Source organism: Bacillus sp. 41-22 (genome assembly GCF_025809295.1).
In the GTDB taxonomy this organism is placed as follows: Bacteria; Bacillota; Bacilli; order Bacillales; family Bacillaceae_G; genus Bacillus_A; species Bacillus_A mycoides.
Genome location: NZ_CP084035.1, coordinates 4,528,089 through 4,585,759, shown reverse-complemented (window position 1 = coordinate 4,585,759; position 57,671 = coordinate 4,528,089). Strand labels below are relative to the sequence as shown.

The 57,671-nt window shown below is 37.6% G+C and carries 61 protein-coding genes, 2 pseudogenes, 1 riboswitch and 1 other annotated feature (2 of these 65 cut by a window edge); of the genes and pseudogenes, 34 read left to right on the top strand and 29 right to left on the bottom strand.

Annotation, left to right across the window (positions count from 1 at the left end):
* Positions 1-426, bottom strand: the 5' portion of a protein-coding gene (locus tag LCF45_RS23535) for an alpha/beta fold hydrolase (RefSeq protein WP_263894317.1). Its footprint begins 384 nt before the window's first position; 426 of the gene's 810 nt are visible here — the first part of the coding sequence; it begins with the start codon at positions 424-426; the stop codon falls past the left edge of the window.
* 21 nt (positions 427-447) lie between these two features.
* Positions 448-2,475: a catalase gene (locus LCF45_RS23530; RefSeq protein ID WP_063226023.1), complete on the bottom strand. Its 2,028-nt coding sequence runs from the start codon at positions 2,473-2,475 to the stop codon at positions 448-450.
* Between the two features lie 172 nt (positions 2,476-2,647).
* Here LCF45_RS23530 and LCF45_RS23525 point away from each other — a divergent pair, with 172 nt between their 5' ends.
* Together LCF45_RS23525 and LCF45_RS23520 are read left to right on the top strand one after the other, a co-directional pair.
* Entirely contained in the window at positions 2,648-3,877 is a 1,230-nt protein-coding gene (locus tag LCF45_RS23525) for an ATP-binding protein (RefSeq protein ID WP_016120938.1), read from the top strand.
* A 25-nt stretch (positions 3,878-3,902) separates the two neighbouring features.
* On the top strand, positions 3,903-5,120 hold the full coding sequence (locus LCF45_RS23520) for an ATP-binding protein (RefSeq protein ID WP_002184789.1): 1,218 nt from the start codon (positions 3,903-3,905) through the stop codon (positions 5,118-5,120).
* 258 nt (positions 5,121-5,378) lie between these two features.
* Here LCF45_RS23520 and LCF45_RS23515 read toward each other — a convergent pair whose 3' ends face one another.
* Positions 5,379-6,350 (bottom strand): collagen-like protein, encoded by a 972-nt coding sequence (locus tag LCF45_RS23515; protein ID WP_263894316.1) that lies wholly within the window; start codon positions 6,348-6,350, stop codon positions 5,379-5,381.
* A gap of 137 nt (positions 6,351-6,487) precedes the next feature.
* A pseudogene (locus tag LCF45_RS23510) lies at positions 6,488-6,701 on the bottom strand (hypothetical protein); the annotation flags it as partial.
* A 455-nt stretch (positions 6,702-7,156) separates the two neighbouring features.
* Between LCF45_RS23510 and LCF45_RS23505 the strand changes: the two are divergent.
* Both LCF45_RS23505 and LCF45_RS23500 read left to right on the top strand, forming a co-directional pair.
* On the top strand, positions 7,157-7,480 hold the full coding sequence (locus LCF45_RS23505; protein WP_002089124.1) for an iron-sulfur cluster biosynthesis family protein: 324 nt from the start codon (positions 7,157-7,159) through the stop codon (positions 7,478-7,480).
* A gap of 113 nt (positions 7,481-7,593) precedes the next feature.
* A complete protein-coding gene (locus LCF45_RS23500; RefSeq protein WP_002167515.1) occupies positions 7,594-8,499 on the top strand; it encodes a DMT family transporter in 906 nt (301 codons plus the stop codon).
* A gap of 28 nt (positions 8,500-8,527) precedes the next feature.
* On the opposite strand, the gene LCF45_RS23495 is transcribed toward LCF45_RS23500, so the two are convergent.
* A complete protein-coding gene (locus tag LCF45_RS23495; protein ID WP_002034446.1) occupies positions 8,528-8,749 on the bottom strand; it encodes a hypothetical protein in 222 nt (73 codons plus the stop codon).
* Between the two features lie 292 nt (positions 8,750-9,041).
* On the opposite strand from LCF45_RS23495, the gene LCF45_RS23490 reads away from it, so the two are divergent.
* Positions 9,042-9,425, top strand: a complete 384-nt coding sequence (locus tag LCF45_RS23490) for an ATP synthase subunit I (RefSeq protein ID WP_002129542.1) — start codon at positions 9,042-9,044, stop codon at positions 9,423-9,425.
* A 454-nt stretch (positions 9,426-9,879) separates the two neighbouring features.
* On the opposite strand, the gene LCF45_RS23485 is transcribed toward LCF45_RS23490, so the two are convergent.
* Positions 9,880-10,077 (bottom strand): hypothetical protein, encoded by a 198-nt coding sequence (locus LCF45_RS23485; protein ID WP_002164919.1) that lies wholly within the window; start codon positions 10,075-10,077, stop codon positions 9,880-9,882.
* Between the two features lie 296 nt (positions 10,078-10,373).
* A complete protein-coding gene (gene pckA, locus LCF45_RS23480) occupies positions 10,374-11,960 on the bottom strand; it encodes a phosphoenolpyruvate carboxykinase (ATP) (protein ID WP_002089118.1) in 1,587 nt (528 codons plus the stop codon).
* A gap of 228 nt (positions 11,961-12,188) precedes the next feature.
* A riboswitch (SAM riboswitch) is annotated at positions 12,189-12,310 on the top strand.
* A gap of 169 nt (positions 12,311-12,479) precedes the next feature.
* On the opposite strand from pckA, the gene metK reads away from it, so the two are divergent.
* Complete coding sequence (metK, locus tag LCF45_RS23475) at positions 12,480-13,679, top strand: methionine adenosyltransferase (protein WP_263894315.1); 1,200 nt, start codon at positions 12,480-12,482, stop codon at positions 13,677-13,679.
* 191 nt (positions 13,680-13,870) lie between these two features.
* Here the strand turns inward: metK and LCF45_RS23470 are convergent, their stop codons facing one another.
* The gene (locus LCF45_RS23470; protein WP_002067721.1) at positions 13,871-14,053 is read right to left on the bottom strand and encodes a hypothetical protein; all 183 of its coding nucleotides are present in this window, start codon (positions 14,051-14,053) and stop codon (positions 13,871-13,873) included.
* Positions 14,054-14,059: 6 nt separating this feature from the next.
* The gene (locus LCF45_RS23465; RefSeq protein WP_002034406.1) at positions 14,060-14,239 is read right to left on the bottom strand and encodes a hypothetical protein; all 180 of its coding nucleotides are present in this window, start codon (positions 14,237-14,239) and stop codon (positions 14,060-14,062) included.
* A gap of 238 nt (positions 14,240-14,477) precedes the next feature.
* Here LCF45_RS23465 and LCF45_RS23460 point away from each other — a divergent pair, with 238 nt between their 5' ends.
* Positions 14,478-14,987: a MogA/MoaB family molybdenum cofactor biosynthesis protein gene (locus tag LCF45_RS23460; RefSeq protein ID WP_002034407.1), complete on the top strand. Its 510-nt coding sequence runs from the start codon at positions 14,478-14,480 to the stop codon at positions 14,985-14,987.
* Positions 14,984-15,586, top strand: a complete 603-nt coding sequence (locus LCF45_RS23455) for a molybdenum cofactor guanylyltransferase (RefSeq protein ID WP_002167518.1) — start codon at positions 14,984-14,986, stop codon at positions 15,584-15,586. The genes LCF45_RS23460 and LCF45_RS23455 overlap by 4 nt, the downstream gene beginning before the upstream one ends.
* Before the next feature lie 218 nt (positions 15,587-15,804).
* On the opposite strand, the gene LCF45_RS23450 is transcribed toward LCF45_RS23455, so the two are convergent.
* The 5 genes and pseudogenes from LCF45_RS23450 to LCF45_RS23430 form a co-directional block, all read right to left on the bottom strand.
* Positions 15,805-16,917, bottom strand: coding sequence for a transposase (locus tag LCF45_RS23450; protein ID WP_263894314.1), 1,113 nt, complete (start codon positions 16,915-16,917; stop codon positions 15,805-15,807).
* Between the two features lie 11 nt (positions 16,918-16,928).
* Positions 16,929-17,112 (bottom strand): annotated as a pseudogene (locus LCF45_RS23445) (IS200/IS605 family transposase); the annotation flags it as partial.
* A 3-nt stretch (positions 17,113-17,115) separates the two neighbouring features.
* A complete protein-coding gene (locus tag LCF45_RS23440) occupies positions 17,116-18,258 on the bottom strand; it encodes a glycosyltransferase family 4 protein (RefSeq protein WP_263894313.1) in 1,143 nt (380 codons plus the stop codon).
* 12 nt (positions 18,259-18,270) lie between these two features.
* On the bottom strand, positions 18,271-18,801 hold the full coding sequence (locus LCF45_RS23435) for a phosphatase PAP2 family protein (protein ID WP_002167520.1): 531 nt from the start codon (positions 18,799-18,801) through the stop codon (positions 18,271-18,273).
* 145 nt (positions 18,802-18,946) lie between these two features.
* Entirely contained in the window at positions 18,947-19,459 is a 513-nt protein-coding gene (locus tag LCF45_RS23430; RefSeq protein ID WP_002015678.1) for a gamma carbonic anhydrase, read from the bottom strand.
* Positions 19,460-19,533: 74 nt separating this feature from the next.
* Between LCF45_RS23430 and LCF45_RS23425 the strand changes: the two genes are divergently transcribed.
* The gene (locus LCF45_RS23425) at positions 19,534-20,337 is read left to right on the top strand and encodes an alpha/beta hydrolase (protein WP_002167521.1); all 804 of its coding nucleotides are present in this window, start codon (positions 19,534-19,536) and stop codon (positions 20,335-20,337) included.
* Positions 20,338-20,374: 37 nt separating this feature from the next.
* The gene (locus LCF45_RS23420; RefSeq protein ID WP_002089107.1) at positions 20,375-21,439 is read left to right on the top strand and encodes a tetraprenyl-beta-curcumene synthase family protein; all 1,065 of its coding nucleotides are present in this window, start codon (positions 20,375-20,377) and stop codon (positions 21,437-21,439) included.
* A gap of 34 nt (positions 21,440-21,473) precedes the next feature.
* Here LCF45_RS23420 and LCF45_RS23415 read toward each other — a convergent pair whose 3' ends face one another.
* From LCF45_RS23415 to LCF45_RS23390, 6 genes are all read right to left on the bottom strand, one after another.
* Positions 21,474-22,775, bottom strand: a complete 1,302-nt coding sequence (locus tag LCF45_RS23415; RefSeq protein WP_088045216.1) for a PepSY-associated TM helix domain-containing protein — start codon at positions 22,773-22,775, stop codon at positions 21,474-21,476.
* Between the two features lie 155 nt (positions 22,776-22,930).
* Positions 22,931-23,605, bottom strand: a complete 675-nt coding sequence (locus LCF45_RS23410; protein WP_263894312.1) for an aspartate/glutamate racemase family protein — start codon at positions 23,603-23,605, stop codon at positions 22,931-22,933.
* 24 nt (positions 23,606-23,629) lie between these two features.
* Positions 23,630-24,310, bottom strand: coding sequence for a hypothetical protein (locus tag LCF45_RS23405; RefSeq protein ID WP_002067629.1), 681 nt, complete (start codon positions 24,308-24,310; stop codon positions 23,630-23,632).
* Between the two features lie 18 nt (positions 24,311-24,328).
* Positions 24,329-25,162: an ABC transporter ATP-binding protein gene (locus LCF45_RS23400; RefSeq protein WP_002034419.1), complete on the bottom strand. Its 834-nt coding sequence runs from the start codon at positions 25,160-25,162 to the stop codon at positions 24,329-24,331.
* Positions 25,163-25,347: 185 nt separating this feature from the next.
* On the bottom strand, positions 25,348-25,920 hold the full coding sequence (locus tag LCF45_RS23395; protein ID WP_002184797.1) for a tRNA 5-(aminomethyl)-2-thiouridylate-methyltransferase MnmM: 573 nt from the start codon (positions 25,918-25,920) through the stop codon (positions 25,348-25,350).
* On the bottom strand, positions 25,917-26,876 hold the full coding sequence (locus LCF45_RS23390) for a tRNA modification radical SAM protein MnmL/YtqA (protein WP_002167527.1): 960 nt from the start codon (positions 26,874-26,876) through the stop codon (positions 25,917-25,919). The genes LCF45_RS23395 and LCF45_RS23390 overlap by 4 nt, the downstream gene beginning before the upstream one ends.
* A 261-nt stretch (positions 26,877-27,137) precedes the next feature.
* Between LCF45_RS23390 and LCF45_RS23385 the strand changes: the two genes are divergently transcribed.
* From LCF45_RS23385 to leuS, 9 genes are all read left to right on the top strand, one after another.
* Positions 27,138-27,401: a YtzC family protein gene (locus LCF45_RS23385; RefSeq protein WP_002089099.1), complete on the top strand. Its 264-nt coding sequence runs from the start codon at positions 27,138-27,140 to the stop codon at positions 27,399-27,401.
* A 15-nt stretch (positions 27,402-27,416) separates the two neighbouring features.
* Positions 27,417-27,566 (top strand): hypothetical protein, encoded by a 150-nt coding sequence (locus tag LCF45_RS23380; RefSeq protein WP_001129345.1) that lies wholly within the window; start codon positions 27,417-27,419, stop codon positions 27,564-27,566.
* 129 nt (positions 27,567-27,695) lie between these two features.
* On the top strand, positions 27,696-28,457 hold the full coding sequence (locus LCF45_RS23375; RefSeq protein ID WP_002129519.1) for an ABC transporter ATP-binding protein: 762 nt from the start codon (positions 27,696-27,698) through the stop codon (positions 28,455-28,457).
* Positions 28,458-28,473: 16 nt separating this feature from the next.
* Positions 28,474-30,333: an FtsX-like permease family protein gene (locus LCF45_RS23370; protein ID WP_002129517.1), complete on the top strand. Its 1,860-nt coding sequence runs from the start codon at positions 28,474-28,476 to the stop codon at positions 30,331-30,333.
* Between the two features lie 345 nt (positions 30,334-30,678).
* On the top strand, positions 30,679-31,245 hold the full coding sequence (locus LCF45_RS23365; protein WP_000454225.1) for a tyrosine-type recombinase/integrase: 567 nt from the start codon (positions 30,679-30,681) through the stop codon (positions 31,243-31,245).
* A 34-nt stretch (positions 31,246-31,279) separates the two neighbouring features.
* On the top strand, positions 31,280-31,777 hold the full coding sequence (locus LCF45_RS23360; RefSeq protein ID WP_001026048.1) for a cation:proton antiporter regulatory subunit: 498 nt from the start codon (positions 31,280-31,282) through the stop codon (positions 31,775-31,777).
* A gap of 3 nt (positions 31,778-31,780) precedes the next feature.
* Positions 31,781-33,004 carry a cation:proton antiporter gene (locus LCF45_RS23355; RefSeq protein WP_263894311.1) on the top strand — a complete coding sequence of 408 codons (1,224 nt, stop codon included), beginning with the start codon at positions 31,781-31,783 and terminating at the stop codon, positions 33,002-33,004.
* Positions 33,005-33,194: 190 nt separating this feature from the next.
* A complete protein-coding gene (locus LCF45_RS23350) occupies positions 33,195-34,388 on the top strand; it encodes an MDR family MFS transporter (protein ID WP_002167529.1) in 1,194 nt (397 codons plus the stop codon).
* Between the two features lie 198 nt (positions 34,389-34,586).
* Positions 34,587-34,805: a binding site (T-box leader), on the top strand.
* Positions 34,806-34,870: 65 nt separating this feature from the next.
* The gene (leuS, locus tag LCF45_RS23345) at positions 34,871-37,279 is read left to right on the top strand and encodes a leucine--tRNA ligase (RefSeq protein WP_002167530.1); all 2,409 of its coding nucleotides are present in this window, start codon (positions 34,871-34,873) and stop codon (positions 37,277-37,279) included.
* Between the two features lie 27 nt (positions 37,280-37,306).
* Here the strand turns inward: leuS and LCF45_RS23340 are convergent, their stop codons facing one another.
* Complete coding sequence (locus LCF45_RS23340) at positions 37,307-37,735, bottom strand: GNAT family N-acetyltransferase (RefSeq protein ID WP_263894310.1); 429 nt, start codon at positions 37,733-37,735, stop codon at positions 37,307-37,309.
* A 166-nt stretch (positions 37,736-37,901) separates the two neighbouring features.
* Here LCF45_RS23340 and LCF45_RS23335 point away from each other — a divergent pair, with 166 nt between their 5' ends.
* Positions 37,902-38,900, top strand: coding sequence for a VrrB protein (locus LCF45_RS23335; protein ID WP_263894309.1), 999 nt, complete (start codon positions 37,902-37,904; stop codon positions 38,898-38,900).
* Between the two features lie 165 nt (positions 38,901-39,065).
* Here the strand turns inward: LCF45_RS23335 and LCF45_RS23330 are convergent, their stop codons facing one another.
* From LCF45_RS23330 to LCF45_RS23310, 5 genes are all read right to left on the bottom strand, one after another.
* A complete protein-coding gene (locus LCF45_RS23330; protein WP_002167533.1) occupies positions 39,066-39,494 on the bottom strand; it encodes a pyrophosphohydrolase domain-containing protein in 429 nt (142 codons plus the stop codon).
* A 98-nt stretch (positions 39,495-39,592) separates the two neighbouring features.
* Positions 39,593-39,778 carry a hypothetical protein gene (locus tag LCF45_RS23325; RefSeq protein WP_000038778.1) on the bottom strand — a complete coding sequence of 62 codons (186 nt, stop codon included), beginning with the start codon at positions 39,776-39,778 and terminating at the stop codon, positions 39,593-39,595.
* A 91-nt stretch (positions 39,779-39,869) separates the two neighbouring features.
* Complete coding sequence (locus tag LCF45_RS23320) at positions 39,870-40,949, bottom strand: Ger(x)C family spore germination protein (protein WP_002167534.1); 1,080 nt, start codon at positions 40,947-40,949, stop codon at positions 39,870-39,872.
* Positions 40,925-42,019 carry a spore germination protein gene (locus LCF45_RS23315; protein ID WP_263894308.1) on the bottom strand — a complete coding sequence of 365 codons (1,095 nt, stop codon included), beginning with the start codon at positions 42,017-42,019 and terminating at the stop codon, positions 40,925-40,927. Before LCF45_RS23315 ends, LCF45_RS23320 begins: the two co-directional genes overlap by 25 nt.
* A gap of 16 nt (positions 42,020-42,035) precedes the next feature.
* The gene (locus tag LCF45_RS23310; RefSeq protein WP_263894307.1) at positions 42,036-44,123 is read right to left on the bottom strand and encodes a spore germination protein; all 2,088 of its coding nucleotides are present in this window, start codon (positions 44,121-44,123) and stop codon (positions 42,036-42,038) included.
* 152 nt (positions 44,124-44,275) lie between these two features.
* Between LCF45_RS23310 and LCF45_RS23305 the strand changes: the two genes are divergently transcribed.
* Positions 44,276-45,400, top strand: coding sequence for a homoserine O-acetyltransferase family protein (locus LCF45_RS23305; protein WP_002184805.1), 1,125 nt, complete (start codon positions 44,276-44,278; stop codon positions 45,398-45,400).
* A 48-nt stretch (positions 45,401-45,448) separates the two neighbouring features.
* Here the strand turns inward: LCF45_RS23305 and LCF45_RS23300 are convergent, their stop codons facing one another.
* Positions 45,449-45,631 (bottom strand): hypothetical protein, encoded by a 183-nt coding sequence (locus LCF45_RS23300; protein ID WP_002129493.1) that lies wholly within the window; start codon positions 45,629-45,631, stop codon positions 45,449-45,451.
* A gap of 199 nt (positions 45,632-45,830) precedes the next feature.
* Between LCF45_RS23300 and LCF45_RS23295 the strand changes: the two genes are divergently transcribed.
* From LCF45_RS23295 to LCF45_RS23270, 6 genes are all read left to right on the top strand, one after another.
* On the top strand, positions 45,831-46,136 hold the full coding sequence (locus LCF45_RS23295; RefSeq protein ID WP_000141214.1) for a rhodanese-like domain-containing protein: 306 nt from the start codon (positions 45,831-45,833) through the stop codon (positions 46,134-46,136).
* Positions 46,137-46,367: 231 nt separating this feature from the next.
* Complete coding sequence (locus tag LCF45_RS23290; RefSeq protein ID WP_002184806.1) at positions 46,368-46,592, top strand: spore germination protein; 225 nt, start codon at positions 46,368-46,370, stop codon at positions 46,590-46,592.
* A 20-nt stretch (positions 46,593-46,612) separates the two neighbouring features.
* A complete protein-coding gene (locus LCF45_RS23285; RefSeq protein WP_002184807.1) occupies positions 46,613-46,936 on the top strand; it encodes a hypothetical protein in 324 nt (107 codons plus the stop codon).
* A gap of 154 nt (positions 46,937-47,090) precedes the next feature.
* Complete coding sequence (locus tag LCF45_RS23280) at positions 47,091-49,868, top strand: BclA-related collagen-like exosporium protein (protein ID WP_263894306.1); 2,778 nt, start codon at positions 47,091-47,093, stop codon at positions 49,866-49,868.
* A gap of 197 nt (positions 49,869-50,065) precedes the next feature.
* Positions 50,066-51,079: a GTP 3',8-cyclase MoaA gene (gene moaA, locus LCF45_RS23275; protein ID WP_002129486.1), complete on the top strand. Its 1,014-nt coding sequence runs from the start codon at positions 50,066-50,068 to the stop codon at positions 51,077-51,079.
* Positions 51,080-51,095: 16 nt separating this feature from the next.
* Positions 51,096-52,109 (top strand): molybdopterin-synthase adenylyltransferase MoeB, encoded by a 1,014-nt coding sequence (locus LCF45_RS23270; RefSeq protein ID WP_002067678.1) that lies wholly within the window; start codon positions 51,096-51,098, stop codon positions 52,107-52,109.
* A gap of 42 nt (positions 52,110-52,151) precedes the next feature.
* Here LCF45_RS23270 and moaC read toward each other — a convergent pair whose 3' ends face one another.
* Positions 52,152-52,637, bottom strand: coding sequence for a cyclic pyranopterin monophosphate synthase MoaC (gene moaC, locus LCF45_RS23265; protein ID WP_002112363.1), 486 nt, complete (start codon positions 52,635-52,637; stop codon positions 52,152-52,154).
* A gap of 83 nt (positions 52,638-52,720) precedes the next feature.
* Between moaC and glp the strand changes: the two genes are divergently transcribed.
* The 7 genes from glp (at position 52,721) to LCF45_RS23230 (ending at position 57,403) form a co-directional block, all read left to right on the top strand.
* Positions 52,721-54,010, top strand: a complete 1,290-nt coding sequence (gene glp / locus LCF45_RS23260) for a molybdopterin molybdotransferase MoeA (protein WP_263894305.1) — start codon at positions 52,721-52,723, stop codon at positions 54,008-54,010.
* Positions 53,974-54,495 (top strand): molybdopterin-guanine dinucleotide biosynthesis protein B, encoded by a 522-nt coding sequence (gene mobB / locus LCF45_RS23255; protein ID WP_002164943.1) that lies wholly within the window; start codon positions 53,974-53,976, stop codon positions 54,493-54,495. Before glp ends, mobB begins: the two co-directional genes overlap by 37 nt.
* Positions 54,492-54,956 carry a molybdopterin synthase catalytic subunit MoaE gene (gene moaE, locus LCF45_RS23250; RefSeq protein ID WP_002129479.1) on the top strand — a complete coding sequence of 155 codons (465 nt, stop codon included), beginning with the start codon at positions 54,492-54,494 and terminating at the stop codon, positions 54,954-54,956. The genes mobB and moaE overlap by 4 nt, the downstream gene beginning before the upstream one ends.
* A 2-nt stretch (positions 54,957-54,958) precedes the next feature.
* Positions 54,959-55,192, top strand: a complete 234-nt coding sequence (gene moaD, locus LCF45_RS23245; RefSeq protein WP_002089064.1) for a molybdopterin converting factor subunit 1 — start codon at positions 54,959-54,961, stop codon at positions 55,190-55,192.
* Between the two features lie 99 nt (positions 55,193-55,291).
* On the top strand, positions 55,292-55,714 hold the full coding sequence (locus LCF45_RS23240; RefSeq protein WP_002089063.1) for a DUF3888 domain-containing protein: 423 nt from the start codon (positions 55,292-55,294) through the stop codon (positions 55,712-55,714).
* 33 nt (positions 55,715-55,747) lie between these two features.
* Complete coding sequence (glcU, locus tag LCF45_RS23235; protein WP_002129475.1) at positions 55,748-56,605, top strand: glucose uptake protein GlcU; 858 nt, start codon at positions 55,748-55,750, stop codon at positions 56,603-56,605.
* 12 nt (positions 56,606-56,617) lie between these two features.
* Positions 56,618-57,403 carry a glucose 1-dehydrogenase gene (locus LCF45_RS23230; RefSeq protein WP_002015659.1) on the top strand — a complete coding sequence of 262 codons (786 nt, stop codon included), beginning with the start codon at positions 56,618-56,620 and terminating at the stop codon, positions 57,401-57,403.
* A gap of 74 nt (positions 57,404-57,477) precedes the next feature.
* Here LCF45_RS23230 and LCF45_RS23225 read toward each other — a convergent pair whose 3' ends face one another.
* On the bottom strand, positions 57,478-57,671 hold the final stretch of the coding sequence (locus LCF45_RS23225; protein ID WP_002089061.1) for a CarD family transcriptional regulator. 286 nt of this gene lie beyond the right edge of the window; the window shows 194 of its 480 coding nt (coding positions 287-480); the start codon falls outside the window, past its right edge — the gene reads right to left on this strand; its stop codon occupies positions 57,478-57,480.

Genomic DNA, 57,671 nt, shown 5'->3' with positions numbered 1-57,671 from the left:
TTGTTCTTTCGGTACGCCGTAAGGGGATTCTTGGTTTTTCACGAAAGAAGGAGAGACAGCATCCACTAATGCAAGTTTGGAAATACGACGCCCATTATATCGTGACATATACCGAATAGAGAGAGCGCCACCGACTGAGAAGCCGACTAACGTAGCATTTTCTATTTGAAGTGCATCTAATACAATTGCGATATCATCAGCTAAACGATCATAAGTGTAACCAGTCCATGGTTTATCAGACTGTCCGTTTCCTCGTATATCCATGGCGATGCAGCGGAAACCATGTTGTGGTAAGATATTAAATTGATATTGGTACATTTGATGATTTAAAGGCCAGCCATGAACGAAGAAGACAGGTTTACTTCCAGGGCCTGGGTTAATATCCTCAACAAAAATGTGTACATCTTTTTCCACTGTAACGAACATGATGTATCCTCCTCATGCATTTTAGTAGGCTCTCTCCCAAAATCGCTGTTTTGTCATTGCCTGAATAAATTCATTCGCAAGTAAGATAGGATCTTGTTCTGTTATAACGCCAGGTTTTCCTTCGATGTTTAAAGATTGAACAATAGTAGTTCCATTTTGGAAAGCGCCAATTGGCTTAAAGTGATTATACGATTCTACGACGAATGAACTTGCCTTGTTAAGAAAATGATCATTAATATTTCCGCCAATAAGAAGTAGCCCATCATAAAGAAGTGGTGATCCTGTTAAGAAAGTATCATTCACTTCCCACTGTCCATTTTGAGAGCCTTGCACAAAACCTAATCGTTCGGAAATAATAACGGGCTGAAGACCGGCTTGTTTGAATTGATTTATAATATATTGTGCGTTTTGACCGTCATATCCGTTTGCGACAATGACGCCTACTCGTAATGTATTTGGGCTGAATGTTGTATGTTCCATACTTAGTGCTGGTGAGGATTTTGTAACATTTGATTCTTGAACATTTGGCACTGTTGCCCCGACTGCTTCAGCTACTAAAGTAGCTAATTCTGTACTTATATGACCAATCATACCTACGACTTGTTGGCGAACTGATTTACTTTTTACTTTTCCTAATTCAAAGGAAAAGGCCTGCATAATATGGATTTTTTCGACGTGGCTCATACTATTCCAAAATAAACGGGCTTGTGAGAAATGGTCTTTAAAACTAGCGGCTGTTTCTCTTGTTTTATGTCCAGAAACAGTAGAAGGATATGTAACGAAACCGCCTTTCGTACCAGGTACAGTAAAGGGAGAGTTATTAGCTAAAGAGTTATTATGGTAAGCGACTTTTCCTTTATCAATTATATATTTAGACGCACCATCTCTTTGATTGTTATGAAAAGGACATACCGGACGATTAATCGGTAACTCTTGATAGTTTGTACCGACGCGTGCTAATTGTGTATCTGTATAAGAAAAGAGTCTACCTTGTAAGAGAGGATCATTTGTAAAATCGATACCGCGGACGATGCTTCCAGGGTGCAGTGCGACTTGTTCTGTTTCCGCAAATACGTTATCAACGTTTCGGTTTAACGTCATTTTTCCGATGATCTTAACAGGGAAGTCTTCTTCCGGCCAAATTTTTGTTGCATCTAATATATCGAAATCGTATTTAAATTCATCCTCTTCTTCTAAAATTTGAACGCCAAGTTCGTACTCAGGGTAGTTTCCGGCATTAATATTTTCCCATAAATCACGGCGATGATAATCTGGATCAGCGCCGCCTAGTTTTTGAGCTTCATCCCAAATTAACGAGTGAACGCCAAGCTTTGGCTTCCAGTGGAATTTTACGAATCGTGACTTCCCATGTTTATTAACTAAACGAAATGTATGAACGCCGAACCCTTGCATCATTCGAAAACTTCTCGGAATTGTGCGATCCGACATAATCCACATCATCATCGCAGCTGATTCTTGATTATTGGCGATAAAGTCCCAAAAAGTATCGTGTGCTGTTTGTCCTTGGGGAATCTCATTATGTGGCTCTGGTTTAAGAGCATGAATAAGATCCGGAAATTTAATACCATCTTGAATGAAGAAAATCGGAATGTTATTACCCACTAAATCGAAATTTCCTTCTTCTGTATAAAACTTAACAGCGAATCCTCGTACATCTCGGTTCGTTTCATTTGCACCTTTTGATCCAGCAACTTCAGAAAAACGAATAAAAATAGGTGTCTTTTTAGATGGGTCTTGTAAAAAATGAGCCATTGTTAAGTCTTCTAAAGAATCATATAGCTCAAAAACACCATGTGCTCCGTAACCGCGGGCATGAACGACTCTTTCAGGAATTCGTTCACGGTCAAAATGAGCGAGTTTTTCTCGCATCAGGAAATCTTCTAAAAGTGTAGGACCACGATCGCCGGCGGTTAAAGAGTTTTCATCATTTGAAATTTTGACACCCGTATTCGTTGTCATCTCTTTTCCTTCATTGTTTTTCGTAAAGGATTGTAACTGTTCTATCTTCTTATTTTCACGACCGTCCATATAAAGCACCTCCCATATTATACGTATTATTGTTCATGGTTTTTATGCTTACATATGGTATGGGGAAGTATATTATCTATGGATTGATTTTCCTCATTTGTTCAATTTATCTTTGTTTGTCTATGAAAATCATTTATTATAATAAATGGTATTCTTTTGAAGGGGTGTTGAAGTGGAAGAGAGTTTTCTATCAGCTAAAGAAGAAAAGAAAAACGCTAAGATTTTCTTATGGGTAATACATGTTATTTTAATTGTATACGAGGTTGCATACGCGATTATATTAGAAGATACAATGCCTTTAGCAAATTGGCATAAAGGGATATGGAAGCTTGCATATATTATGGCTATATTAGGTATTAGTGTTTACTTATTTGAGAGAGAAAAAGCATATTTAGTTAAATATACATATTTATTTGCATACATGATCGCAGAGACTTTTAATATTGGATGGTATGCTTTTCATAATACAATAGCATTTGATGAAGGGAATGTAATTGAATATATTTTCATTTTCTTCGTACCGATCTTTTTGAGTAAAAGATATTTATTTGTCTTAGCGCCATTCCTTATAGGGAAATATATGATATACCTATTTGTATTTGGAGAACTTAACCTGTTTATGTCTCTTGTTATAAATATGGTGTTACTTTTCGTGTCATTTATTATTTTAAATCGATTTTTACAATATCTTTCAGCAGTAAAGGGACGTATTGCAGAGGCAAGTCAGTCACAAAAATTGGCGGTTATCGGAAAAATGGCAGCGACAGTCGGACATGAAATTAAAAACCCACTTGCTTCATTAAAAGGGTTTACGCAATTACAAAAAGAGAAACACGAAAAAGATGCAACATATGAACAAATGATTCTCGAAATCGAAAATATGAATAATATGATTAGTGAATTAATGGAGGTTGCTGCATGTAAACCTTCTGTTTATGAAAAACACATTGTAAGTGATGTTTTAGTACAAGCGGTAGAAAACATGCGCGGAAAAATGAACGAGTTAAATATAAATTGTACCTTTAATGAAGAGCAAAATAGAAGCGAAATTGAATGTGATAAACGCAAATTAAAAGGAGTATTTTTGTATGTTATTAAAAATGCTTTAGAGGCAATGGAACATGGCGGAACATTAAAAATACAAGTTGAAAATAAAAAAAGAGATTATGTAATAGTAAGTATAGTAGATAGTGGTTTTGGGATAAAAAAGGATAATTTAGGACGAGTTAAGGATGCTTTTTATACAACGAAGCAAGATAGAATTGGATTAGGTCTTACGGTAGCAGAGCGAATTGTGACAGAGCACCTTGGAGAATTACACATTTCTAGTGAAGTAAAGAAAGGAACGAGAGTAGAAATACTGCTCCCGAAAAAATGTGAGCGCAATGTGACACAAGATTAAGAGGTGTTGTTAAAGGAGTTATCATATGGAAAAAGGAAATATATTTGAAAAAGAAGAGATAAAGGCATTAATAATATTTTTAAGCTTATTCTTCGTTATATTTTTTGCGTATGATTTTGCTGAAAAAGCTATTGTCCTTTTATCAGATAAAAATCAAAAACTAGCAGATGCTTTTGGAGAAGGATTAGGTTTATGGCTATATAGTTTTATGGTTGGATTATTCTTTATAGGACTTTATTTTATGAAATGGAAAAAGCCGTATATTGTGAAGTATATTATTTTAATTGGCTATAATATATTGGATTTTATTAATAACTTCATTATTTATTACGGAAGTGATGCGGAATTTGATGGCGGGAATATAGTAGAAGGATTCTTTATTTTATTTGCACCAATATTTGTGAATAAGAGGTACTTTTGGTTAGTTGCGGGAACTATTGTTGGAAAATATGCACTTATGGGATTCGTTGTTCAATCCTTTATTGTTCTTATCCCAATAGCATTATATAGCGTGTTTGTTATTATATGTTGGATTATATTTTTAAGATTCCAATCTTACGTTCGTACACTTGAAATGATGGATAAAGAAATACGAAATGTAGAGAAATTAGCAATGGTTGGAAAAATGGCGACAGTAATTGGCGATAAGATTAGAAGACCGTTAGAAAAATTGAAAAAACTTGTGAATAAGCAAGCGAAAAAATATCCAGAAGATAAAATTTATAGTGAAATTATGAGACAGGAAGTAGAGCGAATTCATACAATTGCTACAGAACTAAATGGGTTTGAGAAATCTAAATCGGTAGAATCCGAAACGTATAATATTAAAGAAATCATCTCTTATGTTATCAGGGTTATGGAAAAGCCAGCTTTAGAACAAGGAATAAAAATGCATGCTATTTATAGTAAAGATATACCATTAATTACATGTGAGGAAAAACGATTGAAACAAGTATTTTTTAATTTAATAAAAAATGCGATTGAAGCAATGTCAGTTGGCGGAACTATTACTGTAAAAGTTATAGTGGAAGATGTGATCATTGTTCAAATTATAGATGAGGGATGCGGCATTCCGAAAGATAAAATTCCGAAGCTAAATGAAGCTTTTTACACAACGAAAGAAACTGGAACAGGCTTAGGATTAGTAGTTACGGAAAAAATTATTAAAGATCACCACGGTAAATTGAACTTTGAAAGTGAAGTTGGAGTTGGAACGACTGTTGAGATTATGTTGCCGATTTAATTATAGTGGGATATTTTAAAAAGGGGAAATCACTTTCTTTAGAGTGATTTCCCTTTTCAGTGTGGAAGGAAGTACGGAATTTTAATAAACGGGATGTTTACAACATTGACAAACTGTACAAATTCACAATCCAAAATATGGGTGTTTTAAAGCGAGAGTATATAATAAATTTGTCTGTTATTTGTTTTAATTTATTTGCAATTTTTTTGGCCTCGGCATCGAGGTCCTTTTTGTAAATGAATGATTTGTAAGTGTGGATTATATATCAGTGATTAGAAAAATAGAATATACAGAACTTGCCGTAATCCCGGGGGTAATATAAAGAGATATCGCATCCCCCCTCGAAAACAGGTTTCCGGTTGTAATACTAGTCCAAGTTACAGTGGCAGGTCCAGGTGCTGGAGTAGGGTTATACACTTGAGGTTGTCTAGAGCCAATATCCGTAGGTTTAATTGAAAATGTCATAGTTCCCGTAATTTTATCTGTAGTAGTTAAAGTAATAGTAGATAGGATGTAACTAGAGGTAGGGGCAGAGAGGTTTGTTGGGACATTCCTGCAAATATCAATCGTATAAACAGCAGCGGGTAAGTTATTAATATTTATAGATGTAGCAAAACCAACTATATTTCCAGCTCCAGCAGTTACATACGGAATAACGTTAGAATCAATTCCTGGAGAACCTGCTATACGTTGAAACCCAGCATTCGTCCCTTGAAAAACAATACTTTTCGCTGTTGAACTACCAGCAGGTCCAGTAGTCCCGGTAGAACCAGTGACTCCGGTAGTTCCGGTAGCTCCGGTAGAACCAGTGACTCCAGTAGAACCAGTAGCTCCGGTAGAACCAGTGACTCCAGTAGAACCAGTAGCTCCGGTAGAACCAGTGACTCCGGTAGAACCAGTGGCACCAGTAGAACCGGTAGTTCCGGTAGAACCAGTAGGACCACCTTCTACCAATACGATATAATCTTGAGACACATTCGGAAATCCTTGAGGTGCATCTATTTTTACAACATAGCCGCTACTCGTGTAAGTGACAACTTGTCCCGTTTTATAGTTAGGAGCGGCTGCTAGACTAAAAGCGGTAGTACTTTGCAAACCGGCCCCGGTAGACCCGGCATTGCCAGTAGGTCCAGTAGCACCAGTGGGTCCAGTAGCGCCAGTAGGTCCAGTACTGCCGATAGAACCGCTGTTGCGTCTACCGTCACAACTAAAGCAATTGCGTTGGTACATATATTATCTCCTTTCTATATTTTTGAAAATCTAGTTTTAAAAGTAGAACTACTATATATATATTGTAGATTCTATATTTTGTGTGGTGGATCGTATTGTGTATATAGATTTTAAAAATAGGGGAGGTGTTATTAGTTTTATAACCACCAGGTCTCCTGCGGAATCAACTACATCAAAATTCTCTTTAAACCAATCATACATCAATGTCTCTTTCACTAAATATTCAGAGGCAGAGTGTGACAAACCGATGAGTGACATATTTGTTTCTTTCGCATAATCCATAATGAGTGAGTATTTATGCCTACCATAATCATTGTCGATATGGCAATGGATTTCTCCTGTAATAAATGATTAAGTTATTGTTCTATTTCTTTTAAGGCTGGCATGTTTGATAATCCTCCTTAAGATAGTTCTTACTTTGTTAGTTGTTTTTGTTTTTTATGGAAAAATAAGAAGCGGATAGGAAACAAATAAAACCTAGAATCCAGCCAATAGAAGGAGAATAGGGAAGTATATGTTGTAATACCATTCCGCTAGAAATAAAAAAGCTACCTAATAGACCTAAGAAAATGAGATATCGTTGTAGTTTGAACATCAGTGATACAACCTCCTTTATCACGCATTAACTGCCCGTAAAAGCCTGATTGGCGAGGGCTAATAATCAGAAGGGGATGGATACCTCCCTGATTAAAGTTTCACTTTATCACATATATTTTATAGTAGTCTTAATTTTCCGCATATAAAATTCAAGAAAAATGGTGGTACAATATATAAATGATACGAGAAGAGAGGATGTAGGTTAACACATGTACGTTACTGTAACAGAGGCAGCATATAAAAAGATTATGGATACGATTCCAAGTGAAACGAAATATATAAAGTTATTTTATGATAATGAAGGTTGCGGTTGTGTTATGAGCGGGATTATTGATTTAGTAGCCGTTTCAGAGAAAGATGAGCGCGATGTAGATATCGAATCAAGCGTACTAAACTTTATTGCAGATCGCACAAAGCTTGTATTTATGGATGATAAATTAACAGTTGATTGGCATGAAGTTGGAGGAACTTTCCAGCTGAAGAGCCCAAGCCAGTTTTATAATCCGAATATGAAGTTACATGTTCGAGTATAATGAAGAGAGAAGGAGTATATAATATGCTCCTTTTTCTTATGGATTTTTTCACATAATGAAATGTACATATAGTTGAATTTTCTGTATAATTCTCTTTGCGGAGGGGGTTGCGCATGAAAAGATGGGGAATTGAGTTATCAATTTTAAGTGTCGTTATTATTTGGGGGATTAACTATACGATTGCGAAATATGGACTTTTAGAATTTACAGCAATTGAGTTTACTGCAGTTCGAATGATGACAGCAGCACCACTACTGTTATTACTTACGTTCTTTATCGAAAAGTCACTTTATATGGAGCGAAAAGATATACCAAGATTAATCATCGTTAGCGTTGTAGGTATTGTACTGTATCAAACGTTATTTATGGAAACTGTAAAATACACATCCGCTACAAATGCTTCTTTACTCATATCTATTTCACCTATTTTTACAACTTTATTTGCGATTTTCTTGAAACAAGAAAAATTTTCTTCTCGAAAGTTAGTTGGTTCCATGATTGCCTTTATTGGTGCTACATTAGTTTTAGTAGCGGGGCATTCACTCGCTAGTTCTTTATACGGAAATGGGATTGGACTTATTACATCAATATGTTGGGGACTTTATCCCGTTTTAGCAGGGCCGCTTATTAAAAAATACTCAGCATTACGTGTTACTGCATGGTCGACATTAGTTGGAGCGATTCCGCTCTTATTGTTAAGTGGTCCACATGTATTTGTCATGCCATTTCACATTACACACGGAATGACACTATTTGCTTTACTATATTCTATTTTCTTTGTAACAGTATTCGGTTTAGTCATGTGGTATGTTGGTGTTCAAAAAATTGGTGCGTCACATACGATGGTATATATGTATATTACGCCGCTTGTAGCTGTTTTATTTGCAGCTGTATGGGCAAATGAATATGTATCGTTTCAACAAATAATTGGTGGAATCATCATATTCTTCGGTCTATGGTTTGTGAAATCAGAGAAAGTAGAAGCTAATTCTATCGTGCAAGAACCTATATCAAAATAGGAAAACAGATCACCTATGATCTGCTTTCCTATTTTTTTATTTTTGGTAAAAATACGAGGAATAAAATGGCAGTAATAAGTGGGATTAAATTAAGAAAAGGAATGCGGAAGAGTGTAATAAGAATAATACCTGGAAGAAGAACACCGAGGACAGCATAGAAAATACTATGTTTTTTCGTGTACCAATACAAGGAAAGTCCAATAAGTGCAGGAACAATGAGATGAATGAGAGCCATTAAAAAATAAATCATTAGACGCCCCCTTTATTTATGTGCTTATTACATCATATCCGTATGTTCATAGATTGATATCAATTTTTTCATAATTGGACGAAAATGTTTTGAAAAACGTCACATTTATGAGGGATTCTATATTAGAAATCTTGTATAATATTATTTCCTAAAAGCATTTTAACAACATAAACATACCGTTTATGTTGTTTTTAATTTGAATGAAATAGATTTTAAGTAGTATGGACTCGAAAGAAATGAGTTATACAGCTTTTGTTGGATAAATATAAAAAACATTGAAGGGGAGTACAGCATGATTAGTTTGTCATTAAAATCGTTTAAAGTTCAATCATATTATCTACTAGGTATTCTGTTATTAGGCTGGATGTTAACACCGTTTTCAGCACATTTTCTAGGTGCAGGAATTGGACTTATTGTAAGCATGTATTGTGTTTGGATTTTAGGAAGGCGTATCGAAAAGCTTGGAGATAGTATAGTAAAGAAGACGAAAGCGCCGACGCTTGGTATGTTTAATCGCTTTGCAGCTGCAATTTTGGGTGCTATTATCATGTACGAAATTGAGCATCATATGGTAATGTGGGCATTTGCAGTAGGTATTCTGGGTGGTTATTTCTTAATCGTTATTAATTTAGGGTATTATAGTATGAAGGATGAGGAAGAATTAACGAAGGGCTGAAAAAGATGAAAAGCCTCTTTTTAGATGGAATAGAGGATCCAGCGGTGGATAGAAGCGGTTAGGGCCTTTTTTAGCCACATGCGGTGCGAAACCAGAAGGAGCAAGTGAGCGAGAGATCTCTTTATATTTTCAAAGCCTTGATTTGTATGTGTGAAAATCCGAGTATATCAATTGAAAATTAGGTTTGGAACTTTTTTAGATGGAATAGAGGATTCGGCGGGGGATAGAAGCGGTCAGAGCCTTTTTTAGCCCCATGCGGTGTGAAACCAGAAGGATGTAGTGAGTGGGAAAATAGTTTATATGTTCGAAGCCGTGATTTATATATATGAAAATCTGGTTATTTAAATTGAAAATTGGCTTACTCTGGAATAAGGGATCCGGCGATGGATAGTACAACAGGAAGCGTAACTTTGTATAAAATATAGGTTTCCGCTTCCAATAAGTTAATATGAAATCACTTAGTAGTATGACTCTTAGGTTCTTTAAAAAAGTTGGATACAATACAACAAACTATTCCGATAATTAGAATAATGTATTTTATCGTTTCACTTGTATGCTCAAATAAATTAACGTTAAGCATTACAAGTCCCCAAAACATTTGAATCGCTCCATAACTGAATAAAATTTTTCCTGTACGAGAAAAATTTTTCATGGGTCTCACCCTTTCCTTTATATGTAAAATATATCATAGGAAACTACAAACGAATGATTATAAAATGAATTTTCTGTAAGTTTATGGGTATTGGTATGCAATAGATGAAGAGATTAAAGTTTCACTTTATATAAGATATAGAAAGAAGCTTACGTTTTTAACGTAAGCTTCTTTTTTATGTAAGTGTGTGTAACCGTTAAGCCGCATTGGGTTTTGTCGGTGAGTACGCGGAACTTTACGGTTACACGACACTTATTCATATGAGTAAAAGGGTTATTCCAACAGAAAATTTGTAATTAAGCGATTGGACCGCCTAAGTTAATAATAGCTTCAGAAACGCTGTCGAATTTTTTGAAGTTTTCTTTAAATTCGTTTGCAAGCTCAATTGCTTTCGCCTTGTAAGCATCTTTATCAGCCCAAGTTTGTTCAGGCATTAATACTTCATCAGGTACACCTGGAACATGACGAGGTACTTCAAGGCCAAAGATGTCGTGTTTTGCAGTTTCAGCTTTAGCAAGTTCACCGCTTAGTGCTGCTTGAATCATTGCACGAGTGTAACCTAAGTTCATACGTTTACCAACGCCGTATTCGCCACCAGTCCAGCCAGTGTTTACTAAGAATACTTTCGCATCATGTTTCTCGATTTTTTCACCAAGCATTTCAGCATAACGAGATGCATCAAGCGGTAAGAACGGTGAACCGAAGCAAGTAGAGAATGTAGCTTGCGGAGATGTAACACCGCGCTCTGTTCCTGCTAGCTTACTAGTGTAACCGCTTAAGAAATGGTACATAGCTTGCTCTTTTGATAACTTACTGATTGGAGGCAATACGCCAGATGCATCAGCAGTTAAGAAAATAATTGTATTTGGATGTCCTGCAACACTTGGCAGTACGATATTGTCAATCGCATGCATAGGGTATGCAGCACGTGTATTTTCTGTTAAAGTAGTATCGTTATAGTCAGCGATGCGTGTTTGACCATCAATGACAACGTTTTCTAAAACTGAACCAAATTTGATTGCATCGAAGATTTGTGGTTCTTTCTCATGAGAAAGGTTTACACATTTTGCATAGCAACCGCCTTCAATATTGAATACACCGTTATCAGACCAACCGTGCTCATCGTCACCGATTAATTTACGGTTTGGATCAGCAGATAATGTTGTTTTGCCTGTTCCAGATAAACCGAAGAATAGTGCTACGTCGCCTTCTTCGCCTACGTTTGAAGAGCAGTGCATAGAAAGAATGTCTTGTTCAGGTAGTAAGAAGTTCATAATAGAGAAGATTGATTTTTTCATTTCTCCAGCATATTCTGTACCACCGATTAGTACGATACGTTTTTCGAATGAAACCATAATGAATGCTTCAGAATTTGTACCGTCAATTGCTGGATCTGCTTTGAAGTTTGGTGCAGAAACAATTGTGAACTCTGATTCGTGAGTTGCTAATTCTTCTTCATTTGGACGAATAAATAATTGATGTACGAACAAATTATGCCATGCATATTCGTTAACAACTTGAATTGGTAGGCGATAGTTGCGATCAGCGCCAGCAAATCCTTTGAAGATGAATAACTCTTCTTTTTCTTTTAAGTATTCTAAAACTTTTATATATAATTTATTAAAATGTTCTTCAGAGATCGGTTGGTTCACGGCTCCCCAAGCAATTTTGTCAGCAACCGATGCTTCCTTCACAATAAATTTATCCTTAGGAGAACGTCCTGTGTATTTTCCTGTTGAAGCAGAAACGGCACCAGTAGAAGTTAATTTCCCTTCGTTTCGCATTAATACTTTTTCCACTAATTGCGGAACACTTAATTGAATCTGTGCATTGCTTCCGTTCAATAATTCATGTAAACCAATTTGGACATTCACAGTACTCATATTTATATACCATCCTTTTCATTTAATGAAATATTTCTCGTAATCCCCATCAATAGTATAACACAATTATATAAATAATGTATACTATTTATTTATTTTTGTTTGTGTGAATGTATCATTTCCCTATTAATATTTCATTCTATGGGTATTGAGAAAAACTTTCAGGAAAATGTGAATATTAATTGACAAATGAATATCATTTCTTTAGTATAGGTTGGGACGGATACTCTCTTATCCCGAGCTGGCGGAGGGACAGGCCCGATGAAGCCCAGCAACCTCATTTGTAGTGGTAAATACAGGTGAATAGGTGCTAAAACCTGTGCGAGGCTAACGGTCTCGAACGATAAGAGCAAAGGGCAAAAAGCAGTATGCAAGTAGCAAATTAAACCTTTCCTCTATGTTAAGTAGGAAAGGTTTTTCTGTATGCTTGTGTGGGAGAATAAATGTATGTCGCAGTTTGTGGCAAATTAAGGATGAGTTCCGTACAATATATACAATTACTGTAGGGAGGTTTACCACATGACAAAAAAACGTCATCTGTTCACATCTGAGTCTGTAACTGAAGGACATCCAGATAAAATTTGTGACCAAATTTCTGATTCAATTTTAGATGCGATCTTAGCAAAGGACGCAAATGCACGTGTAGCTTGTGAAACAACTGTAACAACTGGTTTAGTATTGGTAGCGGGGGAAATTACGACTTCTACTTACGTAGATATTCCAAAAATCGTTCGTGAAACAATTCAAGGCATTGGTTACACACGCGCAAAATACGGATTCGATGCAGAAACTTGTGCAGTTTTAACATCTATCGATGAGCAATCTGCTGACATCGCTATGGGTGTTGACCAAGCACTAGAAGCACGCGAAGGTCAAATGACTGACGCTGAGATTGAGGCAATTGGTGCGGGAGACCAAGGTTTAATGTTTGGCTTCGCATGTAATGAAACACAAGAATTAATGCCACTTCCAATCTCGCTTGCTCACAAATTAGCTCGTCGTTTAACTGAAGTACGTAAAGATGACACATTAACATACTTACGTCCGGATGGAAAAACGCAAGTTACAGTTGAGTATGATGAAAATGGTAAACCTGTACGTGTGGATACAATTGTAATTTCTACACAACATCATCCAGATGTTACGTGGGAAGAAATCGATCGCGATTTAAAAGAGTACGTAATTAAAGCTGTAGTTCCAGCAGAATTAATGGATGGAGAAACGAAATTCTTCATTAACCCAACTGGCCGCTTCGTAATTGGTGGACCACAAGGTGATGCTGGTTTAACAGGACGTAAAATCATCGTTGATACTTACGGTGGATACGCTCGCCATGGCGGTGGTGCATTCTCTGGTAAAGATGCAACGAAAGTTGACCGTTCTGCAGCATATGCAGCTCGTTATGTTGCGAAAAACATCGTAGCAGCTGGTCTTGCTGACAAAGCAGAAGTACAACTTGCATACGCAATTGGCGTAGCACAACCAGTATCAATTTCAGTTGATACATTAGGCACTGGTAAAGTATCTGAAGACGTATTAGTAGAACTAGTTCGTAACAACTTCGATCTTCGCCCAGCTGGTATTATTAAAATGCTAGACTTACGTCGCCCAATTTACAAACAAACAGCAGCTTACGGCCACTTCGGACGTACTGATGTAGATCTTACATGGGAACGTACAGACAAAGCAGCTACTTTAAAAGAGCAAGCTGGTCTATAATATATGAAAAAAAGCTTTGCGCTGTGTGCGCAAAGCTTTTTTTATTTGGTTTTATCCCGCATTAACGGGCAGTAAGCCTCCCACCTCAAAATTCGGCTGTAAAGCAAAAAAGTTAGGTAGGAGGCTAACTGCCCGTAAAAGCCCGATTGGTTCAACTAATAATCAGTGGGGAAGAACAAAATCCCCACTGATTAAAGTTTCACTTTATTTACTACTTGAATGCAAGAACTACAATAAACTTCCCCGTCTAGCTCAATATACTTCTTCATATTTGTCATACCACTTGCCGGAAATGGCATATGAATCCACGCTTTTTCATACGTTTGTATTTCCTTTTCACATGATTTACAAAGGATTGGTTTCTTACGGAACATAGACGGTCAGCCTTTCAGTTGACGCGCTTTTCCTGCGCAAAAAGCACTGCTCATTAAAAATAGCGTTGCGAATATAATACTCACTAATGTAGCGTATGGAATCGCGCCTTTTAAGGAAAAGCCGACAGTGATGGAAGCAACAAATAAGAGGATGAATGTTGTTGTTAATTTTTTGTATAGTTCCATAGTGAGTGAACCTCCAAATTATTTTGTAATTTAAAATGAAATCTACTATGTAGAAAATATAAGGGGATTTAAAGAGTAGCTAATGGTGTGTAGTCCAGGCGTATAAGAAAGTATATTTTCCTTTTTGTGGTCGTATATACTTATATTGTATCACGGTGCATCATTGGCTTCATACATAATTGTGTAAAGATATGTATGATAAAATGAAGAAAAGTCTTTAAGAAAGGAAAGATGAAAAATGAGTGTAACTGAACATAAAAAACAAGCTCCAAAAGAAGTGCGCTGCAAAATCGTGACGATTTCCGATACACGTACGGAAGAGACGGATAAGAGCGGACAACTATTACATGAATTATTAAAAGAAGCAGGACATAAAGTGACCTCTTATGAAATTGTGAAAGATGATAAAGAAAGTATCCAGCAGGCTGTGTTAGCTGGTTATCATAGGGAAGATGTTGATGTCGTGCTAACGAATGGCGGAACTGGTATTACGAAACGTGATGTAACGATTGAGGCAGTGTCAGTGTTATTAGATAAAGAAATTGTTGGATTTGGTGAGTTGTTCCGTATGATAAGTTACTTAGAAGATATCGGAAGTAGTGCGATGTTAAGTAGAGCAATCGGTGGTACAATCGGGCGTAAAGTTGTCTTTTCGATGCCAGGGTCTAGCGGAGCGGTTCGTCTTGCGATGAACAAGTTAATTTTACCGGAATTAGGTCATATTACATTTGAGTTGCACCGTCAATGAGTAAGTGTGCTGGAATTGTATTAGCAGGAGGTATGTCGAGCCGATTCGGTGAGCCGAAAGCGTTAGTAGGCTGGAAAGAGAGTACTTTTATTGAGCATATTGTGAAAGTAATGGAAAGCGCTGTGCAAGAAATTGTAGTCATTAGTCATTCTGATATAAAAGAGAGAGTAGAGCAATTAGTACAAGTTCCAGTTATAGAAGATATGTCGCACTATAAAGGAAATGGGCCGCTTGCTGGAATTGTATCAGGAATGGAATATATAGAAGCAGATTGGTACGCTATTATGCCTTGTGATGCACCGAACGTTTCAAATGAATGGATTACCATTTTATTAGAGCAAACGAGCGATGAATATGATGCTGTTGTCCCTATTATTAATGGAAGAAAACAACCGTTACTTGCAGCGTATAATAACCGCGTGAAAGAAAAGATTTATGCTTTGCTTCAAGAAGAAAAAAGAAGTATGGGCCAGCTTTTATCACAATGTAATGTGAAATATATTGCTGGTGAAGATGTACAAGCGAATGTGGATTGGTTTATAAATGTGAATACGAAAGAAGAATATGTGCAGGCTCAAAAAGACCTTTCAAATGAATGAAAGGTTTTTTGATATACAGAAATTGGGGAACAATTGCTGTATAAAGGTATGTGAGTAAGTTGATTTTAAGGGGATTTCGTGAACTACCCGCCACTTAACGTCCTAAAGGAGTGTTTGAAGTGAGGGCTTCTCGGTTAATCATTACTTCTGATAGCTAACGAATTCGTCCTAAGACAGCCGAGCTAACTCCCTTGTTCCAAAGGTTATTTTATTACAATTTATGCTGACGCTAAAAGACGTATTGCTTCATTTTTGATATTGATGGCTGAGTTATAATCTCTATCGAGATTTACACCGCATATACAAGAATAGATTCGTTCAGACAATGTCAGACTTTTCACATTTCCACAGCTACTACATGTTTTTGTTGATGGAAACCATTTGTCTATTTTCACAAGTTGTTTTCCTTGTTCGTTTAGTTTATAAGTTAAGAAAGAAGTGAACATACCCCACCCATTATCAGCGACACTTTTTCCAAAATGAAGTGCTTGCGATATTCCTTTCATGTTTAGATCTTCAATAGCTACAACATCAAAATTGGCAGCTAACTTTTTAGACTCATGATGAAGAAAATTCTTACGTTGGTTAGCTACTTTCTCATGTAACGTAGCTACACGAATACGTTGTTTATTCCAACGTTCAGAACCTTTATTGCGTCTTGATAATACTCGTTGCGCCTTTGTTAATCGGTCTAACATGTTACGATAGAACTTAGGATAATTGGCTTTCTCATCCTCAGAACTGACGTATAATCTATCCATTGCAAAGTCTAATCCAACAACTGTTCCTACTTCTTTTTGTACAATCTCTTTTTCGTATTCAGTCAAGATTGACACATAGTATTTACCAGTAGGTGTCATAGAAATCGTACAAGACTTGATCATATAATCTTGTGGTATCTCTCTATGTTTTTTGATACGTACCATTTTCAGTTTTGGCAATTTGATATGACCATTAAGCAACAGAATATTACCGTTTACTACATTCGTTGTATAAGACTTTCTGTCCTTTTTACTTTTGAATGTTGGGAAGTTATTTTGACCACTAAAGAAATTCTTATATGCAGTTTGCAAGTGTAGTTGAGCATTTGCCAAAGCTAATGAATCAACTTCTTTTAACCACTCAAATTCTGCTTTATATTTCGCAGGGGTTGGAGGCTTTTGTTTCTTTAGTTGTTCCTTATCATCTTTGTATTTTTCGTACGCTTCTTTTCGCTCAGCTAACATTCTATTGTACACGAAACGTACACAACCGAAGGTTTTACGTATAAGATTTGCTTGTTCTTCTGTTGGATACAACCGGAATTTATATGCTTTATTCTGCTTTGTCATATCATTTCACCTCACTTTTTACCTTGATTTTCAATATATTTCTTTACTACGTCTATTGGCGAACTACCAGTAGTTAGTAAGCAAAAACTTCTTGACCAAAACATTTCTTTCTAAAGTTTTTTTCACTTGTGGAAAGTCTTTTTTGATTAGTTGAGAACTTGCACTTTTATAAGCATTAATAAATTTTGTCATTTCTTTTTAAGCGAGTAATTCTGATGCAGTGTGCTGAAGGACTTCTTCATATTGGTCAAGTAAGCCACGAAAGATCTCATCCCAGCTTTTTGATTTAGCATAAGACGAAGCTGCTATGCCCATTTGCATAAGCAGCTCTTCATTTTGCAATAAAGAATGGATGGAGGATAGAAAGGAATCTGTATCTTTTGGCGGACAAAGAATTCCCGTTTTTCCATCTGTAATAATATTTTTAACCCCGCCACTATTTGCACCAATGACAGGTGTACCGCATGCAAATGATTCAAGTACGACATTTCCGAACGTTTCAGTAGCTGATGGAAATACCATCATATGAGAACAAGCATATGCTTCAGCTAAATCCGTGCCTTGTAAATATCCAGTAAAAGTGACATTTGTTTTCGGAACAGCTTCACGCAAATTTGTTGCTAGAGGCCCGTCTCCAGCGATGAGCCAATGAATATCGTCACGTTCTTTGTTTGTCGTTTGAATAAGTGTTTGAAGAGTATCGATATCTTTTTCAGGAGCAAGGCGCCCGACGTAGGAAAGAATATATTTCTCTGTAATATTATATTTTTTTCGGAATAGGTCTTTATTGTAAGTTGGATGAAAGAGAGTACAATCTACACCACGTCCCCAAATATAGAGCTGTTGAAATCCTTTTTTCTTTAATTGATGTAATGTTTCAGGAGAAGGAACAAAGTTTTTTTGCATATGACTATGAAACCAGCTTAAATAGTTCCATAGCATATTGGAGAGAAATTCGATTTTGTAATAGCGTAAATAGGCGTCAAAATCAGTATGATAAGAACCGACAACTGGGATATTTAACTTTTTGGCATAATATAACCCACAAAGTCCCATATTGAAAGGCGTAGCGATGTGAATGATATCAGGTTTAAAGGCAAGAAGTTCCCGCTTAATGCGCGGAGTAGGAAAGGCAAAGCGACATTCTGGATATAATATTGTTAACGGGATACTTCTCATTTTGTTCACATTCGCTACGAAATTATCTTCTGCCGTATGCTGGGGGGCGAAAACAGAATAGGCGATATTTTCTTTTTGAAAATATTTAGTTAAACGTTCCAAAGTTTTCGCCACACCGTTGACTTGTGGTGTAAATGTATCGGTAAATATGGCGACTCTCATCATATCGCTCCTTTACATGAGTGGAATGAGTTGATAAAAAGAGATGATGCCAGAGCAAGTGCCAAGGCACATGCCTACAAATACATCTGACGGATAATGAAGCCCTAAATAAATACGGGAAATACCGACGCATAATGCTAACGGTAATAGAAAAGCAAGCAAGTTTGGATTATAGCAAATAAATGGAATGAGGACAGAGAAAACAGCCGTTGTATGTCCGGATGGAAAAGAATGATCTTTTAAAGGCTGTACTGGATATTTCGCATCTTGAATTGTTAAATAAGGACGTTTTCGTGGATACCATCTTTTTAATATTTGCACAGGAATATGGCTAATTGTTAAAGAAATAGCAGTTGCAATTGCAGCTTGATGCAAATTCCCTGTTGCGAAAATTAAAAAGAATAGGGTAAGTGCAATGGAAAAACTTGCACCACCGATATGGGTAATATTGCTGAAAAAGATGTTTAATGTTTTTTGATCAAAGTAGCGATTAATTCCTTTGAAGATGTAACATTCTATTTTATATAGTCCACTGACCTTCATGAGATTTTTCCTCCCTCATTTACATATATATGGAGTTATTAACTTCTATTTTAATAAGATTTTATTGAGGGGATAATAAGGTTTTGTAAAGAAAAAGTTAGATTTTTTCATAAAAAAAGCTGCCAGTCTTATGGCAGCGATAAAATCACTTTTGTAACGATTTATAATATTGTCCTTTTTCAACGTATTGTGTGCGGATACGTTCCATATCTTTACGGTCTTCTTCTGTTAATTCGCGAATGACCTTCGCAGGGCGACCGAAAGCTAACGTATTAGGAGGGATTTTCTTTCCTTGTGAAACGAGACTACCAGCACCGATGAAAGCTCCTTCACCAATTTCAGCGCCATCTAATATGATAGATCCCATTCCGATTAAAGCATCTTTTTCAATTTTGCAGCTATGTAAAATAACTTGATGCCCAACGGTAACGTCATCTTCTAAAATAAGAGGATACTGGGGGCTTTGGTGAAGTGTACATTGATCTTGTACATTTACTCTATTTCCAATTATCGTTGGTGATACATCACCGCGGATGACTGTATTAAACCAAATGCTAGATTCTTCGCCAATTGTCACATCGCCTGTAATGGTAACATAGTCAGCGATAAAAGCACTACTCGCAATTTTCGGATTTTTTTCTTTGTAAGGATATATCATGTAAAGCCTTCCTTTCCTAGAGACTAGTTTTAGTGTATCAAATTATGAGAAAGAGTGAAATGGAGGAGGTCCGTATGTGGAATTATGAAGCAGAGGAAGCGAAAGCTGTAGTCGTTATCGTGCACGGCGCAATGGAATATCACGGACGTTACGAAGCTATAGCAGAAATGTGGAATCATATCGGCTACCACGTTGTGATGGGAGACCTTCCATCACATGGAACGACTTCGAGAAATAGAGGACATATTGATTCATTTGATGAATACATAGAGGAAGTTAAATTATGGGTGAAAGAGGCAAGGAAGTATCGATTACCTATTTTTATATTTGGTCATAGTATGGGTGGTCTTATTGTCATTCGTATGATGCAAGAAACGAAGAGAGAAGATGTAGATGGTATTATTTTAAGTTCACCATGTTTAGGTGTATTAACTGGACCTTCTGCTCCGCTTCGAGCTGCCTCAAAAATATTAAATGTTGTTGCTCCAAAATTGCAATTTGCAACGAATCTTACAGTGGAAATGTCAACTCGTAATCATGAAGTGAGAGATGCGATGGAGAATGATTCATTGTTCTTGCGCAAAGTATCAGTACGTTGGTATAGTGAATTGATTAAGTCTATCGAAATTGCGCATAAAAAAATAGGCGATTTTCCAGACGTTCCACTCTTGCTAATGCAGGCTTGTGAGGATAAACTTGTAGATAAAATACGTGTCCGTACTTGGTTTGATAATGTTAAAATAAGTGATAAGGCTTTTAAAGAATGGCCGAATTGTTATCATGAGTTATTAAATGAGTATGAGCGTGATGAAATTTTGAATTATATTCAGTCATTTACTGAAATACGCATCAATAACATAATAGAAACAAATAAGTAAATTATTTGTACATTGAATAGAGGAGATGAAGGAAGAAGTGAACGTACCGAGTAATCCCATAACGCTCATGGCGAAAGTATACCGTGATGTGTTTCCGGTAGTACACCATGAGCTAGCGATGTGGAAAGAGCGTGCCTACCATATTCCGAATGACGAGCTTCATAGTCAGGCAATCGCAAGTATTGAGAATAAAACGTTTCATTGCGAGGGCGGTGGCATTTTAGCGCTACTAGCAAATGAACATCGTGAGGAATGTATTCGTTTTATCGTAGCTTATCAAACGATTAGCGACTATTTAGATAATTTATGTGATCGTAGTACATCACTTGACCCGAAAGACTTTGCGGCTCTTCATGAGTCGATGGTAATGGCATTAAGCCCTGAAGTTGAAGGGGGCGGTAACTATTATCGTTATCGTGATGATCAAGATGATGGTGGTTATTTAGATGAGCTTGTTGAAACATGTCAGGATGTTTTAAAGAAAACGAAGCATTATGATAAAATTGCTCCAATTCTTCATGAACTTGCTTGTTATTATTGTGATTTGCAAATTCATAAACACGTGAAGTTAGAAGAAAGAGAACCACGCTTAAAAACATGGTTTGAAGCGCATAAAGAAAATTTACCACCGATGAGTTGGTTTGAGTTTTCAGCATGTGCAGGTTCTACGCTTGGAATTTTCTGTCTTGTAGCATATGCATTTCATGATGAGTTACATGAAGAAGATATTGTGAAAATTAGACAAGGGTATTTTCCATACGTACAAGGACTTCACATTTTACTTGATTATTTCATCGATCAAGAAGAAGACCGTATCGGCGGAGATTTGAATTTCTGTAGTTATTATGAAAACGAGCAAGCTATATTAGATCGTATGAAACATTTTGTAGAAGAAGCAGAGAAGAGCATTGGTGATTTGCCTCATGCGAAGTTTCATCGTCTCATAAGCCGAGGATTACTTGGTATTTATTTATCAGATCAAAAAGTATCAGCGCAAAAGAATATGCACAAAATGGCACGGCGCATTGTAAAATACGGAGGGCTCACTTCACGATTCTTCTACTGGAACGGGAAGATGTACCGAAAGAAAATGGCGCAGTGAATAAGAAAACCACTCTTGTAGAGTGGTTTTCTTATTATGATTGTATTTTTGAAAATACATATATGAGAAGTTCAATTGCGAAAATAACTAAAACAGATAGTCCGAATAAAGGCATGACAGCGCCTAGTATAACCATCATGATAAAGAAAACGATTATGCTTTTCTTATCTCTTTGCTTTGGCGGTGCTGCTAATTTTCCTTTTGGCTTTCTTGCTAACCACATTTTTATTCCGTAATAAATGAGAAGTAATAAAGATAATGTCGTTAGTAAGCATAATATTTTATTTGGCCATCCGAATAAATGTCCTTCGTGAAGCGGGATACCGTAAGTAAACCATTGTGCAAATAATCCATAATCACGATAGTCCGTTTTGGAAATAAGTTCTCCGCTATATTGATCAAAATAAGCTGTTATTTCTTCATTTGGTGCGACATGCATACCCGTAATACCGGAACCGCTTGATTTCGAAACGGTGAATACACCTTTCGGATCAGCCGGTAGTGAGATAACATATGGCTTCTTTATTTCAATTCCTTTTTGTAATTCATCGACAGAAATTGCTTTTGGCTCATTTGAATTCGATTCAGGAGGAGCTTCTTTTCTAGTTGCCCACGGTAATTCTTTTACCTTCGATTCAGGCGGTGCCATATACAATGTCGGATATCCAATCGATTCATTCGACGATGCGATTTTATAAATTTGGTTCCCCATAAATCCTGACCATGGTAATCCAGATGCGACTAACAAAACGAGTGGAATTGTAAATATAATACCGATAATAGAATGACGTCGTTTTGCTTTTTCTCGCTTAGTGGATGCGGGTGTGTTTTTGAATTGGCGTATACTCATATACAATCCAGTCACAATTAAAAAGATTGTCCAGCATGCCGCAAGCTCTACAGTATAGTTGACGACAGTGCCACCAACTAAAAGAGAACTATGTAATTCCCGCATTATATTGGCAAAAGTTTCACTTGCATTTTGATCTCCAACAATTTGATTATTGCTATCTAAATACACATATTTTTGTTGCCCAGTATATTCATTTGCAATAGTAAGTCTCGTATTATAATCCCCATTAAACTCACTAATTTTCGCCACACTATAATGTGGATATTTTTTCTCTGTTAAGAAAAGCGAATCAGCCATCGAAATAGACTCTGTTTGGGCGCTCTTCCCAAAATATAAATCTTTATAGATGAAATCTTCAACTTCCTCCCGAAATAAATACCCAATTCCGCTCAGTGACAATGTAATAAGAAGCGGCGTAATAAAAAGCCCGGCGTAAAAATGCCACCTCCAAAAAATATAATGAAGCGAACGATTTACTTTCATACTTCAGTTCCCCTAACCTTCCCTATATGAATAAACTACTTATTTAATATAGCGAGATTAAGTGTGATTACTTTGAAATAATTGTGAAAAAAGTTAAAAGTTTTGGTTATTTTTATCAAACATAAAACACATTTTAAAAAGGATGTGTTCTATGTTTATGAAGACTTTTTTATATTTGATGCATAGATCCTAACAACTGCTTTCGCAAGACATTGAGCGGAATCAACAAATTCCTCACTCACCACCACATTCAAATCGGTACATGCGATAATAGCGGTATCTACTTCGTCTTTTAACTGTAAAACGAGCAGACTCCATAATTTACGAGCTTCCTCAATTTCTCCGCCTTTAATACAAGTAATAATTTGATTAATCATTTCTTGCCATTGTTCATTATGAATGTACTCTATATCACGTTTTGTAATTCCATCTTGGTAAATACTTGCTTGAACAGTCGCTTCTGTTGCAAGAAGAGCGACTCTTTTTGTATTTTCAGGAATTGCTTTTAACGTCTCATCGACTATATTCAAAATAGGAATGGTAATAGAACGCTGTAATTCCTCGAAATAAAGATGCGCTGTATTACATGGCATTGCGATGAAATCTACACCAGTACTTTCAAGTTTTTGCGCTCCTTCAATAATCGCTTTTTTCATCGCCGCATGATCAATAGGGCGATCCATATAAAACGGTGTTGGGCACGAATAAATCATCATATGAGGAAAGTCCATATCATGCTTTGCTCCATAAATTGTTTGGCACTCTGCTACAACTGTATCGACGAATGGTCCGGTTGATTTTGGACCCATTCCTGCTAGTATTCCAATCATTGTTTAGTCCCCTTTAATATGTAATCAAAAACGTTTTCTGCGAACGAGAAAAAGAAATAAAGTAAGTAATAAAAATGAATATACGATAGCCCAAGCTGTAAGCCATAGAGTATGAGTAAGTATATTATATTTGTATTGTCCAAGCATTATAAAGCTTTCGACAGGTGGTAAAAACCATAGTAACTCTTTTTTTAACCGGATTGAGGCAATCGTCATAAGTAATATAAATGTAAGACTAAGCCAAGCGGTGCTTGCTTTTTGAATAATATTTCTAGTAAATAATGTTGCGATTGAAATTCCTAGTATAGATAAAGACATGTGAGCGAGAAATCCGACTAGAAATAAAGAAGCTGTCATTTTTTCATTAAACATTTGCAAAATAATTGGATAGATTACGGATATAAAAGATAAAACAGTACAAATAAGAAGAGCCGTAATATATTTACCAACGTATAATGCCGAAATATTATTTGTATGTGAAATAGTGATTTGTTCTTGTACAGGATCTTCAGTATGAAAAATTGTGACTGTAATCCAGGCAGATAATAAATAAAGTGCGAGTGCTGTTTCTAAGTATGTTGGTACAATGGGAGTTGGTTTATATGTATATACAAAAAGTAAGCTTATGCAGTACATCGCAATAGGAGGAATGTACTTATACGATTTCGTGTAGTCGAGAAAATGGTAACGAATAAGCGCAAACATAATAAACCTTCTTTCGATTTAAAAATTAGGCTGTAGCAGTGTGATAGATGCTTTTTTATGTAATAAAAACTGAAGCATTTCGTTTGCATATTCCTTTTCGATTTGTAATTGAATGAGGTTTTGATTTGAATTGTGTGTAACTTGTATAAATCCTGATTGCTTTTGTAGTTCTATAGCTGAAAATGTTTCGTGAACAATTGCCTCAATATAGACCTGTTCTGTTGATTTTTGCACAGAGGTATCTTCCGCAATTGTATGATTTGCTAATGTCACAATTCTATCGGCGAAGTTTTCTAGTAGTTGTTTTTCGTGACATGTGAAGAGTATAGATATGCCTTGTTGTTTTAATGAGAGTAAAATATGCTCTAATTCTTGCTGAGAGTTAGGGTCGAGTCCAGAAAGAGGTTCATCTAGAATTAATAAATGGACGTCCGTAAGTAATGCTTGCATAATGCCTGTTTTTTGTTTCATACCCTTTGAAAAGTTTCGTACAACGTAATGCTTTGCATGATGTAGATGAAAAGATTCAAGGAGCATCGGAATTTTATTTCTTAAATATTTTGTTGATAAACCGTGAATGTGGCCGAGATGATATAAATAATCCTCTAATGTAAAACGAATTCCTTCAGGAAAATGTTCAGGGACATAACTGATTTGTATATGTTCTTTTCTTTGAAGTGTCCCTGCCGTAGGTGGAATAAAGCCTGCAATTATTTTGAGTAAAGTACTTTTTCCAGTCCCGTTCCCACCAATAATAGCGAGTGCTTCTCCTTCTGGAATGGATAAATCGATGTTGTCTAGTATAAGTGATTTGCCATACTTCTTTTGAATTCCCCTTAGTTCTACTAGCAAAGTTCTATCCTTCTTTCTTCAAATATTGTATACATCCATTATATAGGAGAATAAGAAAAAGACGTGCAATGAATGCACGTCTTTTTTTGTTATGTTTTGTCGAATGATCGATATATCTGAAAAATCGTTGATATAATTATCCTGCTATTTGCCGGACAGTAAACCTCACTGATTAAAGTTTCACTTTATCGCTTCTCAATCGCCACAATAAATGGCGGGTTATTTTGCTGGTTAATGAAGCCGTATCGCAAAACGTGAGCTTCTTTTTGATCTAGTTCTTCTGCAAATTTAAGTACAGCGTCGCGTTCTACTTGTCCTTCTGGATGTCCGTGGTAAATGACAAGGACGATGATTCCTTCAGGTGCCATTACTCCTAGTAATTGTTCAATTGCCGAGAGTGTTGAGTTCGGTTTTGTAACGATATGCTTGTCACCACCAGGAAGGTAACCTAAGTTGAAGATAGCGCCTGTTACTTTTCCTTTTGCATCTTCTGGTAGTACGGATAGAAGCGTATCGTGACTATCGTGAACTAAAACAGTACGTTCAAAAAGCTCTTTTTCTTTTAGGCGGATAGTAGAGCTTTCAATTGCTTCTTTTTGAATATCAAATCCAAATACTTTTCCGTTATCTCCAACGATTTCAGCTAGGAAGCAAGTGTCATGTCCATTTCCTAAAGTTGCATCTACAGCGTAATCGCCTTCTTTAACAGCCGTTTGCAGCAGCGAGCGAGCAAACGGTAATACACGTTCTAATTTCATTTTTGTTTCTCCTCATTTGCATATTTTCCTTGCCAGCTTCCGCGGCGTACAAATTCTGCATCGATGGAATTTAATACTTCCCATTTATTTAAGCTCCACATTGGGCCAATCATTAAATCAGGCGGACCGTCACCTGTGATGCGGTGCACAATTACATCTTCTGGAATAATTTCAAGTTGGTCAACAACGAGACTTACGTAATCTTCAAGAGAAAGGAACTCGAGTTGTCCTTTTTCATATTGCTTCACCATTGGCGTTCCTTTTAATAAATGAAGTAAATGAATTTTAATTCCTTGTACGTCAAGCTTCGCTACTTCACGAGTTGTTTCCATCATCATGTCGTAATCTTCAAGTGGAAGACCGTTAATAATATGAGAGCAAACTCTAATGCCATGTTTGCGTAATTTATTTACGCCTTCCACATAAGATGGATAATCGTGAGCACGGTTAATAAGATTTGCAGTACGTTCATGAACAGTTTGTAGTCCGAGTTCAACCCAAAGGTACGTACGTTTATTTAAGTCCGCTAAATATTCAACGACATCGTCTGGTAAACAATCTGGACGAGTTGCGATAGAAAGACCGACAACGTCTTTTTCTGCTAGAAGCGGTTCGAATTTTTCTTTTAACACTTCAAGTGGTGCATGTGTATTTGTGTAAGCCTGAAAATAAGCGATACATTTTCCGTCTTTCCACTTTGAGTGCATTTTTTCTTTCATTTCATGATATTGCGTTATAACATCATCGCGGCGATCGCCAGCGAAGTCACCAGATCCAGCAGCACTACAAAACGTGCAACCACCGTAAGCAACTGTACCGTCACGGTTCGGGCAATCGAAGCCAGCATCTAATGAAACTTTAAAGATTTTTTCACCAAATTCATTTCGTAAGTGGTAATTCCATGTATGATAACGTTTATTGTCGTTTGTATATGGAAAAGGGTTTTGAACCTTCATTACTTTCCCTCCTAAGACGAGTCAAAATAAAGTGAAACTTTAATCAGTGGGGGATGTTCCCCCCACTGATTATTAGCCCTCACGAATCGGGCGTTTACGGGCAGTTGAGCTCCCACCTACCTTTTTTTGTTTCATCCAAATTTTGAGGTAGAGGTCTTACTGCCCGTTAATGCGGGATGAAACAAAATCCATTATAACATACTCATAAGGTTCATATGGAAGGGACACACTAAAGGGGAATTGAAGCAAGGAGGGACAATTATGGCAGAGCGTCAATCACTTGAAGAGTATATTACACAGGCAGAACAAGCGGTGGAATATGCGAAAGAACAATTAGACCAAGGCATGAGACAAGAGCATTACAATACGATGGAGTATTCGGATGCTCAGTTACAATTAGAACAAGCATATAACGACTTACAAACTATGCAGCAACATGCGAATGATGAGCAACGTGAGCAATTAAATAGAGCACGTATGGCAATTCGCCAATTGCAACATCAAATGATTATTACACCGCACTAATAAGGAGTGAATGTAATGGCGAAACGTTCAGATCAAAATAATCCAGAGCAAAAAACGCAAAATGGACATAACGCTGAATTTTCAAATGAACTTGATCCAGTTGTTCAAGTGAAACAGCGTAACAGTAAAAAAGGACAACCTCAAAGATCGAAGCAATCAGAGTAAACCAGGTCGAAATACGACCTGGTTTTATTTTATTACAAAAGTGTAAGGTAATTGTAATGTTAACAAATAGCAGTTTACTTCCAAAAGGAGCAAAATAGGTAATGGAAAAACAAACGTAGGAGGATATATATGACGAAACCAGTTGTAGACGTGAAAAACGTTCAAAAAGTGTACGGTAAAAAAGGTGAGAACCAATCACACGCATTAAAAGGCGTATCATTCTCAATTCAAGAGGGTGAATTTGTTGGGATTATGGGACCTTCTGGTTCTGGTAAAACGACATTATTAAATGTAATTTCAACGCTTGATAAAGCAACGGGCGGCGTTGTTGAAATTGCGGGTACGGACATTACGAAAATGAAGCAGGGTGAGCTTTCTGATTTCCGTTCGCAAAAGTTAGGATTCATTTTCCAAGACTTCAACTTATTAGAGAACTTATCTATTTATGAGAACATTGCACTTCCACTTTCACTTCAAGGTGTTTCATCACGTAATATTGGACCGAAAGTAGAGAAAGTAGCGGATATGTTAGGGATTACAGAAATTCTTCAAAAGTATCCAACTGAAGTATCCGGTGGACAGAAACAGCGTTCAGCAGCAGCACGCGCACTAGTGCATGAGCCGGCAATTATTTTAGGAGACGAGCCAACAGGAGCTCTTGATTCGAAAAATGCAGCAAGTTTACTTGATGCGATGACAAACTTAAATGAAGAACAAGGCGTATCTATTATGATGGTTACGCATGATCCATATAGTGCAAGTTACTGTCAGCGTATTTTATTCATTCAAGATGGTGAGCTATATAAAGAAATTCATCGCGGTGGTACGCGTGAAGAGTTCTACAAAGAAATTTTAGATGTACTTGCAGATTTAGGTACACAAAAAGCGTAAGAAAGGAGGTTCCAGTATGTTATTTAAACTTTCCATGTCAGGGCTAAAGAGTAAGCTGAAAGATTATATTGTCTTACTTGTTGGTCTTGTCATGTCGATTTCAATTTTTTATATGTTCCAAACGTTAGCGCTGAATAAAGCGTTTATCGAATCCAATTCTGTTATTAAGTCTATTGGTTTCGTATTCCAAGCAGGTTCATTTTTATTAGCAATTATAACGTTCTTCTACATTTTATATGCAAACTCTTTCTTATTATCTCTTCGTCAAAAAGAGTTTGGTATGTACATGATGTTAGGTGCAAAAAAGCATAAAGTTACATTACTTATGTTTATTGAAACGATTGTATTAGGTGCTGCGTCTCTTGCGATTGGACTTACAGTTGGTGTAGGACTTGCAGAAGGTATCGGACAGTTATTAATGAAACAATTAGAATTTGCTGGTGAAGGCTATAAGGCATTTTATCTACCATCTATGACTGTTACTTGCATTTTCTTCTTTGCATTATTTGTATTATCAGCAATTATGAACAGTATTAAGTTATCACGTATTTCAGTACTGCAACTTGTACATGCAGATGCACAAACAGAACGTGTTGCGGTAAAAGGAAAAATGACAGGTGTCGTTGCAATCCTTGCGGTTATTTTATTAGGAATTGGCTATGCATCAATGATTTACATGGAAAAACTAAGAGAAATGGGAATCCTTATTGCATTAATTACAACAACAACTGGTACTTACATGCTATTTGGATCACTTCTCCCAGTTATCATTAGAAAGTTAAAGAGTAATAAAAAGCGTAGTGAAAAAGGACTTAATGCTTTTACGTTTGCACAATTAAATTTCCGTATTAATAGCTTAACGAAAGTACTTGCAACGGTAGCGATGTTAGTTGCTCTTGGAGCGGGTGCAATTTCAGGTGGTATGGCGTTTAAAAATAACGTTATAAAAATGGTTGATGGTTTAGTAATATATGATTCAGTTATTCATAACCCAACAGCTGAAGAAAAGAAAATTTTAGATGGTATTACATTTAAAGAGAAAAATGAATATCGTTACAAAGTTGATAATAAATACGTTTATTATGTAAAAGAAGATTTAGAGAAAAAACCTCCTTTCGTACAAGATACAAAACAGATGGAAAGTATGAAGGATTTAGGAAAAATAAAGAAAGTTTCAGAGGAACTACCAGTAGGTGCAGTTTCTAGAGAAATGAATGAAAAAGATGCGAGTGCTAAAGAACTTCCAGAAGAATGGAACGAGGCTTTCAGAACAATTCAGCCATTTTATCTATATGAAGATCATGCAATTAAAATTGTAGATCAGAAAATGTACGATACTGTAAATGGTAAAGAAGGAATCGTAGTTACTGGAAAAACAGACGATTTTGTAGCATACACAAAAGAATGGAAAAAACTTGACGAGTTGCAGCTAGTTAAATATAAAAATGTAAAAGCTGAAAGATTAGATAGTAAATATCAATCTTACAATGGATTCTACGGCATTGCGAGTGGAACAGTATTTATGGGATTCTTCCTTGGAATTGCGTTCTTAGCAATGATGGCAAGTTGTTTAATGTTTAAAATTCTTTCTGGTGCATCAAAAGATATTACGCGTTATCAAATGCTTCGCAAAATCGGTGTGCGTCGTGAGTTATTAACGAAATCGATTTATAAAGAATTATTCTTAGTATTCTTATTCCCAGCAATTGTGGGGATCGCTCACGTATTAGTTGGTATGAATATTTTCGGATTTATTTTAATGGATCCTTACTTCCGTATTTGGGTACCAATCGTAATTTTCGTAGTTATTTATGCGATTTATTACTTCATTACAGTTCAATTGTATAAAGGAATTGTTCTTCCAAAAGAAGATTAATAGGTAAAAAGCCGAGTGAAAGTGCTCGGCTTTTTGTATTTTCAGAAAAAACACTTTAATGTTACTGAAATATATAATATAATGTAAATAAGTAACATAATATGAAAGTATCAGCAACCGAAAAATGAAAGGAGGAATCCGATCTGTAGGAAGAAGCTGAACTTGTACTCCCCCTATTTTTTCTACCCACACCGTATTTGTACAATCATAAATTTCCAAATGAAAAATTGTCGTAAGAGTATATTGTGAAAATAATGGATAATACATGGAAATCTCATAGCATGATAAGGTAAAATGGACAGGATAATGAGAAAATTACCGTTCATAAGATGAGGAGATACATGTATGGAAGTTGTAGAGGCATTAAAAGATATAAGCCAAATTGAGGCTATGAAAAAGTACTTAAAAGAGCACTCGCAGCGAGATTATCTTTTATTTGTTATTGGAATTAACACTGGATTAAAGATTACTGAGCTACTTAGTATGAAATTTGAAGAGGTATTAAATGAAGATAAGACTGTTAAAGAGTTTTATTCTCTTCCTGTGAAAGATGAAAAATTTAAACAAGATATTTATTTAAATACAAAAGTAAAAGAAGCCCTTTTAGAGTATGTAAAATCTATTGATGCTCAAAGAGAAAACTACGTATTTCAATCTAATAAAACGACAAATTCAATCTCACGCCAACAAGCATATCGTGTTATCCATAGCGCAGCTGAAGCGGTTGGGATTGTTGGAAAGATTGGAACGAATTCAATGCGAAAAACATTTGGATTTCATGCGTACAAAAGAGGAATAGCGATTGCGCTATTGCAAAAGCATTTTCATCACGCAACTCCATCAGAAACGCTCAAGTATTTAGGAATCTCAAAAGATGAGAAGTTTAAAACAGAGATTGATGTAGATTTGTAAAAGCCGTAACTAAAAACTTTAGGAGGCGGAAAATATGAATATTAGAGAGAGTGAACTACCGGGCATTGGGTGTAAATTCGAAGTGATAACAAAAGGTAATGAAAAAATGGTTATCGTTATTCATGATGATGGCCGAAGAGAAATGTATCATTTTGATGCGGATCACGATGAGAGTATTTCAAGCATTTCTCTTCGTGATTCTGAAGCGAGACAAATTGCGGCTATATTAGGCGGAATGGTATATAGGCCGCAAGCGCTAGACACAATTGAGATGGCTTTTGAAGGATTATCAATTGAATGGTTTAAGGTGGAGAATAATGCACCAGTAGTACAACAAACAATTGGTAGCTTACATGTCAGAAAAACGTATAACGTAACGATTATTGCTATTTTGAAAAAGAATATGAAGAAATTCTTTAATCCAGGTCCAGACTCTATTATTGAAGCTGGCGATATGCTCGTATTGTCGGGTGAAAGACATGAAGTGAAAAGAATTATTAATGAATTGCTTTCAGCAGGAGGTGATTCCTAATCGATGGATACTTTAATTTTTGAAGTTGGAACTGCGTTAGTATTAGTAGCTTTTGCAGCTATCCTCGCTGCGAAGTTAAAGTTCTCGATTATTCCGTTTCTCATTATACTCGGTATGTTAGTGGGGCCTCATGCCCCAGATTTAGGACTTATCGATTTAAGGTTTATTGAAAGCGGAGAAGTTATTTCCTTCCTCGGCCGTGTAGGCGTCATATTCCTCCTATTCTATTTAGGCTTAGAATTCTCAATAAAAAAATTAATTAAATCAGGAAAGTCGATTGCTTTTGGGGGTAGTGTTCATATATCGCTTAATTTCATATTAGGTTTACTTTATGGATATGTTATGGGCTTCCCCTTACTAGAAACATTAATTATTGCTGGAATTATTACAATCTCATCGAGTGCAATTGTAGCGAAAGTAATCGTTGATTTAAGAAGATCTGGTAATAAAGAGACAGAGCTAATTTTAGGAATCATTATGTTTGATGATATCTTTTTAGCTGTATATTTATCAGTTGTTTCAGGATTAGTACTCGGAGGTGCAACATCATTTGTAGGTGCTCTTACATCCGTACTAATCGCAGTAGGATATATGTTACTATTCTTTGTAATCGCTAGAAAAGCTACGCCGTTCCTAAATAAAGTATTAGATATTTCGTCAAACGAAATTTTTATTATCGTAATATTCGCTATTTTATTCTTTGTAGCAGGATTTTCAGAAACAATTCATGTTGCGGAAGCGATTGGGGCTTTATTGTTAGGACTCGTCTTTTCAGAAACAGAGTATAGTGACCGGATCGAGCATCTCGTCGTCCCGTTTCGTGATTTCTTTGGAGCTATATTTTTCTTCAGCTTCGGTTTAAGTATAGATCCGTTTTCGCTTGGAGGAGCAGTATGGTTGGCATTAGGAGCAGTTTTCATTACTCTCATCGGTAATTTTACAGCTGGAATGATTGCAGGGCGTAAAGCCGGGTTATCGCATAAGGCTTCTACGAATATCGGTTTAACACTTATATCACGTGGGGAATTCTCTATTATTGTCGCGAATCTCGGAATAGCGGGTGGCTTAATGGCAACGATTAAACCATTCTCAGCTTTATATGTTTTAATATTGGCGTCGCTAGGGCCATTATTAACGAAGGAGTCTGGGAGAATATACTCTCTACTAGACAAAATATTTAAATGGAGTGCGAAAGAAAGTGCAAAACGTAAAAAGGAAGTTGGATAACCTTTCGCGAGGGAACGATTCCATTATTTATAGATTAATATTTTACAAAGACGATTAGAATACATTCTAATCGTCTTTGTGCTATTATCTGAATTTCATCAACTATTAATCAGTTGCCTTCCTATTTAAAAACGACTACAATTTTACTGTTATATATATGAACGAAAAAAAGAGAATAGGAGGGGAGACTATGCCAAGGAAAGTATGGCTATTAGTAGCTGGGATGATTATTAATGTCACGGGTGCTTCTTTTTTATGGCCTTTTAATACAATTTACTTACATGATAGTTTAGGGAAATCTTTATCAGTAGCCGGAATGGTATTAATGATCAACTCGCTTACTGGTGTAATCGGAAACTTGCTCGGCGGTGTTTTATTTGATAAATGGGGCGGTTATAAATCAATTTTAGTAGGGATTGTCATTACACTTGTATCGATTTTAGGTCTTGTATTTTTCCATGGTTGGCCATTATATGTTGTGTGGCTAGCATTAATCGGATTCGGTTCTGGAATGGTATTTCCATCGATGTATGCGATGGTCGGTACGGTTTGGCCAGAAGGCGGGAGACGAGCGTTCAATGCAATGTATGTTGGACAAAACGTTGGGATTGCGATTGGAACAGCGTGCGGTGGATTAGTTGCGTCTTATCGTTTTGATTATATTTTCTTAGCGAACTTTATTTTATATTTTATTTTCTTCTTAATTGCGTTTATTGGATTTCGTGGTATGGAAGCAAAAAAAGAGCAAGAGGTACAAAAAGAAGCCGAAACGAAAAAAGGTTGGTCACTTACACCTGGCTTCAAAGCGCTTCTAATCGTATGTGTAGCATATGCTTTATGCTGGGTTACATACGTACAGTGGCAAGGGGCAATTGCGACTCATATGCGAGAATTAGATATTAGCCTCCGCCATTATAGTTTATTATGGACGATAAACGGAGCGATGATTGTTTGTGCGCAGCCACTTGTTAGTATGTTAATTCGCTGGATGAAGCGTTCTTTAAAACAACAAATTATGATTGGAATCGTCATTTTTGCGGCGTCGTTTATTGTTTTAAGCCAAGCGCAGCAATTTACGATGTTTCTCATTGCGATGGTGACATTAACAATTGGTGAATTATTCGTATGGCCGGCAGTTCCGACCATCGCAAATATACTTGCACCGAAAGATAAGCTAGGATTTTATCAAGGTGTTGTAAATAGCGCAGCGACTGTAGGGAAAATGTTCGGACCGGTCGTTGGCGGAGCGATTGTTGACTTATACAATATGGAAGTATTGTTTATTGCGATCATGGTAATGCTTGTAGTAGCGCTTATAGCAACGAGTATTTATGATAGACGAGTAAAAGTAGAAGAAACAGTTGAAGAAAAAATTGCAGTTTAGTTTGACGGAACATGCAACATGTTTTAGAATATATTTAAATAAATAGTAATAAAATATCCTTTGGAACAAGGGAGTTAGCTCGGCTGTCCTAAGACGAATTCGTTAGTTAGCAAGAGTAACGATTAACCGAGAAGCCCTCGCTTCAAGTAAGCTCTTAAGAGATACTAAGTGGTGGGTAGTTCACATTAACTCATATTTGTAATAACAGTGAGAAGGAGTAGTAGTAATAGAAGCTGGTTTAGAGAGTTGACGGTCGGTGCAAGTCAATCCACGTTTCGTTATGAACTCGCCTTTGAGTTGCAGTTGTGAAATCATTAGTAGCAATTGCCGTTAATCCACGTTACGGATCTAAGCGAATGTATTTATTACATTAATTTAGGGTGGTACCGCGGGAATCTATAACCTCTCGTCCCTTTCTAGGGATGAGAGGTTTTTTGTATTTTGGGCGGTGAAAATAAATAGAATTTCAAGGAGGGTATCTCATGAGCTTTAATCATCAAGAAATTGAGAAGAAGTGGCAAGGGCATTGGGAAGAGAATAAAACATTCCGTACGCCAGATGAAACAGAAAAACCAAAATTTTATGCACTAGATATGTTCCCATATCCATCAGGTGCAGGCTTACACGTAGGTCATCCAGAAGGTTATACAGCGACAGATATTTTATCTCGTATGAAGCGTATGCAAGGATATAACGTTCTTCATCCAATGGGATGGGATGCATTCGGTCTTCCAGCAGAGCAATATGCACTTGATACTGGGAACAGCCCGGCTGAATTTACAGAGCTTAATATTAATACGTTCCGTAATCAAATTAAAGCATTAGGCTTCTCTTACGATTGGGATCGTGAAGTAAATACAACAGATCCAACCTACTACAAGTGGACACAATGGATCTTCCTAAAACTATTTGAAAAAGGTTTAGCTTACGTTGATGAAGTACCTGTAAACTGGTGCCCAGCACTTGGTACAGTACTTGCAAACGAAGAAATCATTGACGGTAAGAGTGAGCGTGGTGGACATCCAGTTGAGCGTCGTCCGATGAGACAGTGGATGTTAAAAATTACAGCTTACGGAGATCGTCTATTAGAAGATCTAGATGAGCTTAATTGGCCAGAAAGCTTAAAAGACATGCAACGTAACTGGATTGGTCGTTCTGAAGGTGCAGAAGTACACTTCAACATCGACGGTACAGATGAGAAGTTCACAGTTTTCACAACGCGTCCTGATACACTATTTGGAGCAAGCTACTGTGTACTGGCTCCAGAGCATGCACTTGTTGCTAACATTACAACACCAGAACAAAAAGAAGCTGTAGAAGCTTACATTAACTCTGTTAAAATGAAGAGCGATTTAGAGCGTACAGAACTTGCGAAAGAAAAAACTGGTGTATTCACTGGTGCTTACGCAGTTAACCCAGTAAACGGTGAGAAATTACCAATCTGGATCGCTGATTATGTTCTTGCAACTTACGGAACAGGTGCTGTAATGGCAGTTCCAGCTCACGATGAGCGTGACTATGAATTCGCATCAACGTTCAATCTTCCAATGAAGGAAGTTGTAAAAGGCGGAGACATTTCGAAAGAAGCATATACAGGTGATGGTGCGCACGTAAACTCAGCATTCCTTGATGGTTTAAATAAAGAAGAAGCAATTGTAAAAATGATTGAGTGGCTTGAAGTAACAAGCGCAGGAAATCAAAAAGTAACGTACCGTCTACGTGACTGGTTATTTAGTCGCCAACGTTACTGGGGTGAGCCAATTCCAGTAATCCATTGGGAAGATGGTACAATGACAGCTGTGAAAGAAGAAGAATTACCATTAGTTCTTCCGAAAACAGAGAATATTCGTCCTTCAGGTACAGGTGAATCACCACTTGCAAACATTGAAGAGTGGGTAAATGTTGTTGATCCTGAAACTGGTAAAAAAGGTCGTCGTGAAACGAATACAATGCCGCAATGGGCTGGTAGCTGCTGGTACTACCTACGCTACATCGATCCAAACAACAGCGAAGCACTTGTAGACCCTGATAAAGTAAAACAATGGCTTCCAGTTGATATTTATATCGGTGGAGCAGAGCACGCTGTACTTCACTTACTATATGCTCGCTTCTGGCATAAAGTATTATATGATATCGGTGTAGTTCCAACGAAAGAACCGTTCCAACAATTATTCAACCAAGGTATGATCTTAGGTGAAAACAACGAGAAAATGAGTAAATCAAAAGGTAACGTTGTAAATCCTGATGATATCGTAGCAAGCCACGGTGCAGATACACTTCGTCTATACGAAATGTTCATGGGACCATTAGATGCTTCAATCGCTTGGTCTGAAAATGGTCTTGACGGAGCTCGTCGCTTCCTAGACCGCGTATGGCGCCTATTCATTCAAGAGAACGGTGAATTGAGTGAGAAAATTACTGATGCACCAAACAAAGATCTTGAAAAAGCTTACCACCAAACAGTGAAGAAAGTAACAGAAGACTATGCAGAGCTTCGCTTCAACACAGCGATTTCTCAAATGATGGTATTCATCAACGATGCATACAAAGCTGAAACACTTCCGAAAGAATATGTAGAAGGTTTCGTAAAAATGATTGCACCAGTTGCACCTCACATCGGGGAAGAACTATGGAGCAAACTTGGATACAGTGAAACAATCACATATGCAAGCTGGCCAACATTTGATGAGTCTAAACTTGTAGAAGATGAAGTTGAAATCGTTGTTCAAATTATGGGCAAAGTTCGCACAAAACTAACAATGAGTAAAGACGCATCAAAAGAAGAAATGGAACAACTTGCACTTGAGGCAATCAAAGAACAAATTGAAGGAAAAACAGTTCGTAAAGTAATTGTTGTTCCTGGAAAACTTGTTAACGTTGTTGCAAACTAATTAATTATTAATAAAAGCTCAGAGCGTTTATGCTCTGAGCTTTTTTGCGTGAAAAATAAGCTCAGGATCACCTTCATCTAAGTTTTCGATCATTCCACTACGCATAAATCCATTTGCTTTAAAAACTTTTTGCATATTTGTATTCGATTTGTTCGTTGAAGAAAATATTTTTTGAGTAGGAGAATTACTTAACATATATGAGATTAATGAGCTTGCATGACCTTGTCTTCTTTTAGTTGGCGAAACAATTATTAATGAGAGGAAAGTACAACCAAAGAAATTCGTATCGTATGTTAGAAAACCGGAAATAGAATTGTCCTCTTTTGCAATTATGCATTTTCCTTCATCAATAGCGTGTTTAATATAATTTCGTCTACTATCGTCTCCGATCACATCTATATCTATATGTACGATTGAATCTAAATCGTCGATTGAAGCTTTTGCTACGTTCTCCAATGGAAATGCCCCCTTTTTTATAAGGAAAGAATAATCAGTCAATTAATCCTATCACGAATGAAGAACGAAGAAAAAGGTGCGGAATTCCCATATAGACAAACACCTATTCTTCTATAGGAAATATGATAAAAAAGGTAGGTTAAATTGAGCAGAAGAGGTGAAAGGAATGAAAGGGATGGACAATAATGCACCACATGGCTTCTTCGGAGGTGGATCGGATAGTTATGGACAAATGATGTTCATGGGAGGAGATGGTCAACACGGGTATGGTGGAATCCCAAGTTGGATGGGAGGAGATGGTCAACACGGATATGGTGGAATCCCAAGTTGGATGGGAGGAGCAGCTGGAGGATTTCCGACGTCAGTGGCTGGAGCACAGACAGGAATTCCGACATTGGTAGGAGGAGCACAAGGAGGAGTGCCTGTAGGCATGCCAACTACATTTCCATCTTTCGTAGGAGGAGCACAAGGAGGAGTACCAGTAGGTATGCCAACTACATTTCCATCTTTTGTGGGAGGCGTACAAACAGGATTTCCTGTACCTGGCGTCGGTGTTGTAGCTGGTGGAGTCGGTGGCTTCCCTCAAGGTGTTCACGGTCATCATGTGCATCACCAACATCACGGTCATCACGGTCATCACCAACATCATGGCCATCACCAACATCACGGCCATCACCAACATCATGGCCATCACCAACATCACGGCCATCACCAACATCACGGCCATCACCAACATCACGGCCAGCATCAACATCATGGTCAACACCAAGGGCATCATCAGCAACAAGTACATCATCATGGTCAACACCAAGGGCATCATCAGCAACAAGTACATCATCATGGTCAACACCAAATTCATCCGCAAGCGGTTCTTTTCCAAACACACCAAGGTCAACAGCATCACCAAGGTCAACACCATCACCAAGGTCAACACCATCACCAAGGTCAACACCATCACCAAGGTCAACATCATCACCAAGGTCAACATCATCACCAAGGTCAGCAGCATCAAGGACAACATCATCACCAAGGTCAACATCATCACCAAGGTCAGCAGCATCAAGGACAACAACAAATTTGGTACGGTGGAGGAGCTGGAACTGCAGCGGGAACAGCTGGAATTACAGCTGGAGCAGCGGGTCATGCTGGACATGTGGGACATTAATGAATTACATGAAAAATTCTCTTGTGCGCAAGGGGATTTTTTATTTTGAAGAAAAATATATTTGCATTTTGAAATGTGATATTGAGTAGTAAAACACGAAGTTCATGACCTGTGAATGATAGTACAAAAAAGCTGCTAAGAATATTCCTAGCAGCTGATTCTTTATTATTTTCCTGCGTTTGCTAATGCCTCTTGGCGCTGACGTTCAATTTCAGCGCGAAGTTGTGGTTCTGGTGCTTGCCAGCCTTCTGGTTTTAGAATTTTGCCGTCGCCTTCACGGAATCGAGGTTTTCCATCAGGGAATAGTTTTGCCATGTTTGCGTTGTTTACAATTTCGAATCCTTTATCTGGACGTACGCCCATTTCTGCAAACGTTCCGAATGCAAAGTAAATAAGGTCAATAAGTGCATCATATTGATCTTCAACAGTCGTTGCTTCTAGAAATTCTTCTAGTTCTTCTTGCATAAAACTTGCACGGATTTTTGCGCGCTCTTCTGTTAGTTTTGTTGGAGTATTTGTTACAGGATGTCCGAATTCTTCATGCATTTTTGCAACAAGTTCGAATCCTTTATCTAAACCTTTTTCGTTTGTCATGTTGTTTCATCCTTTCTTACGTTATGCCGAAGTTTATTGTAACATAAGGTAGTTATTAAATAAAAAGAACATCTTATGAGAAATAAGATGTTCGCTCGTTATTCTTCTTTCTTAATTAAAATGGATAAAATAAGATCAATGCCAAACATTCCGATGAGTAGCATTGGTATAACGACAAGTAAATAACGAGTAAAAGAAACATTTTTTAAATATGTATGAGCAAATAAAAAGACGCCGAGAAATAAAATACCGTTTAAAATAGGCTTTACTAATTTTTTAGACATAAGCTCCCCCGTAAATATCCTTTTCTCTATTTAAAAATAAAAACTCCCTTCTCCGTTGTACCATGCCAGAGAGGGGAGTTCAATCATTAACTTATTCAATCACACCAGAATTTGTAATATTTACGGTGTATTTTATTTTAATAGGGACATCTTTATACATTCTTCGCCACTCTTCTAATTTGAATGGACGATAATGTTGTCTATATTTTGCTCCAAGTCCAAGGGGATCAACATTTAGAGATTTAAACTGTTTAATTAGTTTTGTAGCTTTCGCATCTAATTGTTTTTCGACTGACTTAGCTATTTTTGTTGTATTTTTTTTGTTTTCTAAATTAAATTTTCTAGAGAGCTCCTGAATACGAGCTTCCATTTTCACATGAATATAGAAAGAAGGTTTTCCGTTTTTTATGTTTACTTCGTAGGTAGGGACGGAACGGATATTATTAATCATTGCATAGCCAGGATTGGTTTTAAATTCATGTGAGTCTAAGCGGTGCTTTTCTAGTAGTCCTTTGAAAACAAACATATCTTGGTACTTGATTGTTCCAACTAACTTATCCTTTTTTAAGAGACCGATACCAGTAATTTTTATTTTATCTCCATGTTTTTTCAGGATAGGCATATAAGAATCTTGTCCTTCACGGTAGTACCGAAAAGCACCTAAATATAAATTGTCAGTTGGTAAAGGGCCGGTTTCCATATTATGTTCTAACATTTTTTTTATATAAATTGCAACATTATAAGATGTACTGTATTTTCCTTTAAATAGTTCAGTACCACTTCCTTCTAATAGTCCCACATACAGTGAATTACCAATATTCACATCACGAATTAATGTGTCAAAGGAGGTGGATAATCCTTTTTTAGCAACCTTTGTTGTGAATAAGGCAACACGCATTTGACCGCTTGCGAACGGTTGCGAAGATTCTAAAGATGTATCTGCCTTTACTTGTTTTACTGCGTTTCCTGTTCCTTCATAAATTTGAACTTTATTTCCCTTTTTTTGTATGGGGCAAACGAATGTAACTTTTACTTTATTATCTTTTGCTGTATCGAAGACAGTTCCTTGAATGAGTTGAACATCATCAATAATATTTTTTTGTAAGCAACCAGTTAGACTGAAGATACTGATGCAAACAAGAAGTATTAATTTTCTTTTGGTTTTTTCCATTTTCTTTTCACCCACACAATAATAAATAGAATTGGGATGTATACATATATAAGCCAAAAACTAACTTTAGATATATTGCTAATAAAATCATTAATATCATGCCTGTTCGTTAAAAGTTGTGAAACAACTAAGGTGATAAGCATAAAGGCGATTAAAATGCCACGTTGCTTAACACGAAAGATTTCATGAGTTCCTCTAGTAGCGGCCCATAAAGGTAGAATAAAGCTCGTAACAATAACGAGAGCATAAGCGGAAATAGCAATATACTCAAGTCGTTCTATAAAAGGAAGCTTAATAACTTGTGTCATTGAAAGTTGAGACCAAATTGTTTTGAGTAGTTGTTTTTCACTAAAGAAAGTAAAAGCGAGAATAGTACTGAACAAATATAAGCAGTTAGAGAATAATGCCCCATATTGTGCGAATTTATGGGACTTCTCTGGCTCTTTAACAAACGGATAAACCATAAGAAAAATTTCAAACCCTGTCATACTATAAATAGATAGTTTGGCCGCTTTCAAAATATCGGTAAAAGAATGTGAAAACATCGGAAGTAAATTATCCCAATGTGAGAATTTCAAAATAAAAAGACTTAGAAAAAGATATCCTAAGGTTCCACCAACAGAAATGACACAAATTCCTGTAATGACGCGGAAGCCTGATGAAATAATGTAATAACTTATTAAACATATAAAGAATGTGAGCATCCAGGTGGATGCACTAGGAAACATCCATACTTGAATAATTTCGACATATGTTCTAACGACCGAGATACTCACAATAAAAAAATAAGCCATAAAGATGATGCTAATGCCGTTTCCTAGCCATTTCCCAAATGTTTGCCGATGTAAATCAATTAAATTTCCGTTTGTTTCTTTTAATAAGAAATACATCATCCATATAAGAATATGGATACCGATTCCTGTAATTAAAACTCCCATCCAGCCGTCGTATCCAGCTGCCTTTGCAATAATACGAGCGAATCCGAGAACACCAGCACCAAACTGTGCACTGTGAATTAAGAAGAAAACAAAGATGGGAGATATTTGATATTTTTCTTGAACTTTACTCATCAATGCACCTCATTTCTTAATCATCAAAATCCGATCTATGTTTTGTTGAAATTCCTTTTGCTGACTTTTTCACATGCTGTGGTCTCGCTTGTACATCTCTTGTATCAATCATCGTTAATGGAAAACGAATCCATGAATCTTTCATTGATTGTTGTCTAGTTGGATAAAAAAGCGCGTACGGTTTACGTAAAGAAGTTAGTCTGAAAAGATGGGTAAATAAAAAGATAAATCCAAGAGAGATGCCAAATAGACCACCTATTTCTGCAAAGGCGAGAAATGGGAAACGCAGTAAACGAACGGCGTTACCCATTTTATAAATGGGCGTAATAAAGGAAGCTAACGCTGATAAGGCAACGATAATTAATAAAATATTACTCGTTAAACCAGCTTGCACGGACGCTTGCCCGATTACGATACCGCCTACAATACCGAGCGTTTGTCCGACCTTCATAGGTAATCGCGCGCCAGCTTCTCTTAATAAATCAATCGCAAGTTCCAAGAAAAGTGCTTCTATTAAAGGGGGAAATGGTACTTGAGCCCTTGATAAAATCAATGTTTCAAGTAAATCACTCGGAACTAATTCATAATGATAATTCAAAACTGCAACGTATAATGGAGTTGCACAAATTGAGAATAGAACAGCGATCAATCTTAAAATCCTTGAGAATGTAGCGTATAACCAAGAAACGTTATAGTCTTCTGGTGAAATGAAAAAGTCGAAATATGATACAGGTGTTAATAGGACACTTGGAGAACCATCAACAAAAATAGCGATTTTTCCATCAATAAGTGCTTTTGTGACTCTATCAGTGCGTTCTGTATTTATATAGAGTGGGAAAATTGACTTTTCACCCATTAATTCTTGTATATAAGCACTATCGTTAATTTGATCATATTCAAGAGCGCGTAATGATTCCTCTAGAAAATCTACATTATCTTTCTCAGCTAAGTTATTTAAATACATCATAACGACTTTTGTTTTTGAGAACTCTCCGATAATCATTTCTTTTGTTTGTAACTCTAAAACAGGAAGGCGTTTTCTTACTAAATTAATATTCGTATCAATATCCTCTACGAAGCCTTCTTGAGGTCCGATAACGGTTGATTCATTTAATGGAGGAGTTGGTGCACGATAATTATCAATTGCAATATTTGCAAGCATACACTTTTGATCTTGCTGATTTAATTGAATAATTGCATGGCCTTTTAAAACCATGTCCTCAATTTTTTGTAAGTCGTTCGTAATTGTAATACCACTCATCGGAATATGTTCTTTTAATTCTTCTAATGGAGCGCAAGGACGTTCCATTAGAGTAGGCATTAAATACTTTTGCAATTTCTCACCATCAAGTGAAGGCCGATAGTAAGAAATCCAATAAGGCATCGCTTCATCGTCAGATGTGTGGTAATTAACAAAATCACTAGACTGTTTCAGCTTCTCTATTAAATCTTGTAGAGAATGGATATGGTCATTTGCTGGCTTGCTAAAGTCATAAATGCTGTTACTTCCTGAACTTTGCTGTTTGTCTTGAGAAGAACCCTCTTGTTTAGAACTTTGTTGTTTGTTTTGAGAATTATCCTCTTGTTTAGAACTTTGTTGTTTGTTTTGAGAATTATCCTCTTGTTTAGAACTTTGCTGTTTGTTTTGAGAATTATCCTCCTGTTTAGAACTTTGTTGTTTGTTTTGAGAATTATCCTCCTGTTTAGAACTTTGTTGTTTGTTTTGGGAAGAATCCTCTTGTTTAGAATTTTGCTGTTTGCTTTGAGAAGAATCCTCTTGTTTAGAATTTTGTTGTTTGTTTTGAGAAGAATTTTCTTGTTTAGAATTCTGCTGCTTGTTTTGAGAAGAATCTTCTTGTTTAGAATTTTGTTGCTTGTTTTGAGAAGAATCTTCTTGTTTAGAATTTTGTTGTTTGTTTTGAGAAGAATCTTCTTGTTTAGAATTTTGCTGTTTGTTTTGAGAAGAATCCTCAGTTTGTTCCGTACTTTTTGGCTCGCCATTCTTATCTTTGTTATGTTCCTTTTGATCATCCAGCTGTTGTTTCGAATCATCTGTCTCTTTTGTATTTGAGTTTTTTTTCTTACGTAACCAATTCCAAATCATATGTATGCCCTCTTTGATCTTGTAATATAGTGCTATTTTGTGGCTAATTTTGTATATTATTCATTTATTTATGAAAAGAAGGAGGAGATTGGTTTGTATAGAAAAAATCCTTTAGTAAGCAGTTCATAATATGACGGGAAGAAGGCGAGTCTGTGCAAATTGTAAAAAAGGAGAAGTTTGTTTTAAAAGAATTTGTGTTTGAAAATGGTAGGGAGATTCCTGTTCAAATGGGGTATGAGACGTATGGTGCTTTAAATAGAGAAAGATCAAATGCGATTTTGGTTTGTCACTATTTTAGTGCAACAAGTCATGCGGCAGGAAAATATACAGAGTATGATGAGGAAGCTGGTTGGTGGGATGGATTAATTGGACCAGGGAAAGCAATTGATACAAATAAATATTTCGTTATATGTACTGATAACCTTTGTAATGTACAGGTCAAGAACCCCTACGTAATTACAACGGGACCAAAATCGATAAATCCGATGACTGGCTTTGAGTATGCGATGGATTTTCCAGTCTTCACATTTTTAGATGTAGCACGTATGCAATATGAGTTAATAAAAGATATGGGGATTGCTAGGCTACATGCTGTAATGGGACCGTCGGCAGGTGGGATGATTGCGCAGCAATGGGCTGTTCACTATCCTCATATGGTAGAGCGAGTGATTGGAGTTATTACGAATCCACAAAATCCAATTATAACGTCGGGAAATGTAGCGCAAAATGCGATTGAAGCAATTCAGCTTGATCCAAACTGGAAAGGTGGAAAGTATGGAGAAGAGCAGCCAACGAAGGGTCTTCATTTAGCAAATCGAATGATGTTTATGAATGCGTTTGATGAACATTTTTATGAAACGGCATTCCCGCGGAACAGTATAGAAATGGCACCTTATCAGGAATTTTCTGCATTAACATCATTTGAGAAAGAGATTAATAAAGTGACATGCAAAAGTATAGATTTAGTAGATGCAAATTCGTGGATGTACACTGCGAAAGCAGTCTTATTACATGATATTGCGCATGGATTTTCTTCTTTAGAAGAGGCTCTTTCTAATATAGAAGCGAATGTACTCATGATTCCGTGCAAACAAGATTTACTTCAGCCACCTCGTTATAATTATAAAATGGTAGACATTTTGCAAAAGCAAGGGAAGTACGCAGAAGTATATGAGATAGAAAGCATAAATGGGCATATGGCAGGAGCGTTAGATGTTCATTTATTTGAAAAGAAAATTTATGAGTTTTTAAACCGGAAAGTATCTAGTTTTGTGTAGGAAATAATTAATATGGAAAGGTGCATGATTTATAGTAGGCACCTTTTTTTACATGATTTGCAGACGGAAAATATATGAAGCGATTGATAAACCGAAGAAAGCTATACTAAGTAATAGAAATAAGAATGACATTTCTTGAGGGGATTTTATCTTTTTATTATTTTTCATACTAAGAGCAATAACTGCAAAAACTAAGAAAATGATGCCCATAATGAAAAGAAAAAGTGTCATTTTAACTGGCTCCTTTCATCAAACAAGTATATTGAGGATACAATGCGTCAGTTATGTTTGTAAAGAATAAGTTTTGCTGGAAAATTGAGAAATAAATGTTCCATTCTTTGCGTTCCTTCCTTCGCGTGCTAAAATTGATGAGAAATGATTGTTTAAAGAAGAAACTGAAGGTTTTATTGTATATAAGGAGGAACTACATATGACAGAAGTAAAAACAATTACTACAGAAGAAGTGCAAGAGCGTTTAGAAAATGGAGAAACATTATTTTTAGTAGATGTAAGGGAAGATGAAGAAGTAGCGGCAGGGAAAATTCCAGAGGCTGTACATATTAAAATGGGCGATATTCCAAATAAAGTGGATTTCTTTGAGAAAGAGAATGAATATATCTTTATTTGCCGTTCGGGAATGCGTAGTGAAAATGTATGCCATTATTTAAATGAGCAAGGATTTAAAACAGTGAATATGGTTGGCGGTATGCTTCAATATGAAGGTGAAACGAAATAGTTAATTGTTAAAAACTTGAAACGAGTCTGTTTCAAGTTTTTTTCTTTTGCATACAGTGTATAAAGTGAAACTTTAATCAGTGGGGATTTTGTTCATCCCGACTGATTATTAGCCTTCACCAATCGGGCGTTTACGGGCAGCCCGACTCTCACCTAATTTCTTTGCTCCAGCCAAATTTTGAGGTGGGAGTCTTACTGCCCGCAAATAGTGGGATAAAAGGGGGATAGGTAAATGGGGATTAACATGCGTAAAGTAAAAATTATAAATAATACAGGAGCTGTTAATGTCGGTGACTGTTATGATATCTCACCTTTAGCTGTGGCAAAAATATATGCTGGTGCTGGAGGATCGAGTGCGGCTATTTTTTTAAATGGGAAACGACAGCCAGAAGCTGTGATTAGAACATCAGTGTTTCTTCCGCCATTAGCGACGAGTACACGTACATTAGGTGCATAAAGGAAAGGTAGAGTGTAAGTATGCCTGCACGTATTAAAGAATTTATTATCGTTAATAATACTGGGAATATATTTACAGGTGACAATTTGAGTGATACTTCATTTACTGCTACGAAATCGTATAGTGGTTCAACGGGTTGCACTTGGATTGATGTTGTTACAGTAATAGGGACGGAGACGAAGCTTTGTTTACAGCCAGGAGATTCGGTGACGACAACATATACACGGGGTACCCCTGCTGGTACTTTAACAGGAACAAATATGGGGCAAAGTGTAAATGTATCGGGTATAGCGCAAGCTGTCCCTAATACAGATAATATGGATTCAACAGCTGGACTCCCCTAGGAAATTAGGGGAGTTTTTATTAATTTAATTAAAAAATTCACTTCATAAAATAAATTAGAGTCTAATAAAAGTAGTCTTGGAGATTGCTTTTGTAAATAGATTAAAAAGAAGAGTTTTGTTTCATGTAAAAAGATGGTTTGTAGGTGGTGAAAATGTGAAAGAGCGTGATAATAAAGGGAAACAACATTCGTTAAACTCTAATTTTAGAATTCCACCAGAACTTATTGGGCCTACTTTTCCTCCTGTTCCAACTGGATTTACGGGTATAGGGATTACAGGCCCAACAGGTCCACAAGGTCCAACGGGCCCTCAAGGACCAAGAGGATTTCAAGGTCCGATGGGAGAGATGGGACCGACAGGACCGCAAGGAGTGCAAGGGATTCAAGGGCCAGCTGGACAAATAGGAGCAACAGGACCAGAAGGACAACAAGGGCCTGAGGGATTTAGGGGACCAGTAGGAGCAACGGGAGCAACAGGTTTGCAGGGCGTGCAAGGAATTCAAGGTCCAATTGGTCCAACCGGAGCGACTGGGGCACAAGGTATACAGGGGATACAGGGATTACAGGGGCCGATTGGAGCTACTGGTCCAGAGGGACCTCAAGGAATTCAAGGAGTGCAAGGGGTACCGGGTGCAACTGGCCCCCAAGGAGTGCAAGGGCTTATTGGTCCACAAGGGACGAGTGGAAGTACAGGGGTAACTGGAGCAACTGGTCAGGGGGTTACAGGCCCAACAGGAATTACAGGTTCAACAGGGGGAACCGGTCCGTCAGGAGGACCTCCTGGCCCAACAGGTCCAACTGGTGCAACAGGTCCAGGAGGCGGACCGAGTGGAAGTACGGGAGTAACTGGATCGACAGGAAATACTGGGGCGACAGGAAGTACAGGAGTAGCTGGTGCAACAGGTCCGACGGGAAGTACAGGAGCAACTGGGATACAGGGCTCACAAGGAATACAAGGGATCCAAGGGCCACTTGGACCAACAGGACCAGAAGGTCCGCAGGGGATTCAAGGTATTCCTGGTCCGACTGGAATAATGGGAGAACAAGGAATACAAGGAGTACAAGGGATTCAAGGGATAACGGGAGCGACGGGAGATCAAGGAACACAAGGTATACAGGGGGCTATAGGACCTCAAGGAGTGACAGGAGCAACAGGAGAGCAAGGGCCTCAAGGAATACAAGGAGTACAAGGTCCAATAGGAGCAACAGGTCCACAAGGAATACAAGGAATCCAAGGACCGATGGGTGAATTGGGGCCAACAGGTCCAGAAGGTCCAGAAGGACTGCAGGGCCCGCAAGGAATACAAGGAGTACAAGGTCCAATTGGTCCAACGGGGCCAGAGGGACAGCAAGGAATACAAGGACCGGTGGGACCGGTAGGTGCAACAGGTCCAGAAGGTCAGCAAGGTATACAGGGAGTGCAAGGTATACAGGGGACGACGGGAGCGACAGGAGCACAAGGGATTCAAGGAATACAAGGGATACAAGGACAAATTGGTCCAACAGGGCCAGAGGGTCCACAAGGAGTGCAAGGTCCTCAAGGTACAATTGGCCCAACAGGGCCAATGGGGCCACAGGGAGTGCAAGGAATACAAGGAGAAATAGGTGCGACGGGAGCGCAAGGTGTTCAAGGTCCACAAGGAATACAAGGAATCCAAGGTCCGACGGGAGTAACCGGAGATACAGGGGCAACGGGAGCGACTGGTGAGGGAACTACAGGCCCAACGGGCGTAACAGGCTCAACAGGGGTAACAGGACCTTCCGGAGGGCCAGCAGGGCCGAGTGGTCCAACAGGTCCGTCGGGACCAACAGGAGTGACAGGTCCATCCGGTGGACCACCTGGTCCGACAGGAGCGACAGGTGTAACGGGAGGAGTAGGAGATACGGGAGCAACAGGGGCGACGGGTGTGACCGGAGCAACTGGAGATATAGGAGCAACCGGAGTGACGGGTTTACAGGGCCCACAAGGAATACAAGGAGTACAAGGAGACATAGGCCCAACCGGTCCGCAAGGTGTTCAAGGTCCACAAGGGATCCAAGGTATAACGGGAGCAACGGGAGATCAAGGGCCGCAAGGAATTCAAGGCCCGCAAGGAATCCAAGGTCCAACAGGTCCTCAAGGAATCCAAGGAGGTCAAGGCCCACAAGGGATACAAGGGGCAACAGGTGCAACCGGAGCACAAGGCCCACAGGGAATTCAAGGGATACAAGGAGTGCAAGGTCCGACTGGTCCACAAGGCCCAACCGGAATACAAGGTGTGCAAGGAGAAATAGGTCCAACAGGTCCGCAAGGTGTGCAAGGTTTACAAGGTCCACAAGGACCAACCGGGGACACAGGTCCAACAGGCCCACAAGGCCCACAAGGAATTCAAGGTCCAACGGGAGCAACAGGAGCGACAGGTTCACAAGGAATTCAAGGTCCAACGGGGGCAACAGGAGCGACAGGTTCACAAGGAATCCAAGGTCCAACGGGAGCAACGGGAGCAACAGGAGCAACAGGAGCGACCGGGGTGACTGGAGTTAGTACAACTGCAACGTATTCCTTTGCAAATAATACTTCAGGAAGTGCTATTTCCGTGTTGTTAGGCGGTACGAATATACCATTACCGAACAATCAAAATATTGGACCGGGAATAACAGTTAGTGGTGGAAATACTGTGTTTACCGTTACAAATGCAGGTAATTATTATATAGCCTACACAATTAATATAACGGCAGCTTTACTTGTAAGTTCGCGTATAACTGTAAATGGAAGTCCGCTAGCAGGAACAATAAATTCACCGGCAGTGGCTACAGGTGAATTTAATGCGACAATTATTAGTAATTTAGCTGCGGGCTCTGCTATTAGTTTACAGTTATTTGGATTACTTGCAGTGGCTACATTATCTACGACAACGCCAGGAGCTACTCTAACTATTATTAGATTAAGTTAATAAGCAAAAAAACCTTGGAACTTTTATGTTTCAAGGTTTTTTATCCCTCTATTTGTGGGCTAATAATCAGTGGGGATGGACAAAACCCCCACTGATTAAAGTTTCACTTTATTCACTTGAGCAAAAACATCGCGGTTCAAAAATATATTATAATAGAATGAAGAGAGGTATAAATTTGGCAGAAAGGGAGAGTGGCGATGCAGGAGAAGGTTAAAGATTTTTTCGGACGCCCACTTCAAGATTTACGCATCTCTGTCATTGATCGTTGTAATTTACGGTGTACGTATTGTATGCCAGCCGAAGTGTTTGGTCCTGATTATGCTTTTTTGAAAGATGAGTTTTTACTGACATTTGATGAAATAGAGCGATTAGCAAAAGTATTTGTTAGCATCGGTGTACGGAAAATTAGACTTACTGGTGGCGAACCCTTGCTCCGTAAGGACTTAGCAAAACTTATCGAACGTCTCGTGAAAATTGACGGTTTAGTAGATATAGGATTAACGACAAATGCGATTCATTTAACGAAGCAAGCGAAGGCGTTAAAAGAAGCTGGGTTACACCGAGTAAATGTTAGTTTGGATGCGATAGATGATAATGTGTTCCGCGCAATTAATGGCCGGAATATGAATACGAAGCCAGTGTTAAAAGGAATTATGGCAGCGAAAGAAGCAGGCCTTGAAGTGAAAGTAAATATGGTTGTAAAAAAAGGAATGAATGATCATCAAGTACTTCCGGTTGCTACGTATTTTAAAGAACAAGGAATCACGCTTAGATTTATTGAGTTTATGGATGTTGGCAGTACGAATGGATGGAATTTTGATCAAGTTATTACGAAACGAGAATTAATTGATATGATTCATGGGGTGTATCCAATTGAGCCAGCTGAAGCTCATTATTTTGGTGAGGTTGCGAAGCGGTATCGATACGTTGGAACGAATGTAGAGGTTGGTTTTATTACCTCCGTTTCTGAGTCATTTTGTTCTTCTTGTACGAGAGCAAGAATTTCGGCAGATGGAAAGTTTTATACTTGCTTGTTTGCGACAGAAGGAATGGATTTAAGGAAACTTCTCAGGGAAAACCTTTCGGATAATGAGTTATTAAAAGCTATACAATATGTATGGGAGAATAGAAAAGATCGATATTCAGATGAACGGACAGAAGAAAGTGCGAAAAATCGTCCGAAAATTGAAATGTCTTATATAGGAGGATAAGAAAGGGGGATGTCGTATGCAAGAGCGATATTCAAGACAAATGTTATTTTCTGGTGTTGGGGAAGAAGGGCAACGGAAAATAAGAGGGAAGCACGTGCTCGTCATCGGTGCTGGTGCGCTCGGAGCAGCGAATGCAGAAGCAATTGTTAGAGCAGGTGTTGGAAAAATTACAATTGCGGATCGTGATTATGTAGAATGGAGTAATTTACAAAGGCAACAATTATATACAGAAGAAGATGCGAAGCATTATAAGCCGAAAGCAATAGCGGCAGCAGAACATTTAAAGGCAATTAATTCCGAAGTAGAAATTGTACCGGTTGTGACTGATGTAACGGTGCAAGAAATGGAAGAGTTAATTAAAGGTGTAGATTTAATATTAGATGCGACAGACAATTTTGAAACGCGCCTTCTTATTAATGATATATCCCAGATGTATAACGTTCCATGGATATACGGAGGATGTGTTGGAAGTTACGGAGTAACTTATACAATCTTGCCAGGAAAAACGCCGTGTTTTCGATGTTTAATGGAACATCCGGCGAGCGGAGCGACATGTGATACGGCCGGTATTATACAGCCAGCAGTGCAATTAGTAGTTGCACATCAAATAACGGAAGCCTTGAAAATATTAGTAGAAGATTTTGAGGCACTTCGTGAAACGATGCTATCATTTGATCTTTGGAATAATCAACAGATGGCATTTAAAGTGAATAGGCAGAAAAAGGATACATGTTTATCCTGTGGAAAGTTACGTACATATCCGAGTTTAACATTTGAAGCACAAACGAAAACAGAAGTATTATGTGGGCGAAATACAGTTCAAATCCGTCCAGGTGTGCGTCAGGGTTTTAATTTAGAAGAAATTAAAAAGCGCTTACAAAAAAGTGTGGATGTAAAAGCAACGCCGTATTTATTATCATTTCCAGTGGAAGAATATCGTTTTGTTTTATTTACAGATGGCAGGGCGTTTATTCATGGTACGAATGATATGAATGTTGCGAAACGACTATATGCAAGATATATAGGTTGAACCTAAAGGGGAATCCTTTAGGTTCAACTGGAAAAGGTAGGATTAAGAATTTCTAATATAATCTCCATTTTTTCCGCCCGTTTTTTCAAGTAAGTACGTTTCGCCAATAATCATACCCTTATCAACGGCTTTACACATGTCATATACAGTAAGAGCGGTAGCGGAAGCAGCTGTTAAAGCTTCCATCTCAACGCCGGTACTACCTTCTGTTTTAACTTTTACTTCAATAAGTAGCCGATATTGTTCTTCTGACTGTTTCCAATCGAAAGAGACGTCAACACCTTTTAATAATAAAGGATGGCACATTGGGATAATATCAGAAGTACGTTTTGCAGCCATAATACCTGCGATTTGTGCGACGGCTAATACGTCACCTTTACCAATTTCATTGTGAGAGATTTTATCAAAAATTTCTTTTGTAACGAGAATGCTAGAGCATGCTATTGCTGTTCGAACGGTTATTTTTTTGTCACTTATATCAACCATTTTAGCGCGCCCTTGGTCGTTGAAATGTGTGAATGAAGACATGGAATTCCTCCTTGAAGTAATTGCGATTTAATATATAAAGTGTAATCGAGATTAGATATTTTGCAAATATGAGGTGAGAAACAATGGTAGAAAAACGAATCCCGATTCAAGTTGCTAAGGCTGTAGAGCGGGTTATGAAATATGCTAAGCATGGTGAAGTAGAAGAAGTTTCTATTACAGAAAGTTATGGGAGGATTCTTGGAGAGGATGTTGTCTCAGATCACGACGTTCCTCACTTTGATCGTTCTCCTTACGATGGTTTCGCAATTCGAGCAGAAGACACGAAGGAAGCGAGTCAAGAGCAGCCGATTGAATTTGAAGTAATAGGAGAGATCGGAGCAGGATCTGTTTTTACAGAAGAAGTAGGGGCTTTTCAGGCGGTTCGTATTATGACAGGAGCAGCTATTCCAGAAGATTGCAATGCAGTCGTAATGCTAGAACTGACGGAAGGATTCGAGAGGAACGAAAGTACATATATGAAGTTAAAACGTCCTTTCCAAAACGGTGACAATGTGTCATTTAAAGGAGAAGATATAAAACAAAATCAAGTCCTCGTTAAGAAAGGTGTTGTAATCAATCCAGGTGTTGCCGCATTATTAGCGACGTTTGGATATAGCACTGTGAAAGTTGTAAAACAGCCTGTTGTCGGTATTGTAACGACAGGAAGTGAATTACTAGAAGTGCATGAGGCGTTAGAGCCAGGGAAAATTAGAAATAGTAACTCTTACATGATTGCCGCTCAAATTATGAAAGCTGGCGGGAAAGTGCGTTACTATGGACAACTTGCCGATGAGTTAGATGCATGTTTTACAGCTGTTAAATCAGCGATGGATGAGGTTGATATTTTAATTACAACGGGCGGTGTTTCAGTAGGGGATTACGACTATTTGCCAGCTATTTATGAAAGGTTACAGGCGAATGTACTCTTTAATAAAATAGCGATGAGACCGGGGAGTGTAACGACAGTAGCTGAAGTTGATGGAAAGCTACTCTTTGGTTTATCAGGTAATCCGTCAGCTTGTTATGTAGGTTTCGAATTATTTGTGCATCCAATTATGAAAACGTATTTGCATGTGAAGGAGCCTCACGTATATAGAACTGATGCTATTTTACAAAAAGATTTCCCGAAACCAAATCCGTTTACTCGTTTTGTAAGAGCAAAAGCGAGTATTGTTAATGGGGCACTACAAGCGATGCCAGTCGGTTTAGATAAATCGAGTGCAGTCTCTTCACTTGCGGATGCAAATGCTTTTATCGTGCTGCCTGGAGGAACGAGAGGATTTGAAGCAGGAATGAAAGTGTCTGTATTATTGTTAGAATGCTCTGAGGGAAGTGATTGGCCGTGGACAAAGCCTCTTCAATCTTACAAATAGTAGGGTATCAAAATAGCGGGAAAACAACACTTGTAGAGAAGATGGTGCATGCATTAACTGAAAGAGAAATGAAGGTTGCTACAATTAAACATCATGGTCACGGGGGCTTTCCTGAAGTAGCGCAAAAAGATAGTGAAAGACACAGAAAAGCTGGTGCTGTAGTAAGTAGTGTAGAAGGTGCCGGATTACTATCTTTGTCCTCTTTGCGAGATGAATGGTCCTTGCAAGAAATTATCCGCTTGTACGAATTTTTTGAAGTAGATACGATTTTAATAGAGGGCTATAAAGCTGAGAACTATCCGAAAGTAGTGTTACTTCGTTCTGCGGAAGACGCTGAACTTTTACATAAAGTAGAAAATATAGCGGCAGTTATTACGTGGTATGATGCTTCGTCAAATGTACGAGAAGAATATAAAGTATTTCATATAACAGAAGAAAAATTGTATATAGACTGGTTTTTACAAACGGCTAGGGGTGCAAAATGATAAATACGTATTATGAAGTAATTGATACAGAAATCTCGATTGAAGAGGTGACAAAGAAAGTAGTTCGCCGTGAATGTGGTGCTGTTACAACATTTATCGGGACAGTTAGGGAGTTTACGAAAGGGCGTCGTACACTATACTTAGAGTATGTAGCTTATAAGACGATGGCAGAAAAGATGCTACAGAAAATTGGGTCAGAAGTGAAGGAGAAGTGGCCCGGTACACATGTTGCGATTACGCATCGCATCGGCACGCTGCAAATTTCTGATATAGCGGTTGTTGTTGCTGTATCAACGCCTCATCGCAAAGAGGCTTATGAAGCGAATGAATATATTATGGAGCGTATTAAGCAAATTGTTCCAATTTGGAAAAAGGAGTTTTGGGAAGATGGTGACTCATGGATTGGTGACCAATTAGAAAAAACACCATATCCAGCAGGAGAGCCTGGGAAGGAGTTATAAATATGATTCGAGTATTGTTATTTGCGAACTTGCAAGAAGAAGCAGGAACGAGTGAATTACAAATAGAGAAAGAAAATATTACTGTTGCAGAGTTAAAAGATATTGTTGCGAAAGAATATAATGTACCAGTGTCAGCGCCAATTATGGTTGCGATTAATGAAGAGTACGCAAATGAAGATGACACGATACACACTGGTGATGTAGTTGCACTAATACCACCAGTGAGTGGTGGTTAATATTGGATTTATGCTATAAAAAACGACTTTCCTAAATAGGGAAAGTCGTTTTTTTATGGCATTTTGGAGAACACTATCTTATAGGAAAAGGAGGAAGTTATGAAAAAGATATGTGTAATGATTGCAATGATATGTTCTGTTTTTTTCTTTTCTCCAAGCAATTCTTTGGCAAAGGAATCGACGGAACAGCTTTTAGAAAGTGCGTTACTGAATCGATATTACTCGGTTATAAGGCAAGTGACAGAAGATCAATATGAATGTGACTCAGTTACAAATATAAAGCGTCTAGGCAAGAAAGATGAGTTTGTTCCTAGGTTTGAAGTTACGATACAATTTCTTACATTTCAAGGGGCACATAATCCGCCGAATGATAAAGTTACACTTACTTTGGAAGACAATTTAGATCACATAAAGATAAAGAAAGTGGAGCGAGAAAAGAATGTTTCTGGTGCTATTGTAGAAAAGATTTGTGCACGAAAAAACGAAAAAATAAAAGCTCACTCTAATGATTTAGAGCGATAACCTATGACATTTTGTAGAGAAAGGTAATGAGCGATGGATATACTTTTAGCGATTTTACCAGCTATATTTTGGGGGAGTATTGTGCTATTTAACGTGAAACTGGGTGGGGGACCGTATAGTCAAACGCTCGGTACAACGTTCGGTGCACTTATCTTCTCAATTGTTGTTTATATTTTTATGAAGCCGGTATTAACTCCGACCGTTATTGGAGTTGGAATTGTATCTGGCTTATTTTGGGCACTTGGTCAAGCGAATCAATTAAAAAGTATTGATTTAATGGGTGTTTCTAGAACGATGCCGATTTCAACAGGGCTTCAATTAGTCGCAACAACATTATTTGGGGTTATCGTGTTTCATGAATGGTCAACGACGATATCGGTCGTTCTTGGAGTTTTGGCGCTCGTTTGTATTATTATCGGGGTTATTTTAACATCGCTTCAAAGTAAAGAAGAGAAGAATGCAGAGCAAGCAGGAAATTTTAAAAAAGGAATTATTATTTTATTAATTTCAACAGTCGGTTATTTAGTTTACGTAGTAGTTATCCGGTTATTTAACGTGAACGGTTGGTCGGCTTTATTACCACAAGCGGTCGGTATGGTATTAGGCGGGATTTTACTCACATTTAAACATCATCCATTCAATAAATATGCGATTCGAAATATTCTTCCAGGATTGATTTGGGCAGCTGGAAATATGTTTTTATTCATTTCGCAGCCAAGAGTTGGGGTCGCAACAAGCTTTTCCCTTTCACAAATGGGAATTATTATTTCGACGCTTGGCGGGATTTTTATATTAGGTGAAAGGAAAACGAAGCGTCAATTAATTGGGATTGTTATTGGTATCGTTTTTATCATTGCAGCTGGAATTATGCTGGGGATTGCGAAAGGTTAAGGAGGTATTAAAATGTATAGCGATTTAGAAGGGAAAGTCGTCGTTATTACAGGATCAGCAACTGGTCTTGGAAGAGCCATGGGAGTAAGATTTGCTAAAGAGAAGGCGAAAGTTGTTATTAACTATCGCTCAAGAGAGTCAGAAGCGAACGATGTATTAGAAGAAATAAAAAAGGTAGGTGGAGAAGCGATTGCTGTAAAAGGTGATGTGACGGTCGAGGCAGATGTTGTGAATCTCATTCAATCTGCTGTGAAAGAGTTTGGTACGCTCGACGTTATGATTAATAATGCAGGGATAGAAAACGCGGTACCGTCGCATGAAATGCCGTTAGAGGATTGGAATAAAGTAATTCATACAAATTTAACAGGTGCTTTTTTAGGAAGTCGTGAAGCGATTAAATATTTTGTGGAACACGATATTAAAGGTTCGGTTATTAATATGTCTAGTGTTCATGAGAAAATCCCGTGGCCATTATTTGTGCATTATGCGGCTAGTAAGGGAGGGATTAAGCTTATGACAGAAACGTTAGCGTTAGAATATGCACCAAAAGGTATTCGGGTAAATAATATTGGTCCTGGTGCAATTAATACGCCAATTAATGCTGAAAAATTTGCTGACCCGAAAAAACGTGACGACGTAGAAAGTATGATTCCAATGGGGTACATTGGAAAACCTGAAGAAATCGCAGCAGTAGCAACGTGGCTCGCTTCAGCAGAGGCAAGTTACGTAACTGGAATTACGTTATTTGCAGATGGTGGAATGACTCTATACCCATCGTTTCAAGCGGGGCGTGGGTAATATGAAAAGCCAAAGAGATTTAACTCTTTGGCCTTTTTTACGCAAAAAAAAATAGCGGTCGGCTATTTTTAAAATTAATGATTGATTGTATCTTGAAGAAATTCTGTTGCTTGATGTTCTGAAACATTCTGTACGAGCGCAACTTCACTAATAACCATTTTACGCGCATTATCTAGCATTTGTTTTTCGCTCGCATTTAATGCTCTTTCTTTATTGCGACGAAGTAAATCACGAACAACTTCTGCACTATCTTGAAGATTGCCGTTCT

Bases quoted from the DNA above. Each gene is read 5' to 3' on its own strand.
- LCF45_RS23270 (WP_002067678.1), top strand. From the start codon at position 51,096: ATGCAAGAGCGATATTCAAGACAAATGTTATTTTCTGGTGTTGGGGAA.
- LCF45_RS23295 (WP_000141214.1), top strand. From the start codon at position 45,831: ATGACAGAAGTAAAAACAATTACTACAGAAGAAGTGCAAGAGCGTTTA.
- LCF45_RS23515 (WP_263894316.1), bottom strand. From the start codon at position 6,350: ATGTACCAACGCAATTGCTTTAGTTGTGACGGTAGACGCAACAGCGGT.
- LCF45_RS23505 (WP_002089124.1), top strand. From the start codon at position 7,157: ATGTACGTTACTGTAACAGAGGCAGCATATAAAAAGATTATGGATACG.
- LCF45_RS23465 (WP_002034406.1), bottom strand. From the start codon at position 14,239: ATGGAACTATACAAAAAATTAACAACAACATTCATCCTCTTATTTGTT.
- LCF45_RS23300 (WP_002129493.1), bottom strand. From the start codon at position 45,631: ATGACACTTTTTCTTTTCATTATGGGCATCATTTTCTTAGTTTTTGCA.
- LCF45_RS23395 (WP_002184797.1), bottom strand. From the start codon at position 25,920: ATGAAATTAGAACGTGTATTACCGTTTGCTCGCTCGCTGCTGCAAACG.
- LCF45_RS23285 (WP_002184807.1), top strand. From the start codon at position 46,613: ATGCCTGCACGTATTAAAGAATTTATTATCGTTAATAATACTGGGAAT.
- LCF45_RS23440 (WP_263894313.1), bottom strand. From the start codon at position 18,258: ATGAGAGTCGCCATATTTACCGATACATTTACACCACAAGTCAACGGT.
- LCF45_RS23320 (WP_002167534.1), bottom strand. From the start codon at position 40,949: ATGGAAAAAACCAAAAGAAAATTAATACTTCTTGTTTGCATCAGTATC.
- LCF45_RS23450 (WP_263894314.1), bottom strand. From the start codon at position 16,917: ATGACAAAGCAGAATAAAGCATATAAATTCCGGTTGTATCCAACAGAA.
- moaE (WP_002129479.1), top strand. From the start codon at position 54,492: ATGATAAATACGTATTATGAAGTAATTGATACAGAAATCTCGATTGAA.
- LCF45_RS23230 (WP_002015659.1), top strand. From the start codon at position 56,618: ATGTATAGCGATTTAGAAGGGAAAGTCGTCGTTATTACAGGATCAGCA.
- leuS (WP_002167530.1), top strand. From the start codon at position 34,871: ATGAGCTTTAATCATCAAGAAATTGAGAAGAAGTGGCAAGGGCATTGG.
- glp (WP_263894305.1), top strand. From the start codon at position 52,721: ATGGTAGAAAAACGAATCCCGATTCAAGTTGCTAAGGCTGTAGAGCGG.
- LCF45_RS23490 (WP_002129542.1), top strand. From the start codon at position 9,042: ATGATTAGTTTGTCATTAAAATCGTTTAAAGTTCAATCATATTATCTA.
- LCF45_RS23335 (WP_263894309.1), top strand. From the start codon at position 37,902: ATGAAAGGGATGGACAATAATGCACCACATGGCTTCTTCGGAGGTGGA.
- LCF45_RS23520 (WP_002184789.1), top strand. From the start codon at position 3,903: ATGGAAAAAGGAAATATATTTGAAAAAGAAGAGATAAAGGCATTAATA.
- LCF45_RS23290 (WP_002184806.1), top strand. From the start codon at position 46,368: ATGGGGATTAACATGCGTAAAGTAAAAATTATAAATAATACAGGAGCT.
- LCF45_RS23315 (WP_263894308.1), bottom strand. From the start codon at position 42,019: ATGAGTAAAGTTCAAGAAAAATATCAAATATCTCCCATCTTTGTTTTC.
- LCF45_RS23495 (WP_002034446.1), bottom strand. From the start codon at position 8,749: ATGATTTATTTTTTAATGGCTCTCATTCATCTCATTGTTCCTGCACTT.
- pckA (WP_002089118.1), bottom strand. From the start codon at position 11,960: ATGAGTACTGTGAATGTCCAAATTGGTTTACATGAATTATTGAACGGA.
- LCF45_RS23350 (WP_002167529.1), top strand. From the start codon at position 33,195: ATGCCAAGGAAAGTATGGCTATTAGTAGCTGGGATGATTATTAATGTC.
- LCF45_RS23330 (WP_002167533.1), bottom strand. From the start codon at position 39,494: ATGACAAACGAAAAAGGTTTAGATAAAGGATTCGAACTTGTTGCAAAA.
- LCF45_RS23375 (WP_002129519.1), top strand. From the start codon at position 27,696: ATGACGAAACCAGTTGTAGACGTGAAAAACGTTCAAAAAGTGTACGGT.
- LCF45_RS23325 (WP_000038778.1), bottom strand. From the start codon at position 39,778: ATGTCTAAAAAATTAGTAAAGCCTATTTTAAACGGTATTTTATTTCTC.
- moaA (WP_002129486.1), top strand. From the start codon at position 50,066: ATGCAGGAGAAGGTTAAAGATTTTTTCGGACGCCCACTTCAAGATTTA.
- LCF45_RS23530 (WP_063226023.1), bottom strand. From the start codon at position 2,475: ATGGACGGTCGTGAAAATAAGAAGATAGAACAGTTACAATCCTTTACG.
- LCF45_RS23240 (WP_002089063.1), top strand. From the start codon at position 55,292: ATGAAAAAGATATGTGTAATGATTGCAATGATATGTTCTGTTTTTTTC.
- LCF45_RS23470 (WP_002067721.1), bottom strand. From the start codon at position 14,053: ATGTTCCGTAAGAAACCAATCCTTTGTAAATCATGTGAAAAGGAAATA.
- moaD (WP_002089064.1), top strand. From the start codon at position 54,959: ATGATTCGAGTATTGTTATTTGCGAACTTGCAAGAAGAAGCAGGAACG.
- moaC (WP_002112363.1), bottom strand. From the start codon at position 52,637: ATGTCTTCATTCACACATTTCAACGACCAAGGGCGCGCTAAAATGGTT.
- LCF45_RS23365 (WP_000454225.1), top strand. From the start codon at position 30,679: ATGGAAGTTGTAGAGGCATTAAAAGATATAAGCCAAATTGAGGCTATG.
- LCF45_RS23380 (WP_001129345.1), top strand. From the start codon at position 27,417: ATGGCGAAACGTTCAGATCAAAATAATCCAGAGCAAAAAACGCAAAAT.
- LCF45_RS23390 (WP_002167527.1), bottom strand. From the start codon at position 26,876: ATGAAGGTTCAAAACCCTTTTCCATATACAAACGACAATAAACGTTAT.
- LCF45_RS23405 (WP_002067629.1), bottom strand. From the start codon at position 24,310: ATGTTTGCGCTTATTCGTTACCATTTTCTCGACTACACGAAATCGTAT.
- glcU (WP_002129475.1), top strand. From the start codon at position 55,748: ATGGATATACTTTTAGCGATTTTACCAGCTATATTTTGGGGGAGTATT.
- LCF45_RS23435 (WP_002167520.1), bottom strand. From the start codon at position 18,801: ATGAAGGTCAGTGGACTATATAAAATAGAATGTTACATCTTCAAAGGA.
- metK (WP_263894315.1), top strand. From the start codon at position 12,480: ATGACAAAAAAACGTCATCTGTTCACATCTGAGTCTGTAACTGAAGGA.
- LCF45_RS23370 (WP_002129517.1), top strand. From the start codon at position 28,474: ATGTTATTTAAACTTTCCATGTCAGGGCTAAAGAGTAAGCTGAAAGAT.
- LCF45_RS23500 (WP_002167515.1), top strand. From the start codon at position 7,594: ATGAAAAGATGGGGAATTGAGTTATCAATTTTAAGTGTCGTTATTATT.
- LCF45_RS23430 (WP_002015678.1), bottom strand. From the start codon at position 19,459: ATGATATATCCTTACAAAGAAAAAAATCCGAAAATTGCGAGTAGTGCT.
- LCF45_RS23355 (WP_263894311.1), top strand. From the start codon at position 31,781: ATGGATACTTTAATTTTTGAAGTTGGAACTGCGTTAGTATTAGTAGCT.
- LCF45_RS23455 (WP_002167518.1), top strand. From the start codon at position 14,984: ATGAGTAAGTGTGCTGGAATTGTATTAGCAGGAGGTATGTCGAGCCGA.
- LCF45_RS23425 (WP_002167521.1), top strand. From the start codon at position 19,534: ATGTGGAATTATGAAGCAGAGGAAGCGAAAGCTGTAGTCGTTATCGTG.
- LCF45_RS23360 (WP_001026048.1), top strand. From the start codon at position 31,280: ATGAATATTAGAGAGAGTGAACTACCGGGCATTGGGTGTAAATTCGAA.
- LCF45_RS23310 (WP_263894307.1), bottom strand. From the start codon at position 44,123: ATGATTTGGAATTGGTTACGTAAGAAAAAAAACTCAAATACAAAAGAG.
- LCF45_RS23385 (WP_002089099.1), top strand. From the start codon at position 27,138: ATGGCAGAGCGTCAATCACTTGAAGAGTATATTACACAGGCAGAACAA.
- LCF45_RS23410 (WP_263894312.1), bottom strand. From the start codon at position 23,605: ATGATTGGAATACTAGCAGGAATGGGTCCAAAATCAACCGGACCATTC.
- LCF45_RS23485 (WP_002164919.1), bottom strand. From the start codon at position 10,077: ATGAAAAATTTTTCTCGTACAGGAAAAATTTTATTCAGTTATGGAGCG.
- LCF45_RS23415 (WP_088045216.1), bottom strand. From the start codon at position 22,775: ATGAAAGTAAATCGTTCGCTTCATTATATTTTTTGGAGGTGGCATTTT.
- LCF45_RS23460 (WP_002034407.1), top strand. From the start codon at position 14,478: ATGAGTGTAACTGAACATAAAAAACAAGCTCCAAAAGAAGTGCGCTGC.